Below are 56,176 nucleotides of genomic sequence, written 5' to 3'. Positions count from 1 at the left end.
GATGTCACGGTCACGTTCGAGCAGGACGCCGTCGTCCACCCGGGCACGCAGCTGCACGGGTCGACGCACCTCGGCGAGGGCGCGGAGGTCGGGCCCAACTCCCGGCTGACCGACACCCGTGTGGGTGCCGGTGCGCGTGTGGACAACACGGTCGCGGTGGGCGCGGAGGTGGGTCCGGAGGCGTCTGTGGGGCCGTACGCGTATCTGCGTCCGGGGACCCGGCTCGGGGCCGGGGGCAAGATCGGTACGTACGTGGAGACGAAGAACGCCTCCATCGGTGAGGGGACGAAGGTGCCCCATCTCTCCTATGTCGGTGACGCGACGATCGGTGAGCACTCGAATATCGGTGCCGCGAGCGTCTTCGTGAACTACGACGGGCGAGAGAAGCACCACACGACCATCGGTTCGCATTGCCGTACGGGCTCGGACAACATGTTTGTGGCGCCTGTCACGGTGGGGGACGGTGCGTACACCGCTGCCGGGTCGGTGATCACGAAGGATGTGCCGGCCGGTTCGCTGGCTGTGGCCCGTGGTCAGCAGCGGAATATCGAGGGTTGGGTGGCTCGAAAGCGTCCGGGGAGCGCGGCTGCGAAGGCGGCGGAGGCGGCTTCCCGGGAGTCGGCCGCCGAAGGCTGACCGGAAACCGGTGCCTCGAACACGGCGTACGGTGATAAGTGCATACCCGCACCCCCACCAGCTGAGACGGCCTCCGGCAAGCCGGCTGCGAGGTCTCTCGACACCCAGCTGCGACACCTCTGAGGAGACAGTGCTGTGACCGGGATCAAGACGACCGGCGAGAAGAAGTTGATGTTCTTCTCCGGCCGCGCCCACCCCGAGCTTGCGGAGGAGGTCGCCCAACAGCTGGGTGTCGGGGTTGTCCCGACGAAGGCCTTCGACTTCGCGAACGGTGAGATCTATGTGCGTTATCAGGAGTCGGCGCGTGGTGCCGACTGCTTCCTGATCCAGAGCCACACGGCTCCGATCAACAAGTGGATCATGGAGCAGTTGATCATGATCGACGCGCTGAAGCGTGCGTCGGCCCGGTCCATCACGGTCATCGTGCCGTTCTACGGTTACGCGCGGCAGGACAAGAAGCACCGTGGACGTGAACCGATTTCGGCGCGTCTGATCGCGGACATGATGAAGGCCGCGGGTGCGGACCGGCTCCTGACCGTGGATCTGCACACGGACCAGATCCAGGGCTTCTTCGACGGTCCGGTGGACCACCTGTTCGCGCTGCCGCTGCTGGCGGACTACGTGGGCCGGAAGGTGGACCGGCAGAAGCTGACGGTGGTGTCTCCGGACGCGGGCCGGGTGCGGGTCGCGGACCGCTGGTGCGACCGGCTGGGCGCGCCGCTGGCGATCGTGCACAAGCGGCGGGACAAGGATGTCGCGAACCAGGTCACCGTCCACGAGGTCGTGGGTGAGGTGGAGGGTCGCGTGTGTGTCCTGGTGGACGACATGATCGACACGGGTGGGACGATCTGTGCGGCTGCGGACGCCCTGTTCGCGCATGGTGCGGAGGACGTGATCGTGACGGCGACACATGGTGTGTTGTCCGGTCCGGCTGCCGACCGCCTGAAGAACTCGCGGGTGAGTGAGTTCGTGTTCACGAACACGCTGCCGACGCCGGGTGAGCTGAGCGGGGACCTGGACAAGATCTCGGTGCTGTCGATCGCGCCGACGATCGCGAACGCGGTGCGTGAGGTGTTCGAGGACGGTTCGGTGACGAGCCTGTTCGACGACCAGTAGGAGTCCCCGGCCGGGGCCCTGTAGATCGTTTTGGGTGCGGCCTCCCTCGCCGAGTAGACTGCTCCAGTTGCTCGGCGAGGGAGGCCGTTTCCTGTTGTGCGGGATGCGGTGGTCCGTTATCGACGCGCTCTTCGTAGCAGGCCGTTCGTGGCCGGGTGACCTCCCCCAAGCTCCAAGGAGCAGGGGATACCCCCACCGTTTCTGACTTCGAGGAGTGAGTGTTTATGTCCGAGGTGAAGATCTCCGCCGCGACGCGCACCGAGTTCGGCAAGGGTGCCGCGCGCCGTATCCGTCGTGAGGACAAGGTTCCCGGCGTGCTGTACGGCCACGGTTCGGACCCGCTGCACCTGACCCTGCCGGGGCACGACCTGCAGATGGCGCTGCGTACGGCGAACGTGCTGATCGCGCTGGACATCGACGGCAAGACGAACGAGCTGGCGATTCCGAAGGCCGTGCAGCGTGACCCGCTGAAGGGTTTCCTGGAGCACGTGGACCTGCAGCTGGTGACGCGTGGCGAGCAGGTCAACGTCGAGATCTACGTCCACACCGAGGGGGAGCTGGCTCCGGGCGGCAACCTGCTGGAGCACGTGCTGAACGCGCTGCCGGTGGTGGCCGAGGCCACGCACATCCCGGAGTCGGTGACCGTCTCCGTCGAGGGTCTGACGGCCGGTGACTCCATCCTCGCCAAGGACATCCCGCTGCCGAAGGGCACGACGCTGGACGTCGAGGAGGACACGGTCGTCCTGCAGGTCCTGGCCGCGCAGGCCGAGGAGGCCCGGGAGGGCGAGGAAGAGGGCGGAGAGGCCGCCGAGGCCTGATCCTCCGCGTCGTCGTTTCGTCGGCCGCTGTTCCCGTGCGGGGCAGCGGCCGACGCGTATGAAGGAGACATGGACGTGACGACCGATGCGGCGGCTCCCTGGCTGGTGGTGGGGCTGGGCAATCCGGGGCCGGGGTATGCGGGGAACCGGCACAACGTGGGCTTCATGGTGGCCGATCTGCTGGCGGATCGGGTTGGGGGGAGGTTCAAGCGGGCCGGTAAGGCGCAGGCGCAGGTGGTCGAGGGGCGGATCGGGCCGCCGGGGCCGTCGAACCGGCGGGTGATTCTGGCGAAGCCGATGTCGTACATGAATCTGTCGGGTGGGCCGGTGAACGCGTTGCGGGACTTCTACAAGGTGCCGGTGGGTCATGTGGTGGCGATTCATGACGAGTTGGACATCGATTACGGGATGCTGCGGTTGAAGCTGGGGGGCGGGGACAACGGGCACAACGGGTTGAAGTCGATGACGAAGGCGTTCGGGTCGGATTATCACCGGGTGCGGTTCGGGATCGGGCGGCCGCCGGGGCGGATGCCGGTGGCGGATTTCGTGCTGCGGGACTTCTCGTCGGCGGAGCGCAAGGAGCTGGACTACTTCGTGGACCGGGCGGCTGATGCGGTGGAGTGTCTGGTGATCGAGGGGTTGGAGCGGGCGCAGAGTACGTACAACTCCTGACTTGTCGCCCGCCGAGGTTGACGGGTCGTTCAGGCATGGCCAATGATCCCGGCCATGCCTGCCACTGCCATCTCTTCTCGCCGGGCCTCGGCCGTCGCGCTGCGGTTCGGGCGGTTCGTGGCGATGGGTGCGGTCGCGGTGCTGATTCTGATCGCGGGTGTGTGGGCGTCGTGGGGTTCGGCGCAGCACGTGATGCTGACGAAGGGCCGGGAGCGGGGCACGGTCGATGTGACGCGGTGCGGGGCTCAGACGTGCTCGGGCCGGTACTCGCCGTTGTCGGAGGGTTCGCAGCCCCGGCCGCGGGTGGTTCTGGAGAAGTCGGTCGCGGTGGAGCGGGGCCGGGCCTACACGGTGGTTCTGAAGCCGGGCGGTGATGAGGCGGTGCGTTCGGGTCCGGCGGGGGTGCTGTACGCGTGGGTTCCGCTGGGTGGTGCGTTGTTGCTGGCGTCGGTGGTGGTGGCGGGCGGGCTGCTGAGGACGCGGGCGGCGTGGGTGCTGGCGTTGTCGGGGGTGGCGTTGCTGACGGCGGCTTTCGTGACTGTCTGAGGGTTGTGGCGTTCTCTTCTTTTTGTGGAGGGGGCGAGTGTTGCCGGTTCGTGATTGACGGGCCGCGGGGCGAGGCTGGAAGCTGAGCCGCCCCCTCCACATCTTCCCGCTCACTTCTCGAAGATGGACTACCTGCTCATGCGAACCCTCTCGCGCCTCGGCGCTGTCTGCGCCGCCGCTTCGGCGGTTCTTCTGCTCGCTCCGGCCGCCCACGCCACTCCGCCCGGTGACAACGGCACGGTCAAGATCCATGACGCCTCGACGGGTGAGGAGCTGCGCCGCAACGAGCCGCACGTGTGCGCCTTCTATCTGGACGCTTTCGGTTTTGACGGCGGTCAGGAGGTGGACTGGCGCATCGATGCCATCCCCCCGAGTGAGAACAAGGGGGAGACGGTGAAGTCGGGCGAGCTCACGCTGGATGAGCAGGGTCACGGCCGTAGTGAGGACCTGTCGCTGCCTGACGGGCACTACAAGCTGTTCTGGACCTTCGACGGTGCGAAGGACGCCGCCAAGCACAAGGTGTTCTGGGCGGACTGCGAGGACGAGCAGGAGCCCGGTGGTTCGTCGCCGTCCGGGTCGGCTTCCGTGTCGCCTTCGCCGGGGGCGTCGCAGGTGCCGTCGGGTGAGCCGGGGGCGTCGGCGTCCGCGGGCTCGTCTCCCGGTTCGTCGGCCGGGGAGGGTGGTCAGGCGTCCTCGTCGCCGTCCCCGCAGGGCGGTGCCGGTGGCGATCTCGCCGAGACGGGCAGTTCGGCCCCGGTGGGTCTGCTGTCCGGTGTGGCGGCGGTGCTGGTCGCGGGTGGTGGGTTCCTGGTGTGGCGTCGCCGCGGGGTCTCTCGCGGCTGACGCGGAACGCGCCGTGCCCCCGAGCCTGTACGGGCTCGGGGGCACGGTTGTGTGCGGGGTGGGTTCAGCCGGTGTTGCGCAGGCCCGCTGCGACGCCGTTGACGGTGAGGAGCAGGGCGCGGGCGAGCAGCGGGTCGGGCTGTTCGCCGGCGGCGGCCGCGTCGCGCTGTCGCTTGAGCAGGGCGACCTGGAGGTAGGAGATGGGGTCGAGGTAGGCGTCGCGGATGGTGAAGGTCTGCTTCAGGACGGGGGCGGCGTCGAGGAGTTCGGTTTCGCCGGTGACGCGCAGCACCTCACGCACGGTCAGTTCGTGCTCGGCCTTGATGGTGTCGAAGACGTGCTTGAGCTCGTCGGGGACGAGGGTGTCGACGTAGTGCTGGGCGATCCGCAGGTCGGTCTTGGCCAGGGTCATCTCGACGTTGGAGATGAAGTTGCGGAAGAAGTGCCACTGCTGGTGCATCTCGTCGAGGACGGTGTCGAGGCCGGCTTCGCGCAGTGCCTTGAGGCCGGAGCCGACGCCGAACCAGCCGGGGACGATCTGCCGGGATTGGGTCCAGCCGAACACCCAGGGGATGGCGCGCAGGCCGTCGAGCGAGACGCCGGAGCCGGGGCGGCGGGAGGGCCGGGAGCCCAGGTGCAGGTCGGCGAGCTGGTCCACCGGCGTCGAAGCGAGGAAGTACGTCGGCAGGTCGGGGTCCTCGACGAGCCTGCGGTAGGCGGCGTGGGCGGCGTCGGAGACGACGTCCATGGCGGCGTCCCAGCGGGCGAGGGCTTCGCCGGACTGGCGGGGGGCGGTGTGCAGGGCGGAGGCCTGCAGGGTGGCCGCGACGCTCAGTTCGAGGTTCTCCCGGGCGAGGGCGGGGAGGAGGTACTTGTCGGAGATGACCTCGCCCTGCTCGGTGACCTTGATCTCGCCTTCCAGGGTGCCCCAGGGCTGGGCGAGGATGGCGTCGTGGGTGGGGCCGCCGCCGCGGCCGACGGTGCCGCCGCGGCCGTGGAAGAGGCGCAGGCGGACGCCGTAGCGGTGGGCGACGTCGCGCAGGCGGCGCTGGGCGCGGTGGATCTCCCACTGGCTGGTGGTGATGCCGCCGAACTTGGAGGAGTCGGAGTAGCCGAGCATGACCTCCTGGACGTCGCCCCGGAGCGCGACGAGGCGCCGGTAGGACGGGTCGGAGAGCATGTCCTCCAGGATGGTGTCGGCGGCCTTGAGCTCGTCGGTGGTCTCCAGGAGCGGGACGATGCCGATCTTGGCCCAGCCGGCGTGGAGGTCGATGAGTCCGGCTTCGCGGGCGAGGACGGCGGCGGCGAAGACGTCGTCGGCGCCCTGGCACATGGAGATGATGTACGACTCGATGACCTCGGGGCCGAAGACCTCCAGGGCCTTCTTGACGGTCTGGAAGACGCCGAGGGTCTTCTCGCCGGGCGCGTCGACGGGTGCCGGGGTCGGGGCGAGCGGCCTTCTTGACCTGAGTTCCTTGGCGAGGAGCTTGGCGCGGTAGTCGCGGGGCATGTCGGCGTAGCGCCAGGATTCCTCGCCGAGACGGTCGAAGAGCTGGCCGAGGGCGTGGTGGTGGGCGTCGGCGTGTTCGCGGACGTCCATGGTGGCGAGCTGGAGGCCGAAGGCGGCGAGGGTGCGGATGGTGCGGGCGAGGCGGCCGTCGGCGAAGAGGCTGCCGCGGTGTTCGCGCAGGGATTCCTGGATGATCCGCAGGTCGGCGAGGAGTTCTCCGGTGCCGAGGTAGTCGCGGCCCGATACGTGCGAGGTGCCCTTGGCGAGGCGCTGCTTGGTGTTCTCCAGCTTCTGCCGGATGCAGGTGGCCTTGAGCCGGTAGGGCTCCTCGGCGTTGAGGCGCTTGTAGCGGGGGCTGATCTCGGGGAGGTTCTCCAGGTCGGCCTGGAGGGAGGTGCGGAGTTCCTCGGTGGCGCCGGCGTAGCGGATGGAGTTGGACAGGAAGCCGCGGAGTTCGTCGATGGTCTCCAGGGCGTCGTTGATGCCGTGCTCGTGCTGGAGGATGAGGACGTCCCAGGTCACCTGGGGGGTGACGTTGGGGTTGCCGTCGCGGTCGCCGCCGATCCAGGTGCCGAAGGTGAGGGGGCGGGTGTCGTCGGGGAGCTTGACGCCGGCGCGTTCCAGCTCGGCGGTCAGGTCCTCGAGGACGTCGCCGACGGCGCCCGCGTGGAGTTCGTCGAGGTAGTAGATGGCGTTGCGGGCCTCGTCGGCGGGCTCGGGGCGTACGACGCGGAGTTCGTCGGTCTGCCATACGAGGTCGATGTTCTCGGCCAGGCGGGTGTCGAGGCGTCGGCGGTCGGATTCGATGACCGGGGTCTCCAGGAGCGCGGCGATGCGCCGGAGCTTGTTCAGGACCGACCGGCGCGCGGCCTCGGTGGGGTGGGCAGTGAAGACGGGGCGGATGTTGAGGTGGCGGACCGTCTCGCGCAGGTGTTCGGGGTCGGCATCCTTGAGCCGGTCGGCCGTGCGGGCGAGGAGTCCGCCCTCGGCGGCGCGGCGGGCGCGCAGCTCGCGGCCGCGGTGGACCTGCTCGGTGACGTTGGCCAGGTGGAAGTAGGTGGAGAAGGCGCGGACCAGCTTGGCCGCGGTGTCGAGTTCGGTGCCGCGCAGCAGCTCGGCGGCGGCCTCGCCGTCCTCTCGGGTGAGGCGGCGGACCTTCTCGACGAGTTCCAGGAGCTCGGGGCCCTCCTGCCGGACGAGGGTCTCTCCGAGGAGGTCACCCAAGCGGCGGATGTCGGCACGCAGCTCACTGCTCGTCGTCGTGGTCTGGTCGTCGGCACTGCTCACAGGTGCGGCTCCTTGCAGTAATCAGGAGGTGCGTCGCGAAGCGACTCCCTGAAAGGGCGGTGGTGGGCGACGGGTGGGATCGTCTGGGAGGGGAACCCGGACGGCGTCTCGCGGCGGCGGGTGCCGCATACAAATCGGACATCCGGGAAGAAATCAGAGCGGACCGCGCTGTCCGACCGCCTCCAGGATAGGTGTCGGCCGGGACGCGCAGGCTGGCGGGCTCTTGCCGCCGGGCGAGGCGCTGCCATACTTACGATGCCGTAGGTTACGGAACCGTAGGGAGCAGGGCACGGTTCCTGCGCCCCGGCCGCACCTTCTCCATCCACATACCCCCCAGGGGACGCGTATGACCAGTAGTTCCGACGTGATCCAGGACGCCCCGAAGGCTCCCGGTCAGGCCAGCGACGCCGCAGAATCCTCCGCCACGCTCGGCGGGGAGAAGAAGCGGTCCATCGAGCAGATCGCTCTCCTCCTCTTCATCACCGTCCCGTTCCTCGCGCTGCTGACGGCCGTGCCGCTGGCGTGGGGCTGGGGGGTGAGCTGGCTTGACCTCGGTCTGCTGGTGTTCTTCTACTTCCTGGGGTGCCACGGCATCACGATCGGGTTCCACCGTCACTTCACGCACGGGTCCTTCAAGGCCAAGCGGCCGCTGAAGATCGCCCTGGCGGTCGCGGGGTCCATGGCGGTCGAGGGGCCGCTGGTGCGCTGGGTGGCCGATCATCGCAAGCATCACAAGTTCTCCGACGCGGAGGGCGACCCGCACTCGCCGTGGCGGTTCGGCGAGACCCTGCCGGCCCTGATGAAGGGCCTGTGGTGGGCGCACATCGGCTGGATGTTCGACGAGGAGCAGACCTCGCAGGAGAAGTACGCCCCCGACCTGGTCAAGGACAAGACTCTCCGCACCATCTCCCGCCAGTTCGCGCTGTGGACCGTGGTGTCCCTGGCACTGCCGGCGCTGATCGGCGGTCTGGTCACGATGTCCTGGTGGGGCGCGTTCACGGCGTTCTTCTGGGGTTCGCTCGTCCGGGTGGCCCTGCTGCACCACGTGACCTGGTCGATCAACTCGATCTGCCACGCGGTCGGCAAGCGTCCCTTCAAGTCGCGTGACCGTTCGGGCAACGTGTGGTGGCTGGCGGTCCTGTCCTGCGGCGAGTCCTGGCACAACCTGCACCACGCCGACCCGACGTCCGCGCGCCACGGGGTGATGCGGGGGCAGCTGGATTCCTCCGCGCGGCTGATCCGCTGGTTCGAGATGGCCGGGTGGGCGTACGACGTCCGGTGGCCGTCACGCTCGCGTATCGATTCGCGCCGTAACACCGGGGAAGGCGGCTCCCCCCGGGGGAAGGAGCCCGTCGAGGCGGCATGATGGTCGTTGTGGCGACCGACTCGAGCAGCACCCCCAGCAATGACAAGCCGCGGCGAGTGCGTCGCACCCGGATGACCGGTGCCGAGCGCCGTCAGCAGCTGCTGGAGATCGGTCGCACGCTCTTCGCCGAGAAGGGGTTCGAGGGCACGTCGGTGGAGGAGATCGCGGCGAAGGCCGGGGTCTCCAAGCCGGTGGTGTACGAGCACTTCGGCGGCAAGGAGGGCCTGTACGCGGTCGTCGTGGACCGTGAGATGCGGCGGCTGCTGGACATGGTGACGGGTTCTCTCACCGCCGGTCACCCTCGCGAGCTGTGCGAACAGGCGGCCTTCGCGCTGCTGGACTACATCGAGGAGTACACGGACGGGTTCCGCATCCTGGTCCGCGACTCCCCCATCCCGCAGTCGACGGGTTCGTTCGCGTCCTTGATCTCGGACATCGCCACGCAGGTCGAGGACATCCTGGGCCGCGAGTTCAAGAGCCGCGGCTTTGACCCCAAGCTGGCCCCTCTGTACGCCCAGGCCCTGGTCGGGATGGTCGCCCTGACCGGTCAGTGGTGGCTGGACGTACGCAAGCCGAAGAAGGCCGAGGTGGCCGCGCACCTGGTGAACCTGGCGTGGCACGGCTTGGACGGCCTGGAGGCCAAGCCGCACCTGATAGGGCGCCGCAAGGCCTGAGGCCTGCCGTTCGCCAGCCCGGCAGCCGTGATCATCAGCCGTCCTTCCGGGCCACCGCGAACACCCGGCGGAAGGGGAACGGCGTGCCGTGCGGGCCGGCCGGATAGGCCTCGCGCAGGGCCGCCCGGTACTCGGCGACGAAGGCCTCCCGCGCCTCGAGGTCGTCGGCGAGGGCGGTCAGCACGGGCCGCAGCCCCGTCCCCTTCACCCAGTCCAGCACGGGGTCCTCGCCCTGGAGCAGGTGGATGTACGTCGTCTCCCACACGTCGGCCGTGCAGCCGAGGGACGTCAGCCGCTCGTGGTAGGTCTCGGGGGCGTGGACGGCGTCGGCGTGGCGCAGGGTGCCGGCGAGCCGGTCGCGCCAGCGCCGGGATCCGGCGAGGTCGCGCATGAGCCGGTGGCTGGGGGCGTCGAAGTTCCCGGGCACCTGGAAGGCGAGGGTCCCGCCGGGTTTCAGCCCGGCCACCCAGTCGGCGAACCGCTCGATGTGCCCCGGCACCCACTGCAGCGTGGCATTGCTGACGATCAAATCGTACGGCTCGTGGGGCGTCCAGGTGCGGGCGTCGGCAGGGGCGAAGTCGAGCCGCCCGCCGCCCGCGGTGACTCCCTCGTGCTCGACGTGGGCCCGGTCGAGCATCTCGGGGGAGTTGTCGTAGCCGGTGATCCGGGCGGTGGGCCAGCGCTCGGCGAGCAGCGTGGTGACGTTGCCCGGGCCGCATCCGAGGTCGGCGATGCGGGGGCGGCCTGCGGGAGATCGCGTGGGCAGCCCGGGGACTCGGGCGAGGAGGTCGGCGAAGGGGCGGGCCCGGTGACCGGCGTGACGCAGGTACTGAGCGGGGTCCCAGGTGGGGGCGGCGGCTGACATGGGTCCTCCTGGTGTCCTCGGGGATGACCGTACGGGACGCGGTCTCAGCGTGATCCGCAAGCTATCTTGATGTCAAGAAAATGGACATCAAGAGACTCCACGTCGACACAACCACTACACTGATCGTCATGGAGGACGAGGTCGACCGGCTGGTCGCAGCATGGCGCCGGGAGCGCCCGGACCTCGACGTGGAACCGCTCGAGGTGCTCAGCCGCGTGAGCAGGCTGGCCCGGCATCTGGACCGGGCGCGACGGCTGGCCTTCTCGGAGCACGGCCTGGAGCCGTGGGAGTTCGATGTCCTGACGGCCCTGCGCCGCGCGGGCACGCCGTACCAGCTCTCACCGGGACAGCTCCTCACCCAGACCCTGGTCACGTCGGGCACGATGACGAACCGCATCGACCGCCTGGCGAAGAAGGGCCTGGTGGAACGCCTCCCCGACCCCAGTGACCGCCGGGGCGTCCTGGTCCGGCTGACGGACGAGGGCCGGGACCGCGCGGACCAGGCCCTGGCGGGTCTGCTGGCCCAGGAGCGCGCGATCCTCGCGGAGCTCTCCCGCGCCCAGCGCGGTGAACTGGCGGGGTTGCTACGCCAGCTGACCGCCCCGTTCGACAACATCCCCGGCTAGGTCGGCGGGCCCGACACCGGCGCGGCGGGCCAGGGCGACGGCGGCGAGGGTGGAGTGCACGCCCAGCTTGCCCAGCACGTTCTGCATGTGCGTCCGCACGGTGTGCGGTGACAGATACAGCCGCTCGGCGACGGCCTTCCTGCCCAGTCCCGCCACCATGCACCGCAGCACTTCCCGCTCGCGCGGCGTCAGCGACTGCACGAGCCGCTCGCTCTCGGTGCGGTGCTTGCGGGCGGCGGTCAGCTCGCGCAGGACGCCGGTCAGCAGGGCGGGCGGCAGATGCGTCTCGTCCCGCAGCACGCCCCGGATGACGGTGAGCAGCCGGGACAGCGAGCAGTCCTTGGCCACCCACCCCGAGGCACCGGCCTGCAGGGCGAGCGCCGCCCGCCGCGGGTCGTCCTTCTCGGCGAGCACGACGATCCGTACGTTCGGCTGCGCGGACCGTACGCCCGTGACGAGGGAGATCCCGTCGACGAGCCCGTCCTCGTTGCCCTCCTGCACGGGTACGGCCGGGCGGGTGCCCGGCACCTTGCCGCCCAGGTCGGCGTCGACGAGCAGCACGTCGAACCGCCGCCCCTCGGCGACCGCCCGCTCCAGACTGCGCAGTGCGGCGGGACCGCTGCCGGCCGCGGAGACGTCGACATCGGGCTCGGCGGCCAGGGCCGCGGCGAGTGACTCGGCGAAGATGCGATGGTCGTCGACGACCAGGACTCGGATGCGAACCACGTAACCCCCTTCCCCAGGCTCCTGAGAGCAGGGGATTCCCATCGTCGGACGACGACACCCGTCGCGGGCACGACGCCGGAGTGCCCGGATCTGCCGCGTCCGTCCTTGCCGCAGCCTGTCCGGGTCGCCGCAGCCGCACGGCCGCCGCCGTGCAGACACCGCTACCCCCACTCCGGGCGTCGTACCCGGCCGTCTCGCCCCCTGATCGGCACCGGCCCCCACCGGTGCTGTTCATCAGAGTACGGGCGGGGGCCCGGAGCGGAAGGTTATTTGCAGAACTGACCGTCCGACGCGTTTATGGTGTGCCGCATGTTCCGTCTTGAGACAGAAGTCGACAAGGCCCGACGTGATCTGCTCCGCACACGCCTGCGGGACACGAACACAGCCGCCTCCCCGATCCTGCGAGCTCTGAGCGGAACACCGGACGAAAGGGACGTGCCGTTGCACGTGTGGGCTGTGAACGACACGGACGGAGACCTGGCGGGCGGCCTCGTCGGCTACACCTGGGCGACCTGGCTCCACGTCACCTACCTGTGGGTGGACGAACGCCACCGCGGCGCGGGCCTCGGGTCCGTCCTGCTGCGGCAGGCGGAACGCGTCGCGGCCGGGGAACGCGGCTGCCGCGCGGCGCGCCTGGAGACCTGGGACTTCCAGGCCCCCCGCTTCTACGAGAAGCAGGGGTACCAGGTCGCGTGCGCGGTGCCGGACTATCCCCCGGGCATCACGGAGTACCTGCTGATGAAGCGGCTGGCCTGAAGACCTCGTCACCGTCGCCGTCCGGCCCACCGATAGCGGTGGTTCGCTCGCGTCATCCCCTACGTCATCCATGGGAGACACAGTGACCCGCCCGGTTTCCGTCACGGCGAGTCTGCCCCGTACCGGGCCTTGGGCGACCACGACCGCCGAGCCGGTGGGCCTGCGCATCGATCCGGGGACGGAGAGGTGCCGGTCCAGGAGATCCAGTCCGTCAACCGCTGAGGCCGGGGAGGAAGCCGGGCTCCCTCGGAGGGAGGGTGCCCGGGTCTCTGCCGGGGTGTCAGAGCAGCCGGCGTGCCCCCGGCGAAGGCACCGCCTCGAAGACGCGGGGCGCGGTGAAGCCCGCCGCGGCGAACGCCTCCGTCACCGCCTTCGTGATGGCGTCCACGTCGGCCTCCTCCGCGAGGACGATCGCCGAGCCGCCGAAGCCGCCGCCGGTCATGCGGGCGCCCAGGGCGCCGGAGGTGAGGGCCGTGTCGACGACCAGGTCCAGTTCGGGGCAGGAGATGCGGAAGTCGTCCCGGAGGGAGGCGTGGCCCTCGGCCAGGACCGGGCCGATCGCTCGCGTGTCACCCGATTCCAGGAGGGAGACCACGCGTTCCACGCGCTCGTCCTCCGTGACCACGTGGCGGACCAGACGGCGGACCTCCTCCTCGTCGCCGAGGCGGGCCAGGGCCGCGTCCAGTTCCGCGTACGGCACGTCCCGCAGGGCGTCGACGCCGAGCAGCGCCGCGCCCTTCTCGCAGCCCGCGCGGCGCTTGCCGTACTCGCCCTCGCTGTGGGAGTGCTTGACCTGGGTGTCGACCACGAGGAGGCGCATGCCCTCGGCCGCCAGGTCGAAGGGGATCTGGCGCTGGGAAAGGTCGCGGGTGTCGAGGAAGAGGGCGTGACCCGTCTCGCAGCACGCGGACGCGGTCTGGTCCATGATGCCGACCGGGGCGCCCACGTAGACGTTCTCCGCGCGCTGGCACAGGCGGGCCAGTTGCCAGCCCCGGAGGTTCAGGGAGAACAGGTCGTTCAGGGCCAGCGCCACGACCACTTCCAGCGCCGCCGACGACGACAGGCCCGCGCCCGACGGGACCGTGGAGGACAGGTGGATGTCGGCGCCCGTCACCGCGTGGCCGGCCTCGCGCAGGGCCCACACCACGCCCGCCGGATACGCCGTCCAGTTCTTGTCCGATGCGGGGGCCAGGTCGTCCAGGCGGAGTTCGGTCACCCCGCCCTCGACGTCCGCCGAGTGGAGGCGGAGCACGCCGTCCTCGCGGCGTGAGACCGCCGCCACCGCCTGGTGCGGCAGGGCGAACGGCATGACGAATCCGTCGTTGTAGTCGGTGTGCTCGCCGATGAGGTTGACGCGGCCCGGCGCCGCCCACACGCCGTGCGGCTCGGCGTCGTAAAGCTCCGTGAACCGTTCGGCGACCGCTCCGGCGACCGTGTCGGCAACAGCCTCGCTCATGCCTGACCCCTGACCCTTCGTTCCGATCTAGTTGCCGCGCCGCTGCGCGAAGTCCCAGGCGTCCGCGACGATGCCGTCGAGGTCCGCGCGGGACGGGTTCCAGCCCAGCTTCTCGCGGGCCGTGGCGGCCGAGGCCACCAGGACCGCCGGGTCGCCGCCCCGGCGGGGGGCGACCACTTCCGGGACCGGGTGGCCGGTCACCCGGCGGACCGTCTCGATGACCTCGCGGACGGAGAAGCCGTTGCCGTTGCCGAGGTTGCAGATGAGGTGCTCTCCGGGGGCGGCGGCCGTCAGGGCCAGCAGGTGGGCGTCGGCCAGATCCGCCACGTGGATGTAGTCGCGCACGCAGGTGCCGTCCGGTGTCGGGTAGTCGTCTCCGAAGACGGAGATCGCCTCGCGCCTGCCCTGCGCGACCTGGAGGACGAGCGGGATCAGGTGGGACTCGGGGTCGTGGCGCTCGCCGTGCTCGCCGTACGCCCCGGCCACGTTGAAGTACCGCAGGGACACCGCGCCCAGTCCGTGGGCCGCCGCCTCGCCGGTGATCATGTGGTCGACCGCGAGCTTCGAGGCGCCGTAGGGGTTCGTCGGGGACGTCGGCGCCGACTCGACGATCGGGACCTGCTCCGGTTCGCCGTACGTCGCCGCCGTGGAGGAGAAGACGAGCTTGCGGACGCCCGCCTCGCGCATCGCCGCGAGCAGCGCCATGGTGCCGCCGACGTTGTTGTCCCAGTACTTCTCCGGCTTCACGACCGACTCGCCGACCTGCGAGAACGCGGCGAAGTGGAGCACACCGTCGAAGGAGGGGTCGAGCCACTTGGCGGCGTCGCGGATGTCGCCCTCGATGAACGTCGCCCCGGCGGGGACGCCCTCGCGGAAGCCCGTGGAGAGGTTGTCGAGGACGACGACCTCGTGACCGGCCTCCAGCAGGTGCTGGGCGACCACGCTGCCGACGTAACCCGCGCCGCCCGTCACCAGGTACTTCCCGCTCATGAACTCGCTACCTCTCGCAGTCGCTCGGCCGCGCGCTCCGGCGGCACGTCGTTGATGAACACGTTCATGCCGGACTCGGAACCCGCGAGAAACTTCAGCTTGCCGGAAGTGCGGCGGATGGTGAAAAGCTCGAGGTGGAGCGCGAAGTCCTCACGCACGACCCCGTCGAACTCCTCCAGCGCGCCGAACGGGGCCTGGTGCCAGGCCGCGATGTACGGCGTCGGAGGCTCACCCTCCCCGAAGATCCGGTCGAAGCGCCTCAAGAGTTCCAGATAGATCTTGGGGAACTCTGTGCGCGCGGCCTCGTCGAGCCCGAGCAGGTCGGGCACCCGGCGCTTGGGGTACAGGTGGACCTCGTAGGGCCAGTGCGCCGCGTACGGCACGAAGGCCACCCAGTGTTCCCCCTCCAGGACGACCCGCTCACCGGCGAGTTCACGCTCCAGGACGGCGTCGAAGAGGTTCTCCCCGCCCGTCATCTCCTTGTGGGCCGCGGCGGAGCGGAGCATCGTCGCGGTGCGCGGGGTGGTGAAGGGGTAGGCGTAGATCTGCCCGTGCGGGTGCTGGAGGGTCACGCCGATCTCGGCGCCCCGGTTCTCGAAGCAGAACACCTGCTCGACGGAGGGCAGGTGGGACAGCTCCGACGTACGGTCCGTCCACGCCTCCAGCACCAGGCCCGCCTGCTCCTCGCCGAGGCTGGTGAAGGACGCGTTGTGGTCGGAGGTGAAGCAGACGACCTCGCAGCGGCCCGAGTCGCCGGCCAGCGAGGGGAAACGGTTCTCGAACACGGCGACGTCGTACGAGGAGTCCGGGATCTCGCTCAGCCGGTCGCCCTCGGAGGGGCACAGGGGGCACTCGTCGGCCGGCGGGTGGTAGGTACGGCCCTGGCGGTGCGAGGCGACGGCGACGGAGTCGCCGAGCAGGGGGTCGCGGCGGATCTCGGACGTGGTGACGGTGCGGTCCAGCGGGCGGCGGTCGGCCGCGTCGCGCACGCTGTCGTCACGCAGGTCGTAGTAGATGAGCTCGCGGCCGTCGGCCAGCCGGGTCGAGGTCTTCTTCACGCCGGACTCCTCATCCTTCAAACATAACCAAACATATCGAAACACGGCTCCTCTCAATCGTCAACATCGCAATCGAACACAGAGCATCACCGGACGCGTTCAGCCACTGAAAGTGGAGGCATATATTCCGCGAGGTATCGGGTCGAGTGACGAAGCGAGGGGTGTGCGTCCCTCCTCACCCTCCCCCGCCCGGCAGCCGAGCTGCGGCCCCCGCCGAACTGGCTCGGCTGCACGATCCTCGGCATCCACTTCGTCGTCTTCCTCGGCATCGGATGCGCCGCCCGCAGCGCGGTGAACCCAGGCCGGGGCTGCTCGGCTGGGGCGCGGTTCGCGGCGTCCGACGCCGGCATCGACGAGGCGGAGGGCGGGAACATCAACCGGTGGACCGGGCTGGGGATGCTTCCACTGGGTCGTTCTTCCTGTCCGGCTGAAGCTGCGGCCTGTGGCACCGGCGCCGCCGGATGGTGGTGCCGGGGATGAATCGAGGGAGTGCCAGCGGGCGCCCGATCGCGCGACTGGGCGCCGCTCCCGAGAGTGGCCGGCTCCAGCGGCGTGTGCACCCGCTCAATGGCCGTCGTGTACATCGAGATGCGCCACCGCGGGCTGTACCTCGACGACGCAGAGGACGTAGCGGCCTACAAGCTGACTTTCGACTACCTTCGCTCGCAGGCCGCGGACACGACCTCCTCGTTGCGGCTGATCGCCGGAGCGAGACAGGAGCTGTCCTCATGAGCGACATAGCGACTTTCCCGAACGAGCCGACGGCTGTTGCGTGGTTCAAGAGCAGCCACAGTGGCGGCGAGGGCAACGAATGCGTGGAGATCGCCAACCTCCGAACAGGGGTCGCTCTACGTGACTCGAAGCTTCCCGCTGGGAGCACACTCACCGTCTCGACCGGAGCCTTCGCGGCGTTCATCGCCGCTGTGGCAAAGGGCGAGCGCGACACCTCGCTGCCCAAGACGTGAGAGTACACTCGTCATTCTTCGGGCTTGGAGGCTAGGAAACGGTCAGCGTGTGGGGCGGAACCTGCCTCCGCCCCACACGCTGACCTGTACTTCACCGTCGACCAGGTGCTCCGACTCACTCGGGCACCTTTCGAGGGTGTCGGGGGGGCGTCCACCCACCCCCGACACCCTCGGCGAGACCACTCACCGACTCACATTTGTGCCGTTCCGACAAAGAACAGGTAGCCGTGAGAGTCGATCGCGAATGTATTGGGCGGAGCGGAGAGGAAAACTCCCTCTCCGCTCCGCCGTTCGGATCCGCCTCGCGGCTACAGCCGTCTGTCGTCCCGCCAGGTGACCGACGTCATCGCGGTAAGGCCGCCGTTGGCGATGCCGCGGTACGTCACCGTCCGGGCCGGGCCGATCTCTCGCGCGAGGCGCTCCGACAGATCCCTTCCCGACTCGAACAGGCGCTGCCACTCTTCGTCGCCGCCGTCGTTCATCAGTGTCGTCTCGATGGCCTCTTTCCACTGATAGAGGGCGGCCACTAGATCATCGGACAGATGGAGGGCAGCCGCGGGGTCGTCCGGGGCGAAGCTGCCGCACCCCTCCGCGTGCAACGGGTACAGCCCGTACTCACCCTCGACGGTGATATCGAGCGGGTGCGGGGGTGTGTCATGGGCATCGAGGGTCCCGTGGAGTCGGTCGCACCCCCAGCACACGAACTTCTGGTCCTGGTGCTGTTCGTCCCAGAAGCGGACCACCCATCTGGGCCCGAGGCGCTTCGCCACCAGCCGGGCGATGTCCAGCCCCTGCCTGACGTGCTTACGCAGCGCCGGGCGGGCCTTGAAGCCCTCGGTGGGACGGGCCCGGTTCCACTCGGTCAGCCTGCGGATCATGTCGTCGGGCAGCCCAGGTCCGTGATCCTCGACGGGCAGGTTGCGGGTGAAGTCCTCGACGCGAGCGAACGTCCCGGCGTCAGTGGCGTACAGCGGTGAGGCGTCGCCATTGGCGCGCACCAGGAGGTGTTCAGGATCCTGATGGCTCATGCGGGATTCGATGTCCCCAAGCGCAGCAGGGCACAACTTCTCTGCGAGCGCCATGGCACGGCTGCTTGCCGCTTGATCCGGCTGCAAGAACGGGTCTGACGGAATGAAATAGAGAACGGTCTCACCCAATGAGATTTTTCCTCGTTCGCGGCTCCTGAAGACGTCACCGCGCGGGAAGAAGGCTGCGGCGCCCTAGGCGAAGAGATGCCCCGACTCAGACCAGCTCAGGATGCCTGGATTGCCTTCGTGATCTCAGCTCCCTCAGCCGCGACGACGATGGACCATTCGTCCCTGAAGTTCTGGGGCAGATGGTCGCGGTCTGCGCTCCGGGGAACAATCACCGTCCCACCTGGAAGGACGAGTACTGCCTCGATGCGGCAAATGAGATCGGAGATGACGTTCATCATTTCATCTCCTCCGAAATGACTGATCGTGATTGTGCTTTCGTTCGTTAGGTAAATGTCGGCCCCGCCTCCATCTGTGGGGGACTTAAGTTGGAGGAAGCCGCTCTCGGAATCCTGTGCCGTAACATGCGGGGCCAGGACCTCCTGCAGAGTGTCCTGGTCGAGCAACTCCTGTTCGCCGTTCACGAACCGACACACATAGATGTCGTAGCTCACGCGCAACTCCCGGGTCGATGGTCAAGAAGCAGGAATGTTGATACTACGACATAGCGTGGCGGATGTCGGCGCCCATGAGATGGACGCCGACATCTCGGCTAAGCTGCTGGCGGAGTGTGTACGACCTTGATCCGCTTGAGTTTATCGTTCTCAGCGAAAAGCTTTTGCGCCTTCTCGAAAACGTCACGCTCGGCAATATGCCACTCTATAGGCGTGTTCGGCGCTGCCGCAACCTGCTTCTCGGCCTGCTTTACGAAATCCTCCTGGACGAGGTTAGGCCTGAACTTGAGAATGTCAGAGTACCCGGGGCCTTTAGCTTCCAAGAGGGTTCCTTTCTTGAATCCGTCCAGATTGAGCTCACCCTTGACGTTCGGCGTATTGAAAATCTTGTATCCGAAACCCTCCGGGACTCCGCTGACTTGATACTCATAGGCAGTTGCCCGGGCGCTCTTGCCCTTCTCGTTGCTGAATACCCACTTTCCGGGGCCTCCGAGTTCGGCCCAAGGCAGCTTGCCACCGGCGATCGCCTTGGCACCGATGCCGGCCAGAACCTGGTCGGCGACTCCGGCGGCGCGCAGGGCCTTCCACGCATCGTCGAAGCCGATGCCGGTCTTGATAGCCGCATCCAGGGCCTTGACGCTGGTGCTGATTGCGGCGAGCGGCTTGGCGACTGGGAGGAATATCGCGGCGGCCCACGCGCAGGAGGACTTACTGCCGTGGAAGCAGTCGATGAAGTCCCCGAGGACGACCTCGAACAGGACCGAGCCGAGGGTGTCCCCGAAGAGGCTCTGCCATCCCAGTTTGAGAATGTCCCGTCCGGAGAAGAAGTGGCTCCACTCAGCGGGTTCGTCTGGCCGGATCGTCTTGGTATCGAGGTAGTGCCACGCGGACTTCGGACAGCCCTCCGGCGTGGCCAACGCATCGGTCTCGGTGCACAGGTAGAAGTCGGCGACGAGTTCGACGGTCACCTCATAGGTGGCGTGGCAGCCGACAAGGGGCGCGTTCGCGGGGCACTCGCCGATCTGCTTCGCGGAAAGGACCTTCGACTTCTCCTCGTCGACGACGTAGAACACGCCCCCGATACCGGTCCCGGCGCCCGTGGAGACCTGTTTGTTTGCTTCCTTCTGTTCGGCTCGTGTAGCCGCTTCCTGGGCTTCCTTGGCGTATCTCTCCGCGTCCTTGGCCGCTTCCTCGGCCTCCGTCGCCGCCGCGTCGGCGCGGTTGGCCGCTGCTCGGGCATCCTTGGCGGCCTCTTCGGCCTGCGCGGCGGCGGTGCGGGCGGCTTCGGCGTCGAGGGCTGCCTGGTCGGCCGAGTCGCGGGCGTCCTTGGCGTGGTTCTCGGCGCGGCCGGCTGCCTTGTCGGCGGCTTCTGCGTCCTCGGTGGCCTGTCGGTTGTAGTCGACGGTGCGGGCCAGGGAGGCGGCTGCCTTGGACGCGGCCTTGGCGGCGTCGGCCGCGTAGCCGAGGGCCTCCTTGGCGTAGGTGCGGGCGTGCGAGGCGTGACCGGCGGCGTTGGCGGCGTGCTGGTATGCGGCCTTGGCGTCGCCCTTCGCCTGGTCGGCGAGGTTCTTGGCGGCTGAGGCTTCTGCCGCCGCGTTCTTGGCGTGGGCGTCGGCTACGGCTTTCTGCTGTTCGGCGATCGTCTTGGACGCCTGGCCGGTGAGCACCACCAGGCCGGCGGCCGAGTCGGTGTCGATGTACGGGGAGCCGAGCTGGATGGCGTCGTTGGCGGGCTTGGCGACCTGGGCGGCGGCGTTGCCGGCGTCCACGGCGGCCTGGGCGGTGACGTGGGCGAAGCCCGCGGCCTTCGCCGAGGCGACCAGGGCCTTGGCGGCTTCCTTGTTCGCCGTGTCCGCGTGGGACTTGGCGGTCTTGGCCTGCTTCTCCGCCTCGTCGGCCATCTCGACGGCCGTCTTCGCCTCGGAGGAGGCGTGCTGGGATGCCTTGATGGCATCGGCGGCGGCGCTGGTCGCGGTCTTCACCGCGGCGTCGGACTTCAGCTTCGCGGCCTGGGCGTCGTCCGCGTGCGCGCGGGAGCGCTTTGCCGCTGCCTCCGCGCGCGTGGCCGCGGCGTCGGCGTCCGCTGCCGCCTTCGTCGCGGCGTCCGCTGCGGAACGGGCCCTGGTGGCGGCTGCCTCGGCGTCGTCGGCGTGCTTGTCCGCCGCGTTGGCCGCGGCGCGGGCGTCCTCGGCTGCTTCGCCGGCCTCCAGGGAGTCGGCGTAGGCACCCTTGGCGTCGGCCTTGGCGCGGGCGGCGTCGGCCTTCTGCTCGGCTTCCCACGCGTCGTCCCGCTTGGCCTTGGCGTTGTCTCGGGCCTTGACCGCGGCGTTCTTCTTCTCGACCGCGGTGCCCTCTGCCGCTTCGGCCTTGTCCTTGGCGTCCTTGGCCTTCGTCGCCTCCGCCTCGGCGTTCTTCTTGTGCCGGGCTGCCTCGGCCTGCTTGGCCGCGGCCGTCTTCTTCTCCGCCTCGGCCGTCTTCTCCTCGGCCTCGGCGGCCAGGCGCTCGGCCTTGGCCGTGGCGGCGGCCGACTTGGCCTCTCCCTCGGCCTTCAGCGCCTCGGCGAGCTTGGCCTCCGCGGTCTCCTTGTCCTTCTTGGCGTTGTCGCGGTGCACCTTCGCCGCGTCGGACGCGGCCTTGGCCTGGGACTCGGCCATCGCTGCGGCGGCCTTGCGGAACTCGGCCTTCGACTGGGCCGCCTGGGCCAGGGCGCGCTGTGTGATGGTCGCGCTGTCACCGGCGGAGGCACGGGTGGCGGCCTCGGCGGTCGTACCGGCCTTCACCATCGCTTCAAGGGCCGCTGCCGCACCCTGGGTGACCTGCGCCTTCTGCTGGCCGACCAGCAGACCCCGGCCGCGTGGGGCACCGGCCTCGTCGGCGATGGCGTACGCGGCGTTCTGCGCGGTGTCAGTGGCGGTAGCGTGCTTCTTCGCCGCGGCCGCTTGGGTCTTGAGAACGGCGAGCTGCTTCTTCGCCTGCGCCTGCGCCGCCGCGATGTTCTTCTTGGCCTGGTCGAACTGCGCCTTGTCCGGGTAGAACTGGCTGTCCGTGCCGCTGTGGCCCTTGGGGACGATCCGGAACTTCTGCGGGTTCGTGCCGTTGCACCCCCACAGCCAGGAGTCGTGGCTGTTCTCGAACTTGTTCAGGTCCAGGCACTTGTCGGTGGCGACGTTACGCAGCTCACTGACGGCGCGGACATCGAACTTCCACTGCTGCGCCTTGCTGGCGTTGCACGTCCAGATCTGGATCTTCGTGCCGTTGGCAGGGTTGCTGTTCTCGACGTCCAGGCACTTCTGGGACTTGATGTTGACGAGGTTGTACGCGTCGCCGGCGCCGCCGAGCCGCCACTGCTGCCCCAAGGAGTTGTTGCAGGTGTAGATCTGCACCGGGGTGCCGGAGGTCGTCCTGCCGCCCTCCGCGTCCAGGCACTTGCCCTTGGCCGCCTCGACCTGGATGACAGTCGGGGAGTCGCCGATCCAGCCCGCACCGCCGGGGGCCCAGTAGTCCTGCCAACGCACCAGCCGGTCGGCGACCCACGAGTGCCCCAGCAGGTTCCCCAACGCCTTCGCACCGTCAGCCAGGGCATGGGTGGCGCTCTTGCTGGACGTCAGGATCTGGTTGCGCTGAACTGCCTGAGAGGCGATTTCCCGCTGCCACTCCGATCCGGCGATGCCGACCATGCCGCCCAGGACGTTGTTCGGGTCGATCGGATCCCGCCAGGCACATGAGGCATACCTGGTCTTCAGGTCCTCGACCGCGATCCGGTGTTCCGCTGTACCCGGCTCGGGGGCGGTGCGGGGAAACCCGCCGGAGGACAGGAACAGGCGGGCGTCATCGGCGCCCTTGCCGTTGAAGGTGTCGAACAGCCCGTCAAACGCCCGTCGTTCCTCGTACTGCCGCTGCCACTCACCAGGAGGCAGATCGGGATCGTAGGGCTTGTCGCCGTAGAGGGGGGTCCCCAGATCGGTGACGGCCTTCAGGGTCTTCTCGTCGGCCTTGGGGGTGGGATCCTCGTAGAAGTCGCCTTCAGCCTTCCAGTACCTGTCGGCGACCCAAGAGGTCAGTCCGGTCTGCGTATAGAAGTCCTCCTCCTCACTGCCGATCGAGCCGGGCGGGTCTTCCCAGTCGGCCAACGAGTCGAAGCCGCCCGGCTGCTCCAGCCCGTCGAGTGGCTTACCCCACTCCACAAGCTGATTGTTGAGGGCGTCGAGCTCCTTCCAGGCCGCATCCCTGTCCCGCTGGTACGCAACGGCCAGCTCGGTGTCCTCCCAGTAGTCCCGGTTGGCCAACGCGTGCAGCTTGTCCGGCGGCTGGTTGAGTCCGTCCTGCGCGGTCGCGGCCATGAACGGCCCGCCCAGGCGCAGCACATCCGCCATCAGGCACTGGTCCTGCCGCAGCTGCTCGGCCGCCGTGTCATCGGACCAGTTGGACGAGCCGCTCGCCGGGGCAGCCGCCTCCGTGCCGGTGGGTCGCCCCAGCCCGCCGGGCTGGACGGCGAGACCCGCCAGTACGGCCACGGCCGCCGCGGACGTGACGGCCGACGTCAGGATCCGAGGTCTGCCCGGTCCGGGCATGAAGCGGGTTCTGGGCAGGAAGGGCCCTGGTCTTGGGCGCAAGAGAGCATCCCCTCGTCGCAAAGGAAGGCGCCTGGGGGGTGCCCCTCAGGAGGAGCGGAGGAGATGAGTGAAGAGCCGGTTTCCCGGCCTGACGGTGCGGCCCTCCCCGTGGCGACGGTGTCCCCCCGGTCGCCGGTTGACGCGCGCTGTGGCGGAGAGGTCAGCTCCGCCAGGCGGCGACGATCACTTTAGGTACGGATGTTCGACTCGACCAGGTAATTCTTCGAGGGCGGAGCAGCGTGGCGCGAAAGGGGCGTCGGGACTTCACAGGTCAGGCAGGCACAAGGCCCCGTGCAACCTGTGGGTTTTCTGTGTGCATGCCGTGGACGCGGCGTTGAATCGGGTACCACGCAGGGCTGAGATCGGCCAGAAACCACCCCTGCCTCAACGACGTTCGCCGTACAGCCGGTCAGGCCTCCGGCCCCGGGCCCCGGGCCACCGGGCCCGCCCGGTCCAGCAATCCCGTCCGCGCCGCGAGTGCCGCCGCCTCCAGGCGGGAGCCGACGCCGAGTTTCATCAGGACCCGCTGGACGTGCGTGCGGGCCGTGGAGGGTGCGATGCCCATGCCCGCCGCGATCAGGCGGGTGTCCTCGCCGTCCGCGACGCGGACCAGGACCTCCACCTCCCGGGGCGTGAGCATCGACAGCAACCGCTGCCCCTCGTCGTCCGGTTGGGCCGCCGGGTTCAGCAACTCGCTGAACGCGCCCTGCAGCAGTTGCGGCGCCACCGCCGCCTCCCCCGCCCGCGCCTTCATGATCGCCCGCTCGACACCCTCGATGCGCTCGTCATGCCGGACGTACCCGGAGGCCCCCGCAGCGAACGCCGCCGCGATGCCCCGCGGGTTCGGTACCGGCCCGAGCACCAGCACCGCCACCTGCGGCCGCTCCCGCTTGATCCGCACCACGGGGTCGAAGATCCCCGGCTCCGCCGGCGTCGCCGTCCCCAGCAGGCACACCTCCGGCGCCCGCGTGATCACCAGCTCCGCCGCCCCCGCGGCCGGCGCCGCCGCGGCCAGCACCCGGTGCCCCCGCAGCTTCAACGCCGAGGCCAGCGCCTCCGCCAGCAATCGGTGGTCGTCGACCACCATGAGCCGCGCTCCCATCGAGCAACCCCCCAGTCACCCAGTCCCCCCATGGAAGCCCCCCGGCTCCCCGCCTTCATGCCCCCGGAAGCTACACGCTTGTTCGACGTTGCGCTCCCCCTACCGGCGAGAATCGCCCCGGATCACCGAAACTCCTCACGTCCGAGGTTGACGCATCCCCACGCGAACGGCCCCGCCCCTGAACAGGGACGGGGCCGCACCAGCCACCAGTCGGTCAAGAAGCGACCGGCAGCCGATCAGCTCGTACCGAAGCCGACCGCGAGGTACTCCTTGCTGCCCGTGCTGGACCGCTTGCTCGCGTACACCTTGGACATGAACAGGTGCCCTTCGGCGTACAGGTACTCGGAGTAGTCCGGCGACATACGGCGCTCGACGTCCCGTACCTGGTCCGTCGCCGGGTTCTCCAGCAGCTTCGTCTGCTTGAAGCTGCCCCCGTCGATGCTCACGATCTGACCGCCCTTGTCGTACGGCGGCCGCTTGTACGCGATCAGGTTGCCGCCGTCCATCCGCAGCGGCGAGATCGTGTAGCCGTCGCCGGCGTCGGCCCGCTGCCCGGTCTGCTTGCCGGTGGCGAGGTCGAAGGCGACGACCTCGTTGGTCTGGCTGTACTTGCCGGTGCCGTCGTGCTCCTCGGTCGGCAGGTAGATCCGGTCGTTGCCGACGGCCAGCGCGTTGCACTGCTCGATGCGGGTGACGCCCTCACAGCGGGCCGCGAACTGCTCGCCCGGCGCGGAGATGCGCGTGCGCAGCTTGCCGGTCTTGTTGTCGATGGAGAAGAAGTCGGAGATGCCGCTGCCGTCGCCCGCGGAGTCGGCGACGTCGGCGGCCACCACGAGCGGGTTGGTCGACACGATGCTCGCGTACTCGATGCCCTCGGCCATCTTGTACTCCGAGATCACCTTCCCGGACTTCGGATCGATGGTCTGGATGTGCAGCTGCCGCTGCTCGTACGAGCCGCACTTGCGCACCGCGACCAGCTTCTCGCCGCCGCCGTACCCGGCGTCGTAGCAGGAGTCGGACGGCTTGGGGCTCCACAGGAGCTTGCCGGAGACGTCGAAGGCGGCGCCACCGCTGGAGCTGCCCACGGCGACGGTCCTTCCGCTGATCGTCACATTGTCGAAGGTGAGCGGATCGCCACCGGCCTCGACCGTCTTGGTCCACAGCCTCTTGCCCGCGTCGAGGTCGATCAGGGCGATCTGGCTGCACCCGTGCGAGCGTTCCGTCTTGGTCGGCATCGCGGGCTGGTAGAGGATCGCCGTCATGTTGTCGTCGGTGACATGGCGGCTGGCCTGGCAGACCGGGCCGTCCAGCGGGATCGTCCACAGCTCGCCGCCCTTGTCGCGGTCGTAGCCGACGATCTTGGCGATGCCGCTCTTGGCGTACGCCTTGTCGGTGAGCCACGAACCGGAGACGACGACCGTGCTGTCGTTCTTCACCTCGGGCATCGGCACCTGGAAGAGCACCTTGGCGCCGGGGTCGGACGGAGCCTTCTCCTTGCCGCCGGAACCGGTGCCGCCGTTACCGTCGTCCGTGCCGCCGGTGCCGCCGCTGGAGCTGGCGGTGTCGTCCTTCTTGCCGTCGTCCTTGCCGGAGTTGGCGTACCAGACACCACCGCCGATGATCAGGGCGATCGCCACGACCGCGGCGACGATGATGATCACCTGCGCGTTGAACTTGCTCCCGCCGCCCGGCTGTCCGGCCTGCGGCTGGAGCGGCATGGTCCCCTGCGGGTAGCCGTAGCCGGGCGGTTGCCCGTAGCCCGGCTGCTGCCCGTACCCAGGCTGCCCGTAAGGCGTCGTCGGCGGCTGCCCGTACGGCCCCGGCTGCTGGCCGGGGTAGCCGTAGCCGGGCGGGGCCTGCGGAGGCTGGGGCTGCTGGGGCGCCCCCTGCGGATAGCCGTACCCCGGCTGGGGCTGGGATTGGGGCTGCTGGGGCGGAGTCGGCGGACCGGCCGGCGGAGGCGTCTGCTGGGCCTGCGGGGCCTGCGGGGCCTGCGGGGCCTGCGGATAGCCGTACCCCGGCTCGGGGGCCTTGCCCAGGTCAGGTCCGCCGGCGGGCGGCGGGGTCTGCGGAGGCTGGTCCTGGGGCGGCCCGAACCCGCCCCCCTGCGGGGGCTGCTGGGGCGGCGGGGACGGTGGCTGGGTCATGGCGTGAGTACCTCGGGGAAGGGGACGGGCGGCGGCGGAGAGGGCGGTCGCGAAGGGGGAAGCGTCACTTGCCGTAGGCGAGCATCAACTTCTCCTTCGTGTCGTCGTTTCCGCTCAGCCGGGTGGTCGAGAGGTAGAAGCGCCCGTCGACCCAGTCGAAGTCCTTGGAGAAGAAGCCTTTCTCGAGGTCCGCGGCGCCCTGCGGGTTCTGCAGCAGCCGGGCCGGCTTGTGGCTGCCGCCGCCGGTCGGGATGGACACGATCTGTCCGCCCCCGTCGTACGACGGCTCCACGTAGGCGATGAGCTTGCCGCCCTCGGTCCTGATCGGCAGCATCGACTCGTCGGCCGGGGACTTCACCCGCCACTTCTCCTTGCCGTTGGCGAGGTTGACCGCGACGATCTCGTTGGCGCCGGTGGTGGCCTCGGTCGGCAGGTAGAGCGTGGTGTCGTCGACGGCGACGCCCTTGCAGCCCTGCAAATTGCGCTCGAGGATGGCCCAGCCGCACGCGGGGGCGAAGTCCTCGTCGAAGGCGACCTGCGAGCGGAATTTGCCGCCGGAGGTGAAGGTGGAGATGTTCCAGGCCTTCTTGTCCGCGTTGGTGCTGTAGACGACCAGCGGGCTGACCGAGTAGGTGCGCGCGACCCGCCAGCCCTTGTCGAACGGCTGGGTCCAGCGGGCCTTGCCGGTCTTCGGGTCGAGCTCCTGCACCTCGTCGTGCGCGTTGTCGCCGCCGGCGCCGCAGGAGGAGACGGCGATCAGCTTCTCGCCGCCGGCGAACGCGGCCGGGAAGCAGGAGTCGCCGTAGCGCTTCTTGTCGAAGAGCTTGTCGCCGTTGGTGACGTCGTACGCGGTGCCGGACTGGGAGCGGCCCACCATCAGCGTCGTGCCGGTGACGGACAGTTCGACGGAGCGCGTGGAGTCGAACAGGGCGCCGTCGGCGACCTTCTGCTTCCAGCCCTTCTCGCCCGTGACGAGGTCGATCTCCTGGAGCTGGTTGCACTTGGCGCGGTCGCTGCTGCCGCTCATGTACGCGACGACGATCTTGTCGTCGGACGTCTTCCGCGGGGTGGTCGCGCAGATCTTCTGCGGGAAGGTGATCGCGTCCCAGGTCGGCTTGCCGTCACCGACGTTGTAGGCGAAGAGCTGCTTGTACGCCGCCTTCACCGCGGTCTTGCCGGTGATCCACATGCCGGGGGCGTCGGCGCCGGAACCGGGGGCGTCGGGCGCCTCCTTGTACCAGAGGACCTTCGCCTCGCCTGCCTGGCGGCCCTCGTTGAGATCCTCCGGGTCCTCGCCGCCGTCGCCGCTGCCGTCACCGGGGTTGACGGGGGCGGAGGCGCCGGGCTTGCCGTCGTTGCTCGGCTGGGCGACCGGCTTCTTCTCGCCCTTGCCGTCGTCGCCGCCCGTGACGGCCCACACGGTGCCGCCGACCACGATCAGCGCGGCCACGGCGGCACCGATGATCAGGGCGGGCTTGCCCTTGAAGGGGCTGCCGGAGCCGCCCCCGGGCGGGGCGCCGGGCGCGCCGGGGTACTGGGGCTGCGTCGGGTAGCCGTAGCCGGGCTGGCCGTACGGCCCCGGCTGCTGCGGCTGGCCGTAGGGGCCGGAGGCGTAGGGTCCCGGCTGCCCGTACGGCCCGGGCTGCTGCGGGGGCTGCTGTGGGTAGCCGTAGCCGGGCTGCTGCGGGTAGCCGTAGCCGGGCGGTGGCGGGCCCTGCGGGGGAGGCGGCGTCTGCGGCGGGCCCTGGGGCGGTGGCGGGGTCTGCGGCGCCCCGAAGCCACCGCCCTGCGGCGGCTGGTCCTGCGGTGCTCCGAAGCCACCGTGCGGTGGCTGACTGGGCGGCTGAGTCATCAGTCGCTCCCCCCGTTCGATCATTGATTTTTAGCCACGCCCTGAGGTACGCGATGGGCTCAGAGTCGCTTCATGAAGTTCTCAGACGGCTCTTTCTATCACCCGGTACCGACAGCACAACGGGCCGTGTCCTCCCCTGTTCCCAAGGGAGGACCGGCCCGTGATGCCGCCGTTACGCGCCTTCACGCACCCTTCACGCGTCCTCGGCGAGTTCCAGCCACCGCATCTCCAGCTCCTCGCGCTGACCGGCCAACTCGCGCAGCTCGGCGTCCAGTTCGGCGACCTTCGCGAAGTCCGTAGCGTTTTCGGCGATCTGGGCGTGCAGCTTGGTCTCCTTCTCGGAGACCTTGTCGAGCTGCCGCTCGATCTTCTGCAGCTCCTTCTTGGCGGCGCGCTGGTCGGCGGCGCTCTTCTCCGGGGCCGCGGACTGCCGCGGTGCGGCGGCGGGGGCCGAGGCGGCAGCGGCCTCCTCCATGCGCAGGCGCCGTTCCAGGTACTCCTCGATGCCGCGCGGCAGCATCCGCAGGGCGCCGTCGCCGAGCAGGGCGAACACGCGGTCGGTGGTGCGCTCGATGAAGAACCGGTCGTGGGAGATGACGACCATCGAGCCGGGCCAGCCGTCGAGCACGTCCTCCAGCTGTGTCAGCGTCTCGATGTCGAGGTCGTTGGTGGGCTCGTCGAGGAAGAGCACGTTGGGCTCGTCCATGAGCAGGCGCAGCAGTTGGAGCCTGCGGCGCTCACCGCCGGACAGGTCGCCGACCGGCGTCCACTGCTTCTCCTTGGTGAAGCCGAACGTCTCACACAGCTGCCCGGCCGTCATCTCGCGTCCCTTGCCGAGGTCGACGCGCTCGCGCACCTGCTGCACGGCCTCCAGCACGCGCATCGCCGGGTCGAGTTCGGCGACCTCCTGGGAGAGGTAGGCCAGCTTCACCGTCTTGCCGACGCGGACGCGGCCGCCGGCGGGCTGGGTCTCGCCGTCGGTCCGGGCCGCCTGGGCCATGGCCCGCAGCAGGGAGGTCTTCCCCGCGCCGTTGACACCGACCAGGCCGATCCGGTCGCCGGGCCCGAGCTGCCAGGTGACGTGCTTGAGGAGGACCTTGGGTCCGGCCTGGACCGTGATGTCCTCCAGGTCGAACACCGTCTTGCCGAGCCGCGAGGACGCGAACTTCATCAGCTCGCTGCTGTCCCGGGGCGGCGGTACGTCCTTGATGAGCTCGTTGGCGGCCTCGACGCGGAAGCGCGGCTTGGACGTACGGGCAGGGGCGCCGCGCCGCAGCCAGGCCAGCTCCTTGCGGACGAGGTTCTGCCGCTTGACCTCCTCCGTCGCGGCGATGCGCTCGCGCTCGGCCCGGGCGAAGACGTAGTCGGAGTAGCCGCCCTCGTACTCGAAGACCGAGCCGCGCTGGACGTCCCACATGCGCGTGCAGACCTGGTCCAGGAACCAGCGGTCGTGGGTGACGCACACCAGCGCCGACCGGCGGTTCTGCAGATGCCGGGCGAGCCAGGAGATGCCCTCGACGTCGAGGTGGTTGGTGGGCTCGTCCAGGACGAGCAGGTCCTGCTCCTCGATGAGCAGCTTGGCCAGCGCGATGCGGCGCCGCTCACCGCCGGACAGCGGCCCGATCACGGTGTCGAGCCCCTTGGGGAACCCCGGCAGGTCGAGCCCGCCGAACAGGCCGGTCAGCACGTCCCTGACCTTGGCGACGCCCGCCCACTCGTGGTCGGCCATGTCGCCGATGACCTCGTGGCGGACGGTGGCCTCGGGGTCGAGGGAGTCGTGCTGCGTGAGCACGCCGAGGCGCAGTCCGCCGGAGTGGGTGACGCGGCCGGTGTCGGCGTCCTCCTGCTTGGCGAGCATGCGGATCAGCGTGGTCTTTCCGTCGCCGTTGCGGCCGACGACGCCGATGCGGTCCCCTTCGGAGACGCCGAGGGAGACGCCGTCGAGCAGGGCACGGGTGCCGTACACCTTGCTGACGTTCTCGACATTGACCAGGTTGACGGCCATTTCTCTCCTGACAGGGGGGACGATCGACCCTCCAGGGTAGTCGGGCGGCGGGGTGTTCCGGCCGGTGCGGTCAGGAGGGCTCGGCGGCTTCCCGGCGGCGCGGGTACCGCCACGCGTCCAGCAGCCTCTCGTCGCCCCGGAGCTCCTCGCCGAGGGGGCCGGTCCGGTGCTCGGCCTCCACGCGGCGCGGGTCGTCGCGCCGGGCCGGGCAGCCGCCGTACGGTATCAACGCCCCGCGACCGTGGCCCCCGGCGCCGGACCCGATGCCGTGCGCACCGTCCGGCACGTGCCGGACGTCAGCAGCGCCTGTGCCACCGCCGCCGCCGACTCCGGGTCACGGACGAGGAACGCCGTGGTCGGGCCGGAGCCCGAGACGAGGGCGGCGAGGGCGCCCGCGGCACGGCCGGCCGCCAGGGTGCCGGCGAGTTCCGGGAAGAGGGACAGGGCCGCGGGCTGGAGGTCGTTGGAGACGGCCGCGGCGAGCTCGTCCGGGTCGCCCTTGGCGAGGGCGGCGAGGAGTTTCGGGGAGGCGACGGGCTCGGGGATGTCCGTGCCCTCGCCGAGCCGGTCGAACTCGCGGAAGACCGCCGGGGTCGACAGGCCCCGCCCGGCCATCGCGAACACCCAGTGGAACGTGCCGCCGACCTCCAGGGGCGTCAGCTGCTCGCCCCGCCCGATGCCGAGGGCCGCCCCGCCGACCAGGCTGAACGGTACGTCGCTGCCCAACTCGGCGCAGATGTCGAGCAGTTCGTCCCGGGAGGCACCCGTCTCCCACAGCGCGTCGCAGGCCACCAGCGCGCCGGCGCCGTCCGCGCTGCCGCCCGCCATGCCGCCGGCGACGGGGATGTGCTTGGCGATGTGGATGTGGACGTCGGGCGTCCGGCCGTACCGCTCGGCCAGCGCTTCGGCCGCCCGCACGGCCAGGTTCGTGCGGTCCAGGGGAACCTGGCCGGCGTCCGGGCCGTCGCAGGTGACGCGGAGTGCGTCGGCCGGGGTGACGGTGATCTCGTCGTACAGGCCGACCGCGAGGAAGACGTTGGCCAGGTCGTGGAAGCCGTCGGGGCGGGCGGCGCCGACCGCCAGCTGCACATTGACCTTGGCGGGGACGCGTACCGTGACGCTCACGCGGGCTCCTTCTCCTGGTGCCGGCCGGCCTTGTGCTCGGCGATCCGCGCGAACTCCTCCACGGTGAGCGACTCGCCCCGGGCCTGCGGCGAGACCCCGGCGGCGATCAGGGCCTCCTCGGCGGCGGCGGGGGATCCGGCCCAGCCGGCGAGGGCGGCCCGGAGCGTCTTGCGGCGCTGGGCGAAGGCCGCGTCGACGACGGCGAAGACCTCGGCCTTCGAGGCCGTCGTAGTCAGCGGCTCGGACCGGCGGACGAGGGAGACCAGGCCGCTGTCGACGTTGGGCGCCGGCCAGAAGACGTTCCGTCCGATGGATCCGGCGCGCTTGACCTCGGCGTACCAGTTGGCCTTGACCGAGGGGACGCCGTAGACCCTCGAGCCGGGTGCGGCGGCGAGCCGGTCGGCGACCTCCGCCTGGACCATGACGAGGGTGCGCTCGATGCTCGGGAAGGTGTCGAGCATGTGCAGCAGGACCGGAACGGCCACGTTGTAGGGGAGGTTGGCGACCAGCGCGGTCGGGGCGGGGCCCGGCAGTTCGGCGACGTGCATCGCGTCGGAGTGGACGAGCGCGAACCGGTCGGCGCGGTCGGGCATGCGGGCCGTGATGGTCGCCGGCAGCGCGGCGGCGAGCACGTCGTCGATCTCCACGGCCGTGACCCGGTCGGCGACCTCCAGCAGCGCGAGGGTGAGGGAACCGAGCCCCGGGCCGACCTCGACGACCACGTCGTCGGGGTGGACCTGTGCGGTGCGGACGATGCGGCGGACGGTGTTCGCGTCGATCACGAAGTTCTGTCCGCGCTGTTTGGTGGGGCGTACGCCGAGGGCTGCCGCGAGTTCGCGGATGTCGGCGGGGCCGAGGAGGGCGTCGGGGGCGGGGCTGGTCACGGGGACAAGGGTACGGGTTTCGTTCACACCTGTTCGTGCGGCCGGGCGCCGGTCCGTGCGGCCGGGCGCCGGTCGCTGCAACCCGCCCGCCTGTTCGCGGCCCGCCCGCCCGTGCCACCCCCGCCTGTCCATCCAGTCAACCCGCCCACCCGTCCCACTGGCCCCCTACCCGTGCAGTCGGCCCCCGCAGTGCGGCCAGGGGCTCGTCCCCCGTCGCACATACAGCTTCTTCGCCCGGTACGTCTGTTCCGCCGCCGGGGCGTCCTGGGGGCGGCCGCTCCCGCCGAGGGCCTGCCAGGTCCGGGTGTCGAACTGGTACAGGCCGCCGTAGGTGCCGGACGCGTCGACCGCGTCGGGACGGCCGCCGGACTCGCAGGCCGCCAGCCCCTGCCAGTTGAGGTGGTCGGCCCCCCGCACGGACGCGGGGCGCGGCCTCGTGCCGACCTTCACCACCTGCGGGCGGGGTTCGCGCACCACCTCGGACCTGACGCGGCGCGGCTTCTGCCTGACCCCGTTGACCGTGCGCAGGGAGTAGGTGACCCGGCGCAGGCCCGGCTCGCCCGCGCGCTCCACGACCTCCGTGCCGCGGAACAGGGTCGGGTCCTCCGTCCGTCGCACCTGGAAGGCGATCGCCTCCTCGCGGACCTCCTTGCCGGCGGTGATCCGCAGCACCGTCACGGTCTGCCCGTCGCGCGGGAAGCTCCCCTGCGCGACCGACGTGGTGTCCTGCCCGCGCAGGGTGATCCCGGCCTCCTCGACGGCCTCCCGCACGGTCGCCGCGTTGGTGCGGACGGTTCGGGCCCGGCCGTCCGCCATGATCGTGACCGTGCGCTCGGTCCGCACATCCAGTGCGAGCCCCTCGCGCCCGATGCGCCGGGAGCGCGACGCAGACACGTACGCGCCCTCCTGCCGCACCCCCAGCTGCCGCAGCGCCCCCTCCACCGTGTGGGCCGTGGTCCACACCTCGCGCCGGTGGCCGTCGAGGGTGAGCCGCACGGGCCGGGCGTAGTGCACGGCCACCTCGTCACCGCTGGCGATCTCCGTGCCGGGCCCGGGCGCCACCACGTCGTGGGCGCCGATCTCGACACCCTCCTCCGTGAGCAGCTCGGTGACGTCGTCGGCGAAGGTGTGCAGCGTGCGCGCCTTGCCGTCGACGTTCAGTTCGATCGCCTTGTCCTTGGCGACGAACGCCGTGGTGCCGCCCGCCAGGAAAGCCACGACCAGGGCCTGCGGGAGCAGCCGCCGCATGGAGCCGTCCGTGCGCTGCCCCCGGGGCTCGGTGTACCGCGCTTTGCGCCGGCGCGCGGCCTTGCGGTGCGAGCCGGTGCGCGACGCGGCGCGCGATCCGGCACGCGCACCCTCACTCTCGCCCGCACCCCCACCCACGCGCTCACCCAGCGTCCCCTGCCGGGGCAGCCCGGGCAGGGTCGGCACCTCATAGGCGGGCCGGTAGGCGTCCTCATAGGCGGGCCGGTAGGTGTCCTCATAGGCACCGGGCGCCCCGTACCCGAGCGTCTCGGCGCTGTGCAGATCGGCCGGGGGCGCGCCGAAGCCGCCGTACACCGGGTCGGCGCAGGCCGGGCCATACGTCTCGTGCGTCTCGTACGTCTCGTACGTCTCGTACCGCGAGTTGCTCACGCCGACACGCTCCAGGGGCCGGAGGGGGTCCAGAGGGGTCCGGATCGGGCCCCAAGAACCTAGCGGAGCGGCCGTCACTCTCCAAAGCGACGCGGCTACGCACAGTCGTGCGGCCGGGGTCAGTAGCCGAAGGCGCGTGCGGTGTTCGCCCCGAGTGCCGTGGCCAGCGCGTCCTCGTCGATGCCGCGTACTCCGGCCATGGCCCGCACCGTGATCGGCACGAGGTAGGGGGCGTTGGGCCGCCCGCGGTACGGCGCCGGCGTGAGGAAGGGCGCGTCCGTCTCCACGAGGAGCAGTTCCAGCGGCGCCACCGCCACGGCGTCCCGCAGGTTCTGGGCGTTCTTGAAGGTGACGTTGCCGGCGAAGGACATGAAGTAGCCCGCGCCCGCGCAGATCTCCGCCATCTCGGCGTCGCCGGAGTAGCAGTGGAAGACGGTCCGCTCGGGGGCGCCCTCCTCCTTCAGTACCCGCAGGACGTCGGCGTGGGCCTCGCGGTCGTGGATGACCAGGGCCTTGCCGTGCCGTTTGGCGATCTCGATGTGGGCGCGGAAGGACAGCTCCTGCGCGTCCTTGCCCTCGGGCCCGGTGCGAAAGTAGTCCAGGCCCGTCTCACCGACGCCCTTGACCTGGGGCAACGCGGCCAGCCGGTCGATCTCGGCGAGCGCGTCCTCCAGGGCGGCCTGCCCACCCGGCTCGCGTGCGCCCTGCCTCGACCAGCCGTCGGGGTCGCCGTGGACGATCCGGGGCGCCTCGTTCGGGTGCAGCGCGACCGTCGCGTGGACGGCGTCGTGGTCCGCCGCGGTCTCGGCCGCCCAGCGGGAGCCCTTGAGGTCGCAGCCGACCTGCACGACCGTCGTCACGCCGACCGCCGCCGCCTTCGCCAGCGCCTCCTCGACCGTGCCGGACTGCATGTCCAGGTGGGTGTGGGAGTCGGCGACCGGTACCCGGAGGGGTTCCGGGAGGGGCGGGGCGGCGTTCTTGTCCGGCCGGCCGGAGTCGTTCGAAGGCATGCCCCGATCCTACGAAACCTACGAAAGGGGTACGCCCTCCCCGATGGAGGAGGGCCGGGGAGGGCGTCTACAAGGGAAGCCGGACGGGTCAGCTCGCCTTGCGCTGGAAGGGGTGCAGCAGGTCGGAGAGGTGCCAGTGGTGGTCGCGCCGCTCCTGACCGGCCGCCGCCCCGGCCCCGGCGTCCGCCGTCGGCGCCTCCACGGGCCCGGCGGGCGGCGGCACGCGGCGGGGCCGGCGCGCCGCGTCGCGCGCCGAGGCGACCCGCCCGGGCCGCATGATCCGCACGACGTGCCCGTCACAGTTCTGGCAGGTGGGCCTGCTCAACGGGGAGGGCACGACCGTGCCGTCCGCCACGTAGAGGACGAACTCGTGCCCCTCGGCGTCCGTGTGGTGCTCTATCTCGTACGACTGCTCCCAGCCGTGCCCGCAGCGCATGCAGGCGAAGGAGTACGCCTCGTTGACGACGGCACTCGCACCGGCGCGGAGCCCGGTCCGTCCCGCGATCTCACTCATGCCAGCTCCTGTTCCGCTGTGGCGTGAGGACGATTCCGTCCCCGCACCCCAGTGGACTCCTCAGCCGGACCGAAGACAGCGGACCTGTCGACTGTTGGCCCCGATTTGGGCCTCCCTTGCCCCAGACCACGGTCGCCTTTACCCACCCATAGGGCGCCCGTTTCCCACTCATGGGGCGCCCGCTCATCCGAAATGCGCCCCGCTCAAAGGGTGTTCACGTCCCACGCGGGGGCACGGGGGAAGGACCGCGCGGTCCACCCCACACGGCCCCCACCCCGCGAAGCACTCCGGCCCCCTGCCCCCTGCCCCCGCGCCCTCCTCAGACCCGCCCCCGGACCCGGACCCGGACCCGGCTACCGAGCGGCGTTCTTCGCAGCGACCACCGCATCGAAGACAACCCTCTTGGGCACACCCGCCTCCACCGCCACCGCGGCGATGGCGTCCTTGCGCCGCTCCCCCGCTTCCTCCCGCACCCGGACCCGCCGGACCAGTTCCTCCGGTCCGACCTCCTCAGGCCCCTTGTCCGGCGCCCCCTCCACCACCACGGTGATCTCCCCGCGCACGCCCTCCGCGGCCCAGGACGCCAGTTCCCCGAGCCCTCCGCGCCGGACCTCCTCGTACGTCTTGGTCAGCTCGCGGCACACGGCGGCCCGCCGCTCCGCCCCGAACACCTCGGCCATGGCGGCCAGGGTGTCGTCCAGCCGGTGAGGAGCCTCGAAGTACACGAGGGTCCGCCGCTCCCCGGCCACTTCCCGCAGCCGCCCCAGCCGCTCCCCCGCCTTGCGTGGCAGGAACCCCTCGAAGCAGAACCGGTCGACGGGCAGCCCCGACAGGGCGAGCGCGGTGAGCACCGCGGACGGTCCCGGCACGGCGGTGACCCGCACATCCCGCTCGACGGCGGCCGCGACCAGCCGGTACCCCGGGTCGGACACCGACGGCATCCCCGCGTCCGTGACGAGCAGCACCCGCGCCCCGCCCGCCAGTTCCTCCACCAGTTCGGGAGTCCGCGCGGCCTCGTTGCCCTCGAAGTACGACACCACCCGCCCCTTGGGCGTGACGCCGAGCGCCTGGGTCAGCCGGCGCAGCCGCCGCGTGTCCTCGGCGGCGACGACGTCCGCCCCGGCCAGTTCCTCGGCGAGCCGGGGCGGGGCGTCCGCGATGTCGCCGATGGGGGTGCCTGCGAGTACGAGGGTTCCGGTCACACCCCCCATCCTCCCAGGGGCCGGGAACGCACACTCCTCCCAGGGGCGGAGGATGCGGACGCATACCGGCCATGCACGGGACTCACACAGCACGGTTCCCTACGATGGCGCGGTGACCAGTACCGCGTCCTCCACGGACACCCGGCAGGACCAGACGCCGCACGAACAGCGGCCGCCCTGGCAGCAGAGGCTGCGCCGCTTCGGCTACCAGGGGCAGCCCGGCAGCGACGCCCGTGACGTCCGTGACCGCCTGGTGCCGCCGTACACCGAACCCGGCCCGCGCCTGTGGGCGACGCTCGGCATCCCGCACACCCTGGCCGGGCGGATGGTGCGCTGGTCGGGCTGGATCGGCCCGCTGCTCGTCACGCTGCTGGCGGGTGTGCTGCGGTTCTGGAACCTGGGCAGCCCCAGGGCGGTGATATTCGACGAGACGTACTACGCGAAGGACGCGTGGGCGCTCGTCCAGCGCGGTTTCGAGGTCAACTGGGACAAGAACGCCAACGACCTGGTCCTCTCGTCCGGCGGGAACGTCACGCTCCCCACGGACGCGGCGTACGTCGTGCACCCGCCGGTCGGCAAGTACGTCATCGGCCTCGGCGAGCTGTTGTTCGGCTTCGACCCCTTCGGCTGGCGGTTCATGACGGCCCTGCTCGGGACGCTGTCGGTGCTGCTGCTGTGCCGGATCGGCCGCAGGCTGTTCCGCTCCACCTTCCTCGGCTGCCTCGCGGGCACGCTGATGGCGCTGGACGGGCTGCACTTCGTGATGAGCCGTACGGCGCTGCTCGACGGTGTGCTGATGTTCTTCGTGCTGGCCGCGTTCGGGTGCCTGCTGGTCGACCGGGACAGGGCCCGCGGGAGACTCGCCGCCGCCCTGCCTGCGGACGCCGACGGCCGTGTCCGCCCCGACCGGCACACGGCCGAGACGACCCGCCTCGGATGGCGCCCCTGGCGCTGGGCGGCGGGCCTGATGCTGGGCCTGGCCATCGGCACGAAGTGGAACGGCCTCTACATCCTGGCCGCGTTCTGCCTGATGGCGGTGGTGTGGGACGTCGGCTCGCGCCGGGTCGCCGGTGCCCGCCACCCGTACTCGGCGGTCCTCAGGCGCGACACGGGCCTCGCGTTCCTCGCCACGGTCCCAGTCGCCCTGGTCACCTACCTCGCGTCCTGGACCGGCTGGATCCTCTCCCCCACGAACGGCTCCGGCGGCTACTTCCGCAACTGGGCCGCGACCGACGGCAAGGGCGGCAGCTGGACCTTCCTGCCCGACTGGCTGCGCAGCCTGTGGCACTACGAACACCAGGTCTACGAGTTCCACGTCGGCCTGTCCTCGCCGCACACGTACCAGTCCAACCCGTGGAGCTGGCTCGTCCTCGGCCGCCCGGTGTCGTACTTCTACGAGTCCCCGGCGCCCGGCAAGGACGGCTGCCCCGCCGACGCCGGCGAGAAGTGCGCCCGTGAGGTCCTCGCCCTGGGCACACCGCTGCTGTGGTGGGTCGCCTGTTTCGCGGTCCTGTACGTGCTGTGGCGCTGGTTCTTCCGCCGCGACTGGCGGGCGGGTGCCATCGCCTGCGGCATCGCGGCCGGCTATCTGCCCTGGTTCATGTACCAGGAACGGACGATCTTCTTCTTCTACTCCGTCGTCTTTCTACCGTTCCTGTGCCTGGCGGTGGCCATGCTCCTCGGCGCGATCACCGGCCCGCCCCGCTCCACGGACACCCGCCGCGTCGCGGGCGCCACGGCCGCGGGCGTCCTGGTCCTGCTGATCGCCTGGAACTTCATCTACTTCTGGCCCCTGTACACGGGCCAGGCCATACCGATCGACGACTGGCGGGCGCGGATGTGGCTGGACACCTGGGTCTGACCCATGTTCGGTCAAAAATCGAAACAATCACCCCTGCCGTCACCCCCTGCACCTAGAGTGCTACGGGACCGGGCTTTCTGAACGCGTTCAAAGGATCGCGTGGGGCTCGACGGGGAGGGGACCGCCCAATGGGCAAGGGGGTCAAGGCCGCCGTCATAGGCGGGGTGTTCGCGGTGATGGTGGGCGGGGCCGGATACGGCACCTACAACATCGTGAGCGCGCTGAACGGCGGCGGGGGCGGCACGGCCGGGGTGGCCGCGGAGAAGAAGTCGGGGCCGCCCGGCAAGGACGAGGTCGAGCGGACCACGGCCAAGTTCTTCGCGGCCTGGGAGGAGGGCGCGGCCGCGTCGGCGGCGTCGTACACGAACAACGACGCGGCGGCCGAGCGGCTGCTGACCGCCTTCGCCGACGACGCCCACATCAAAGACGTGAAGATCACGCCCGGGGCGGCGACCGGCACCACGGTTCCCTACAAGGTGAAGGCGAAGGTGGCCTTCGACGGGAAGTCCAAGGCGCTGAGCTACGAGAGCGAGCTGAAGGTCGTGCGCGGCCTCACCACGGGGCGGCCGCTGGTCGACTGGCAGCCGGCCCTCGTACACCCCGAGTTGGGGAAGGACGACACGCTCGTCACGGAGCAGTCGGCCAACCCGCCCATCGAGGCGGTCGGTCGTGACGGCTCCGTGCTGACGAAGGAGGAGTACCCCTCCCTCGGCCCGGTCCTGGACGCCCTGCGCGACAAGTACGGCGAGAAGGCCGGCGGCTCCCCCGGCGTCGAGCTGGTCGTCCGGCACACCGGCGGGAACGCCCCGGACACCCCGCTGCTCACCCTCGCCGAGGGCAAGTCCGGCAAGCTCACCACCACGATCAGCCCGAGCGCGCAGGCGGCGGCCGAGAAGGCGGTCAAGCGGTTCGCCCAGTCGTCGGTGGTGGCGGTCAAGCCGAGCACCGGCGAGGTGCTGGCCGTCGCCAACAACCGCACGGACGGCTTCAACGCGGCCTTCGAGGGCCAGGCGGCGCCCGGCTCCACGATGAAGATCATCACCGCCGCGATGCTCATCGACAACGGTGTCACCTCGATGAACGGCCCGGCGCCCTGCCCGCCCACGGCGACGTGGCAGAGCCAGACCTTCAACAACCTCACGGGCATGGAGCCCAACGAGAACGCCACCCTCGCCAACAGCTTCATGCGGTCCTGCAACACCGCCTTCATCAAGCTCATCGACGAGCAGCCGCTCACGGACGCCTCGCTGACCCGGGAGGCCGAGCAGCGCTTCGGGCTGGGGCAGGACAACTGGAAGACCGGCATCGTCTCGTTCGACGGCAGGGTCCCCGCGGTCAGCGGCCCGGACCGGGCGGCCGGTGCCATCGGTCAGGGGCAGGTGCAGATGAGCCCGCTGAACATGGCCTCGGTGACCGCGACCGCGATCACCGGCGCCTTCCGCCAGCCCTATCTCGTCTCGCCGACGCTGGACGACCGTGAGCTGGCCCGGGCCCAGGGCCTGCGGGCGAGCACCGCCGCCCAGCTGAAGCAGATGATGCGGCTCACCGCCACCCGGGGCACCGCCCAGGAGGCCATGGCCGGGCTCGGCGGCGACATCGGCGCCAAGACCGGTTCCGCCGAGGTCGACGGGAACGCCAAGTCCAACAGCTGGTTCACCGGGTTCCGGGGCGACCTCGCGGCGGCGGCCATGACCGAGGAGGGCGGCCACGGCGGCGACGCGGCCGGGCCGATTGTCGCAGCCGTGCTACGAACCGGAGGCTGATCTCACCTCCGCGGCACGGGACTCTAGGGTGGTGGCCGTCGTTGGGACAGCCGAGGGCGACGGAGACCCTGGGGATTCGCGGAGGAACGAGCAGCAGTGGGCAACAGAAGGCGCGTCGCCGAGCGACGGAAGACGAGCCCCGCCGTGATCGGCGGGGTGATCGCCGTGGTCGTCGGCGGTGCCGGGGTCGGCGCCTACGCGCTGTCCGGCGGCACGGCGGCCGACGGCACCCGGGCGGCCTCCGGCGACCAGAAGTCCAAGGTGAAGACCGGGCCGCTGTCGGCGACCGAGGTCACCACCACCGCCCGGGCCTTCCTCACCGCCTGGCAGTCGGGGAAGCTCACCGAGGCCGCCGCGGCCACCGACGACTCGGCGACGGCCACGTCCCTGCTCACCGGCTACACCAAGGACGCCCGCATCAAGGACGTCACCCTCACCCCGGGCACGCGCACGGGCGACAAGGTGCCGTTCTCCGTCAAGGCCACGGTGTCGTACAAGGACACCGAGAAGCCGCTGGCGTACGACAGCTCCCTCACCGTCGTCCGCCGCACCAGCGACGGGAAGCCCCTGGTCGACTGGCAGTCGGCGGTCGTCCACCCGGATCTGAGGGACGGTGACAAGCTGGTCACCGGCGAGGCCGGCACGCCCCCGGTCAAGGCGCTCGACCGGGACGGCGGCGAACTGACCAAGGCGAAGTACGCCTCCATCGGCCCGATCCTGGACGGACTGCGCGAGAAGTACGGCAAGGAGGCCGGCGGCAAGGCCGGCATCGAGCTGCGGGTGGTGCGCGGGAAGGCGGCCAAGGCGAAGGACCTGTCCGACAAGACCCTGCTGGAGCTGAGCGAGGGCACGCCGGGCACGGTGAAGACCACGCTGGACCCGGCGCTCCAGGAGGCGGCCGAGAAGCAGGTCGCGAAGAAGGCCCGGTCGTCGGTGGCCGTGGTGCGGGTGTCGACCGGCGAGATCCTGGCCGCCGCCAACGCCTCCCCCGGCTTCAACACCGCCTTCCAGGGCTCCCTGGCCCCCGGCTCCACGATGAAGGTCATCACCTCGTCGCTGCTGATCGAGAAGGGCCTGGCCGCCGCGGACAAGAAGCACCCGTGCCCGAAGTACTTCACGTACGGGCACTGGAAGTTCCAGAACCTCGACAAGTTCGAGATCAAGGGCGGCACCTTCAAGGCGAGCTTCGCCCGCTCCTGCAACACCGCCTTCATCAGCCAGGCGCCGAAGCTGAAGGACGACGACCTGACCAAGCAGGCCCAGCAGGTCTTCGGCCTGGGGCTGGACAACTGGGCGATCGGCGTGCCGTCCTTCGACGGCGCGGTGCCCGTGCAGTCGAAGGCCCAGATGGGTGCCTCGCTGCTCGGGCAGGGCGGGGTCCGGATGAACCCGCTGAACATGGCGTCGGTGTCGGCGACGGTCAAGGCCGGCACCTTCCGCCAGCCGTACCTGGTCTCCCCGGACGTCGACGGGCGGGAGCTCGCGACGGCCTCGCGCACGATGTCGGCGGGCGCCCTGGCGCAGCTGCGTGAGCTGATGGCGTACACGGCCGCGGCCGGTACGGCCGCCGAGGCGATGGCCGGGGTCAGCGGTGACGTCGGCGCGAAGACCGGGTCCGCCGAGGTCGACGGCCAGAAGAAGCCGAACGGCTGGTTCACCGCGTACCGGGGCGACCTCGCGGCGGCGGGGGTGGTCCAGCAGGGCGGGCACGGCGGTTCGACGGCCGGTCCGATCGTGGCGGCCCTGCTGAAGGCGGGCGGCTGAACCCGAGGCTCAGCGGTCACGGGCCCGGCGGGGCATGAACTCCGTGGGCCCGCGGCCTCCGTGGGGCACGGGCCCAGCGGGGCATACGCTCTATGGGTCATGGGTTCAGTGGTCACGGCCCAGCGGGGCATAGGCCCCGTGGGGCACGGGCCCAGCGGGGCATAGGTTCCGTGGGGCACAGGCCCAGCGGGGCATAGTTCCGTGGGGCACGGGCCCAGTTTGTCACGGGCTCAGTGGATCACCGGCTCCGCGGCTGCCATGTAGGTCCGCCGCAGGAAGCGCAGCAGCGCCTGCCGCTCGAACTGCACCACCGACACGCCCTGCGCGGAGTGGAACTCCACGATGACCTGCACCCGGCCGCAGGGCCACACCCGTACCTCGCCGCTACCCGCGGGTGCCCGCAGCCCCTCCTCCAGCAGCCGGCGGTCGAAGGTCCACTCCCGCCCCGCGGCACCGGGCAGCCCGACCCGTACGCGGCGGGGATCACGCTCGGGGTCGTACCGCAGGGTGACCGGAATCGCCTCCAGCTCGTCGATCAGCGGAACCGTCGCGTCCGTGACGATGTGGGCTCGCGCGTACTGCTCGACTACGGACATCGGACGACCCCTTCACTGTGCGTCACCTATATGGAGGCCATGCGTCCACTCCCCCAATGTCGCATATTTTCCTGATTGCGCCCTATGAGGCGGCATACATCGCGGATGAGATAAACGAACCTCACGCTCTTGCAAACTATTCGCATCAAGCCACATCATCGAACCGTGCATGTACCTGATGGCTTCCTCAACGCCCCCACCTCCGCCGCCACTGGTGTGATCGCCGCGGGCGCCGTCGCCGTGAGCCTGCGCGGCGCACGCCGTGAGCTCGACGAGCGCACGGCGCCGCTGGCCGGGCTCGTCGCGGCGTTCATCTTCGCGGTGCAGATGCTGAACTTCCCCGTCGCGGCGGGAACCAGCGGCCATCTGCTCGGCGGTGCGCTGGCCGCGATACTCGTCGGCCCCTACACAGGGGTGCTGTGCGTCTCCGTCGTGCTGCTCATGCAGGGCATCCTCTTCGCGGACGGCGGCCTGACCGCGCTCGGCGTGAACATCACCAACATGGCGATCGTCACCGTGGTCGTCGCCTACGCGCTCTTCCGCGGCCTGGTGAAGGTGCTGCCCCGCACCCGCCGGTCGGTCACCGCGGCCTCCTTCGTCGCCGCCCTGGTCTCCGTCCCGGCGGCCGCCCTGGCCTTCACGCTGATGTACGCCGTGGGCGGCACCACCGACGTCTCCATCGGCAAGGTCGCCACCGCCATGGTCGGCGTGCACGTCCTGATCGGCATCGGCGAGGCCGTGATCACCGCGTTGACCGTCGGCTCGGTCATCGCCGTACGCCCGGACCTGGTGTACGGGGCGCGCGGCCTCACGCAGAAGCTCAAGCTGCGGGTGAACGGCGAACTGGTCGACGCGCCGCAGGCCGAGCCGGAGCCCGCCCCCGTGGCAGCCCGGACCTCGCACCGCAAGGTGTGGGCGGCGGGCCTGGCCGCCTCCCTCGTCCTGGCCGGGTTCGTCAGCTTCTACGCCTCCGCCAATCCCGACGGCCTGGAGAAGGTCGCCGCCGACCACGGCATCGACAGGAAGACCGAGGAGCACGCCGTGGCGGACTCCCCGCTCGCCGACTACGGCGTCGAGGACGTCGACGACGCCCGCCTGTCCGGGGGGCTGGCGGGCGTCATCGGCGTGGGTCTCACGGTCGTCGCGGGCAGCGCGGTCTTCTGGTCCGTCCGCCGCCGCCGCACCGACGACGTCTCCCCGTCGGACACGACGAGCACGACGAGCACGCCGGACACGGCCGGCAAGCCGGACGCGACGAGCACCACGCGCGCCTGACATGGGAGCCGGGCACGCGCACAAGCTCTACCGGCACGGGCACTCGCCCGTGCACGGCCTGCCGCCGCACACCAAGCTCGCCGCCGTGTTCGCGTTCGTGGTCGTCGTGGTGTCGACACCGCGGGAGGCGATGTGGGCGTTCGGCCTGTACGCCGTACTGCTCGGCGTCGTCGCGTACGCCGCGCGCGTGCCCGCCGGGTTCCTGCTGCGGCGGCTGCTGATCGAGGTGCCGTTCGTCGCGTTCGCGGTGCTCATGCCGTTCGTCGCGGAGGGCGAGCGGGTCGACGTCCTCGGCCTGTCCCTGAGCGTCAACGGCCTGTGGGGCGCCTGGAACGTGCTCGCCAAGGGCACGCTCGGGGTCGCGGCCTCGGTGCTGCTGGCCGCCACGACCGAACTGCGCGAACTGCTCCTCGGCCTGCAGCGCCTCAAACTCCCGCCGCTCCTCGTGCAGATCGCGTCCTTCATGATCCGCTACGGCGACGTCATCACGGACGAGATGCGGCGCATGCGGATCGCCCGGGAGTCACGCGGCTTCGAGGCGAGCGGTGTCCGGCACTGGGGCGTGCTCGCCCAGTCGGCGGGCGCGCTGTTCATCCGCTCCTACGAACGCGGCGAGCGCGTGCACCTGGCCATGGTGAGCCGCGGGTACGCCGGCTCCATGCCGGTCATCGACGAGGTGACCGCGTCCCGGGCGCAGTGGTCGTACGCCTTCGCCCTCCCGAGCGCGGCTCTCGTCGTCTGTCTGCTGGGATGGACCCTGTGACACCTTCTGCCCCTGTGACACCTTCTCTCGAAGTGGCCGGACTGGCCTTCGCCTACCCCGACGGGCACCAGGCCCTCTTCGGCGTCGACTTCTCGATCGCGCGCGGCGAGCGGGTCGCGCTGCTCGGGCCGAACGGCGCCGGCAAGACGACCCTCGTCCTGCACCTCAACGGCATCCTGACCGGCGGCGCCGGCACGGTGAAGGTCGCCGGGCTGCCCGTGGGCAAACGGAACATGGCCGAAGTCCGGCGCCGGGTCGGCATCGTCTTCCAGGACCCGGACGACCAGCTCTTCATGCCGACGGTCCGGGAGGACGTGGCGTTCGGGCCCGCGGCGGCCGGGCTGAAGGGCCCGGAGCTGGAGGAGCGCGTGGACCGGGCGCTGGAGCGGGTCGGCATGGCGGAGTTCAAGGAGCGCCCCCCGCACCACCTCTCCTTCGGCCAGCGCCGCCGGGTGGCCGTGGCGACCGTGCTGGCGATGGAGCCGGAGATCCTCGTCCTGGACGAGCCCTCCTCCAACCTCGACCCCGCCTCCCGCCGCGAACTGGCCGACATCCTCCGCTCGCTCGACGTGACGCTGCTCATGGTCACGCACGACCTGCCGTACGCCCTGGAGCTGTGCCCGCGCTCCCTGGTCCTCAGCGAGGGCGTGATCGCGGCGGACGGTCCGACCGGCGAGCTGCTCTCCGACGAGGAGCTGATGCGGGCCCACCGGCTGGAGCTGCCGTTCGGTTTCGATCCGCGGTCCGTGCCGGCCGCCCCGGCCCGTCCGTGACAAAGGGCGGGTGACGGACGAGAGACCGAGCGCTCGCCGCCGCCGGACCAGCGGCTGTGCTGCGCGGCCTCGGCCCCAACCGGCAGCGCGGCTACGGCCTCGCGGTCGCCCTGAGCGTCTCGCTCCCGGTCGTGGACTCCGACCTCGCGACCAGGCTGGTCGACGCCGCCCACGAGATCTGCCCGTACTCGAACGCGACCCGCGGGAACATCGACGTGACCGTCCTGCTTGGCTGAAGGGGAGCAGGGGGAGCACCGCGGCGAGACGAGGAGTACGGACGTGGACGTGCACGGCACAGTGGCCGAGGGCTTCGAGCCGGTGAGGGAAGCGTTCGTACGGAACTTCGAGACGCTCGGCGACCGGGGTGCTGCGGTCGCCGTCTACCGGGACGGGCGGAAGGTCGTCGACCTGTGGGGCGGCACGAAGGACGTCGACGGCACGGACCCGTGGGAGCGGGGCACCGCCCAGGTCGTGCGCTCGGCGACGAAGGGCGTGGCCGCCGCCGTGCTCCTGGTGCTGCACCAGCGCGGACAGCTGGACCTGGACGCGCCGGTGGGGCACTACTGGCCGGAGTTCAAGGCGCGGGGCAAGGAGCGGGTGCTGGTCCGGCACGTGCTGAACCACCGGGCCGGACTCCCGGTCCTCGACCGGCCACTCACCCCGCGGGACGCCCTCGACCCGCTGAAGGGCCCCCAGGTCCTCGCCGCGCAGGCCCCGGTCTGGGAGCCCGGCACCGACCACGGCTACCACGCGCTGACCTACGGCTGGCTGCTCGACGAACTGGTGCGGCGCGTGACCGGGCAGGGCACCGGCGAGTGGCTCGCGTCGCAGGTCACCGGGCCGCTGGGCCTGGACCTCTGGCTGGGCCTGCCGGATCCGGAGGCCGGGCGGGCCGGACGCGTGGGCCGCGTGGAGGGAGCCGAGCCGGCCGGCGGCCTCCGGGCCCGCCCCAAGCGCTCGGTCACCCAGGCCTACGGGGACCCGGCCTCCCTCACCCGCCGGGCCTTCGCGGCGATCACCCCGTTCCCGGAGCAGAACGACCCGGCGTACCGCGCGGCGGCCCTCCCGGCGACCAACGCCATAGCGACGGCGGACGGACTGGCCCGCTTCTACGCGACGCTGATCGGCGACACGGCCGGCGCCGCACGCCTCTTCACGCCCGAGACGGTCGAACTGGCCCGGGCCGAGGAGTCAGCGGGTCCCGACCGGGTCCTGATGGTCGGTACGCGCTTCGGCCTCGGCTACATGCTGCACGGCAGCGCCTCCCCCTTCCTCGCCCCGGGCTCCTTCGGCCACCCGGGCCGCGGCGGCGCCCTCGGCTTCGCGGACCCGGAGACTCAGATCGCCTTCGGCTATGTCACCAACGGCTTCCGCAAGACGGTGACGGCGGACCCGCGGGCCCAGGCGCTGGTGCGGGCGGTGCGCCGAGTGCTGAACCTCTAGACGCCTCCAGACGCCCCAACGCCCGAGACGCCTCTAGACGTGAATGGGGTGGGAGGTCCGCCCGGAGGCCTGGTCGATCTCGTCGTGGGCCTTGGTCAGCAACTGCATGGCGAGTTCGTTGAGCGCCCGGGCCGCGGCGATCTCCTCCCCGACTCTGGGCTGATTGGCGTCGGACCGGTGCCGGCTGGCCTGCCCATGCGCCCGTACCTCCGTGCCGTCGGGCAAGCGGACCATCGCGGCCGCCTCCGTGTGCTGGTCGTCCTCCTTGAACTCCATCTCGACGTGCCATCCGACTGTGGTGTGCATCATGCGGATCACCTCCGGAACACTTAGTTCCAGGGTGCTCCTCGCACCGGCCGGGCGCACCCGCCTGACCGCCACTATCCGGCGTGCAGCATCAGCCCGATGCCGACGACGAGCAGCCCGGCCGCCGCGATCCTCAGCGCCCCGAAGCGCTCCTTGAAGAACACGGCCCCGATGGCGGCGCCCACGATGACCGATGTCATACCCGGCTCATACAGTGATTGGCATGACCCGACCCAAGTTAGGAAGGGCCGCCGTCACACCGGGCGAGCCCGCAGCGATCTACTGCCGCATCTCCCATACCAGGGACGAGGACCAGACCGGCGTCGACCGGCAGGAACGCATCTGCCGGGACATCGCCGAACGCCTCCAGCTCCGCGTCGAGCCGACACACGTCTACATCGACAACAACCGCTCCGCCTGGCAGCGCGACCGCAAGCGCCCCGGTTGGGAAGCGATGCTGAGGGCGATGGGGGACGGAGAGATCCGGCACGTCATCGTCTACCACCCCGACCGCCTCATGCGGCAGCCGAAGGATCTCGAAGAGCTGCTCTCCATCGCCGACGACAAGCGCGTCCTGCTCCACGGCGAGGCGAACCGCCGCGACCTCTCTGACCCCGATGACCGCTTCATCCTCCGCATCGAGGTCGCCCACGCGTGCCGCTCCTCCGACGACACGTCCCGCCGCCTCAAGGACGCCCTGAAGGACCATGCCCGCGAAGGCCGGCCCCACGTGGGGAACCGGCCCTACGGCTACACCGGAGACGGCCGCACGATCGTCGAGGAGGAGGCGGAGATCGTCCGCGAGGTGTACCGCCGCTACCTGGACGGGGAGTCGCCGCACGCCATAGCTCAAGATCTCGTCGCCCGGGGCATCCCCACGTCGAAGGGCAAGGCGTGGAACCCCGAGAACGTTCGACATCTGCTGGCGTCCCACTTCGTGGCCGGGCTGCGGTTCCACCTGGGCGAGGAAGTGGCCGTCGGTACGTGGCCCGCCATCATCGACCGCGGGCAGTGGGACGAGGTGCAGCGGCTCCGGGAGTACCGCGCCCAGCAGCACCAGGACACGAAGAAGCGGCCCATTCGGAACTACCTCCTGCGCGGAGTCGCCACCTGCATGTGCGGCGCGCGTATGGGCGGCACGAACAGCGGCCGGTACGCCTACTACCGGTGCACCCGCTCCGACAACACCGACCAGCAGAAGTGCAACCGCTCCATCTCGGCCGGGCCGCTTGAGGAGTTCGTACGGGACGTGGCGATCAAGGTACTGACGAAGCTGGACACGTCCGGCTACGAGCCCGCCACGACCACACGCCCCGAGGCCGACGTCATCGCGGACGAGAAGGACCGCGCGAAGCTGCGAGAGCTGAAAGAGCTGTGGCTCAACGACGACGACTTCGGCACAGCCGACTTCCAGGCCATGCGTGCACCGATCGTCAAGCGGATGAAGGAACGGCAGCGCAAGACGGTGAAGCGCCCCGTGGCCGTCCTGGAGGGCATCGCCGGTCCGGACGCAGAGGCGAACTGGGAGAGGCTGGAGAAGGCGGAGGACTACGCACGGATGAACGCGATCTACCGGTTCCTGTTCGCCGCTGTGTTCGTCCATCCCCCGACGAGGAAGGGCAGGGGGTTCGATACGGACCGGGTGGACATCAAGCCAAATCCTCTAGGCTGACGGGCCCGGGCAGCGGTAATCAGGTGACTCACGGGCCGGGCTTGCCAAACGTTACGATCCCCCTGCATATCGTTCTGGGGGGAGACTCGATGAAGCGCATCATCGCTGCCACAGTCATGGCCGTCGCCACGCTGACCGCGTGCAGCACCGACGGCACGAAAGTGGGATCCGATTCCGAATCGGCAGCCAAGGCTTCACCCGTATACGGCCGGGACGACTGCCTCAAACGTCTGGACCGGATCTATGTGTCTGGTGTGCCAAGGGATATATCCGTCGACCCGGAGTGCGCAAGTCTCACGCCCGTCGAATACGCCGGGCTCGTGGTCCAGGTCCTCGATGACCATGAAGACGACAGCCTCACGAAGCTTAGAAACACAGTCGCTTGGGACATCGCGTGGGACGGCATGGATGTTGAGATGCAGGAGGCAACGTGCGAACTCCTGCGGAAGGAAGGCATCTACGAGGTCGGAGATCAGATAGGAGGGGGCCGTGCGGACGAGGACGATACGGAGATGGCGCTATATCTCCTCACGAACCAGTGCGGGTCCTGAGTCGCCGACGATGCGTCAGCGGACCTATCCCGCGCTACTTACCAGGAATCCCTCGACGCAGGACTGAGGAGCCGCGCGAGGCGCGCAGCGCTCTTCGGCCCCACGCGGGTGGGGAACTTGGCCGCCTGGCGCTCAACGGCCTGAAGCCACCGCTCGCTGCGACGTCTTTTCACCGCAGCACCTCACGCTCTTCACGGGCAATCTCACGATTCGTGGCGATGTCATCGGCGACTCCAGCAGCCAGCAGTGCGGCACCGGGGCTATGACCAGATCCGACATAGCGCCAGCGGGCATCCGTGATCGTCTCGGGGACGTCAAGGTCTCCTACGTGCTGAGCACGTTCGGCGCGGAGTGCGGCGTAGGTGGTCGAGTAGGCACGGGACTTCGTCAGGATGTGGCCCCGGTAGCCGAGCGTGTGGACCCAGGTGCGCAGATGCAGGGGCGCGTACTCGGGGAGGCCGCCGAGACGCCAGCACGTGTGCATGAGGGTGCGGACATGAGGCGTCACAGGGGCCACGTCGATGTCGTCCCGAGCGACAACCCTGCGGTCAATGCCGGCGCCTGTCTCGTCCGCTCCCTTGGTGACGTACTTCGCAACGTACGCAGCCACAGCATCGTCGTCAGGCCCGTCGTCACCAGTCCGCAGAGAGCGGGCATCGATCTGGGCACCCCAGCGCAGCACCAACTCACCTACGGCCGGGCTGTACGGGGTGTGGACCAGAACCCGGCCAGCCGAGGCGCGCACCGCATCCATGAGCCGATCGGTGGTGCCCCAAGCCGGGGGTTCATCGGCCGGTCCGTCGGGACCGTCGAGGCGGACTACGGCGTGCACATGGACGGCCGCCCGCTTCTGGTACTCGGCGACACGCGCGAAGGACAACCGAGCGTGGTGGGCGAACCGTGACTGCACCAGGCCGGCCGAAGAAGCCAGGCGCCGCCGAACGTCGATGACGAACCTGTCCCACAGCTTGGATGCGTGAGCGTGCCACAGCACATGCCCGGCGTAGTCGTAGCAGTCCGGGCAGAGAGGTTGGCCCACGATCGATGCGTCTGGGGCGTGAACGGTGCCGCAGCCGAGCGGACGACCGTGCTCGCAGGTCCCGCCACCGCGACGAGGACGGCACAACTCCCCCGCTCGATGCACCGGCCCGAAGGACGGCGCAGTCAGGGTGATGAAGAGCCGGGGCCGGGTGCGGACTGTGGCGGGAACGTTCTTGCCACCCAGGAGCCCGGCGCGGACGAGGTGGAAGGTGTCGCCCGCGTGGAGGCGGGAGCAGGCCGGGCAGACGCTTGCACGCCGGTTGCGGCAGCGGATGAGGAGGCGTTCGCCGGGTTCGTTGCGGGTGTCGTAGCGGCGGAGGATCTCGCCGGTCGTCCCGTCGAGAACGGTGGTGGAGCCGGAGAGATGGACGGGGTGAGCGCAGCCACCTGTGCCGGTGACCTGCTCCAGCCAGCGCGAAAATTTCGGGTCTTGCGCGATGCGGATGGCATCGCGATCTGCTTCGGAGAGCTGACGCAGGCGCGCCGCGCGGTCTAGGGCGGCGCGCCGGTCAGCCGGAGTGAGTTGCGGGGTGATGGTGGTGACCTTCCGAAGTGGGCCGCCGAAGCAGCACTGATGGCGGGTGGTGGTGCGTTGTCGGTCATGGGGATCACTCGCTTCCGCGTAGGAGGGCGTTGGGAGGGGTCAGCGGATGGTTCCGGTGCCCCGGCAGACGCGGCAGCGTCGCTGCCGTCCCGTCCAGGTCCTGCGGGCTCCGTCGCCCTTGCAGTGAGGGCACCTCACGCGAGGCATGGGCATGGTGTGTCCTTCCTGCTCAGGTGTGGGAGAAGCTGTTGATCAGCCACGTGACGAGGCCGTGGACCGTATAGATCACCGGCGTCTGACCGAGGTAGAGACCGAAGAGGCCGACGCAGACCGCTTCCCAGGCGCGTACGTCGCGGGAGCGGACGAGGAGGACGGTGATGATCCCGAAGACCACCGCGAACGTGAACGCCGTACCTTCGCTGATCACTTGCCGTCTCCTTCCAGCACCGCAAGGGCGCGGTCAATGGCAGGGAGTTCCGGGGTCATGCCGGAGTACTTCCGGGCCGTCGCCACGGCCTCATCCGTAGCGGTCAGGTGTGAGCGGGCGCGGCTCCAGCCACCGTCCGGACCGGTGCACACAGCCACGCCCCGTTCTTCCGCCGTGATCGCCTGAGCGACGGCCACGGCGTCCTTGTTGAGGTCGCCCAAGGTCATCTCTGCCGTGCCGGGGTCGTTCACTCGGTGGCAGATACGGCCGCCGAGCTGGGCCCTCAGCGCGGTGACACCGGGCCCGAGGTCGGAGCCGACCCGCTGTCCCGCGACGACCAGGTGCAGACCGAGCGCGGCACCCAGCTGCGCCAACCGCAGCAGCAGCGTCGAGCACTGTTCCGCTTCCGCCTTGCTCTCGCGGGTGCCGTCGGACAGGTACAGCTCAGCGATCTCGTCGACCAGGACGACGACCGGGATTGGCCTCAACTTGCCGGGCAGCTCCCAGATCGAGCGCACGCCGGCCGACCGGCAGACACTCATCCGGTCCTGCATGTCGCTCACGAGCGCGGAGAGGACGGCGACCGCTTCCCGGCGGCAGGTCGCCAGCGCGCTCAGACGTCCGGCGAACAGCCCAAGTTCCATACCTCCCTTGCAGTCGATGCCGACGAGGGCGACACGTTGCGGAGCGAGTTGGGTGATCAGCCGGGCAAGGAGCGTCGACTTGCCGGACCGGGTGGCCCCGGCAATGAGCCAGTGCGGTACGAGCCGCAGGTTCATCACCCAGGCACCGCCGCTCTCCATCACGCCGATGAGCGCGGAGAGGAGTTCGGCCGGGGCGGAGGCTAAGCCAGGCCGCTCCAGTGGATCCGTTGCTGTTGCCGTCAGGAGCACGAGCCCGCGTTCGGGCGAGGTCACCCGCACCGCGTGGACCTTCCACGCATGAACGAACGCGTCGGCAGCCTTCAGGTAGGTCGCCGGTGTCTGACCTGCGTGCAGGCGCACGATCACAGTCAGGCCCATACGCGTGGCGCGAGGAAAGGAGAACCGCGGAGCTACCGGCCGCAGCGGATCACCCTTGACCATCAGGTCGCCGAGCAGGCCGCGAGACGGACGCCGGGAGACGGCGAGGTCGTTCAGCATGGCCACCTTGCGCCAGGTGACGACCACTCGGAAGGCTGCAACCGGGTAGCCGACGAGGTACCAGTGCCAGGCCGGACGATGCCGGCGCACAAGGTCCCCCACAACGAGCACCCAGGCCAGCGCCGCCAGGGCGAAGGCGAGCAGGACCGGCCGCATCACGCCGCACCGCCCTTGGCGTGCGCCGCCGTGCCAGGTATGGGGGTGATCGCGTCGGCACGGAAGCTGACTCCGTGCCGTTCGCCCATCGACCACACGAACGCGGTCAGCCCGGTGACCTTGACGATCTGGCCTTCCTCGATGCCCTTGGGTTCACCGGTCACGGCGATCTCGATGACGGAGATCCGCCGTCGGTCCTGTCGCACCGTCACGGCCACGGTGTAGACCGGATTGCCGTCCCGGTCCTTCTTCACCTCCTGTGTCTCGGGGTTGCTGAGCTTGGCTTCTGGCGCGATAGCACAGCGCAGTACGCCGAGCCGCGTCGTGTCCACGGGAATGGACTGCATGTTCTGTGGCCTCCTTGGCCTGTCAGAGCGCCAGCGATGTGCTGACGTCACTTGTCCTTACGAGTTTCGACTATGGAGTGCTGTACGGCGAGGATGCAACTACTTATGCTGACGAGTGATGTCGCGCGTGCGACGTGCCTACGACCCGGAACCGGAGATGCCGAGATGACGGAGATCCAGCGCCCCGGAGCCCTCTACCAACAGGTGGCCGCAGCCATCCGGGAAGCGATCCTGGCGGGAGAGTTCGCCCCCGAGTCCCTGTTGCCGTCCGAAGCCCAGCTCATGGCCCGCTACGGCGTCTCCCGCCCCACCGTCCGCAACGCCATCGCGGCACTGCGCGCCGAAGGACTGATCGACGTCCGGCACGGCAAGGGCAGCTTCGTACGCTCCGACGGACAGCCAACACTCACGCTCGAACGCCGCATCAACCGCGCCCCGAACGGGCAGTTCGTCATGCCCAACGGCGACGCCTGGGACGAGGCCGAGGAACCGAGCGTCTACCGCACCCGCACCACGAAGGCCACCGGCCGACTGCTCAACCTGGGCGAAGAAGAGGAACTGTTCGGCTGCGACAGGCTTTTTGCCGATGCCACCACCGGTACACGCGCGATGCACCGCACGCTGATCCCCTTCGAGGTCGCCGAGACCGTGCCCGCACTCGCGGAAGAACCGGGCCAGCGCCCGACAGCGGTCTATGAGGAGCTCACCAACGCCGGACACACGCTGTGGTGGTCGGAAGCCGTACGCGCCCGTATGCCGCTGCCCGACGAGCGCGCTACGCTCCAGCTCCCCGACGCGACCCCGATCCTGCACCTGACCCGCGTCACCCACGGCAGCGCCGACCGCGCCCTGATCCTCGAAGAACTCCGCATCGGAGCCGACCGCGCGGAAGCCGCCTACCGAATCACCGCCGCCAAGCAGCCCGCCAAACGCCGTCAGGCCTGAGCGGCACCGATGATCGGTCGAAACCACCTTCACTTCCTCAAGGGCGCGCCTGCGGCGCGCCGGGGCGCCCGGCCGCCCCGGCCGGGCATGCGGCGTGACCGCCGGTCCCGTCCGGTCGCCCGGCGCCCCGCACCGCACCGCGCCCGAGGAGTTCGCGCCTCGACCGGTCGCCGAGGGCCGGAGCCCACCGGGCTGGGGGTCGCCGGCCTCCGAGACTTTAGGCAGCCACCATGGGGCGAGCCTCGAAGAACAGGGGGCCCATCGGGCACAAACGCGGGCAGGACCAGTACCTGCCCGATTCGCCGGGCGAGCGTAGGGCCCCCTGTTCACTCGCCCCATGGCAGCTCCCGCCCAAAGTCTCTCCAGCCGACGACGTGCCCACCCGCGCCGCTCATCAGCGAAAACGCCGTTCATCCCACGCCGCCGTCAGTGGTCGCAAGCGTCTCCAGAAGACCGGCCAGCTCCTCCACCTCGATCGGCCGCCCCGCCAGCCGGACGACGCCCCGCCCAGCCCCGTCGGTCGAGGCCACCGCACGCACACCGGACAACTCGAACCCGACTCCCAGAAGGGCCCTGTTCAACCGGTCTGCGGCAGCGCGCGCCTCACGCCACCCTGCGATGTAGTCGACGCCGCGCGCCCACATGCTGGGCTCCACGTCCGCGATGTCGTCCAGGCCGTCACGCAGCCAGTCCTCACCCGCGCCAGTCACTTGGCCACTCCCATCCGTACAGGTAACGGATCGTCAACTCTTCGTGGCCCGGGGCGTATGAGCAGCACAACGACCCCGGTACCATCGGGCACCGGGGAACGCTGTGTCCCCTCCCGGACCACCCCGGTTGCTGCCAGGCGCGGGGGTGGTCCGGTCTCGGTATGAGGTTGTGAAGCGCGGCCCCGTGCTCGGGGTCAGGGGATCCTGCGGGGTCCCGTATGCACCAGGGCCGCGCCCCATTGGCCGGAGAGGTCAGCTCCGGCCGGGGTTCCGGGCCCCCACCGACTCCCGATCGCGTGGGAGTAACGAGGAGGCAGGGGCCCGGAGATCATCAGGACGGTTCGCTCAGTTCCCGGCCGTCCAGGTCGAAGCGGCACCAGACCGTCTTTCCGCCCCGCTCGCCAGGCGTCCACCAGACCGCCGTTGCCACCCGCTGAGCAATCAGCAACCCGCGTCCACTGTCGGGCAGGACCGCTTCCGAGATGTCCGCCATCAGCTCGGGCGAGTACACGTCGCCCATGGGCAGGAGCGGGGGCGTCGAGTCCTCATCCGTGACGCCGATGAAGAGCCACTTCGGGTACAGCTTGAACGCCACGTCAATGCGTCGACAGCCGCCGGGATGCGCCTTGCCTCGATCCGGCACCGCGTGGTTCACGACGTTCCCGACCAGTTCGGACACAGCCAGCCGAGCGTCGTAGATGAGTTCCTCCGCAACAACGCCGCGCAGGAACACGGACGTCGTGTCCCGTGCGATGCGCGCCGTGTTACCGCACTCGGCGAACAGCGTCAGCGTTAGAAAGTGCCCGCCCGAGGACGGCTTCGGTGCCACGAACCAGTGCGCGTATGCATCCAACTCACTCGCCAGGTGCATGGCCTTCCCCGCATCCATGACGTCCCCTTCCGAACCTCTACGGCCCTCATGGCACCGCTTGCTTTCCGGAAAGCCAGTACACGACGCACGGGACGTCACCGGGAGCGTTCACCAGGGGGTTCACGTGAACACCGGCAAACGCAAGGGGGGTTCACCAATGAACCCCCCGACGCGAGAATGCTGTGACACGATGAACACTCGCCGTCATTCTCGGGTTGGCAGGGGAGCATGAGCCGAGAGCCGAACGCCCAGTTGATCGCCGTCATGGACGAGGCGAAGGTCTCGAACAAGGGCTTGGCGAAGCGAATGCAGGACGCCGCTGAACAACGCGGCATCACCCTCGGGACCACACACGTCTCCGTGAAGCGTTGGCGCGAGGGCGCGGGTATCCAGCCGCAGACAGCGGCCATCATGGCTGACGTACTGAGCGCCAAACTGGGGCGCCGCATCTCGTCCGGTGACCTCGGCTTCTTCGATCTCGCGCGGCCGGCCGCCCCTCGGCCGATCGGCTACCCAAGCACGTTGCCCGACGCACTGTCCACACTGTGCGGTCTCGCCGACGAGCGCTCCGAGGCC

The 56,176-nt window shown here is 70.1% G+C and carries 51 protein-coding genes and 2 pseudogenes (2 of these 53 running past the window's edge); 24 read left to right on the top strand and 29 right to left on the bottom strand.

The genetic code is table 11. From position 1 onward, the window contains the following. The 6 genes from glmU to ACZ5TL_RS17885 all read left to right on the top strand — a co-directional run. Nucleotides 1-636 carry the end of a bifunctional UDP-N-acetylglucosamine diphosphorylase/glucosamine-1-phosphate N-acetyltransferase GlmU gene (gene glmU / locus ACZ5TL_RS17910; protein ID WP_468590773.1) on the top strand. Its footprint begins 813 nt before the window's first position, so the window shows 636 of its 1,449 coding nt (coding positions 814-1,449); its start codon lies off the left edge, out of view; the stop codon is at nt 634-636. A 135-nt stretch (nt 637-771) separates the two neighbouring features. Continuing rightward, nucleotides 772-1,752 (top strand): ribose-phosphate diphosphokinase, encoded by a 981-nt coding sequence (locus ACZ5TL_RS17905; protein ID WP_468590772.1) that lies wholly within the window; start codon nt 772-774, stop codon nt 1,750-1,752. Nucleotides 1,753-1,976: 224 nt separating this feature from the next. Further along, the gene (locus ACZ5TL_RS17900) at nt 1,977-2,570 is read left to right on the top strand and encodes a 50S ribosomal protein L25/general stress protein Ctc (protein WP_468590771.1); all 594 of its coding nucleotides are present in this window, start codon (nt 1,977-1,979) and stop codon (nt 2,568-2,570) included. Nucleotides 2,571-2,639: 69 nt separating this feature from the next. Further along, entirely contained in the window at nt 2,640-3,242 is a 603-nt protein-coding gene (pth, locus tag ACZ5TL_RS17895) for an aminoacyl-tRNA hydrolase (protein WP_468590770.1), read from the top strand. 42 nt (nt 3,243-3,284) lie between these two features. Then, nucleotides 3,285-3,788 carry a hypothetical protein gene (locus tag ACZ5TL_RS17890; RefSeq protein ID WP_468590769.1) on the top strand — a complete coding sequence of 168 codons (504 nt, stop codon included), beginning with the start codon at nt 3,285-3,287 and terminating at the stop codon, nt 3,786-3,788. Nucleotides 3,789-3,926: 138 nt separating this feature from the next. After that, nucleotides 3,927-4,631, top strand: coding sequence for an LPXTG cell wall anchor domain-containing protein (locus ACZ5TL_RS17885; RefSeq protein ID WP_468590919.1), 705 nt, complete (start codon nt 3,927-3,929; stop codon nt 4,629-4,631). Nucleotides 4,632-4,695: 64 nt separating this feature from the next. Here the strand turns inward: ACZ5TL_RS17885 and ppc are convergent, their stop codons facing one another. Continuing rightward, nucleotides 4,696-7,428 carry a phosphoenolpyruvate carboxylase gene (gene ppc, locus ACZ5TL_RS17880; RefSeq protein WP_468590767.1) on the bottom strand — a complete coding sequence of 911 codons (2,733 nt, stop codon included), beginning with the start codon at nt 7,426-7,428 and terminating at the stop codon, nt 4,696-4,698. 346 nt (nt 7,429-7,774) lie between these two features. Here ppc and ACZ5TL_RS17875 point away from each other — a divergent pair, with 346 nt between their 5' ends. Both ACZ5TL_RS17875 and ACZ5TL_RS17870 read left to right on the top strand, forming a co-directional pair. Beyond that, complete coding sequence (locus ACZ5TL_RS17875) at nt 7,775-8,794, top strand: acyl-CoA desaturase (RefSeq protein ID WP_468590766.1); 1,020 nt, start codon at nt 7,775-7,777, stop codon at nt 8,792-8,794. Further along, nucleotides 8,791-9,468, top strand: a complete 678-nt coding sequence (locus tag ACZ5TL_RS17870; protein ID WP_468590765.1) for a TetR family transcriptional regulator — start codon at nt 8,791-8,793, stop codon at nt 9,466-9,468. Before ACZ5TL_RS17875 ends, ACZ5TL_RS17870 begins: the two co-directional genes overlap by 4 nt. 34 nt (nt 9,469-9,502) lie before the next feature. On the opposite strand, the gene ACZ5TL_RS17865 is transcribed toward ACZ5TL_RS17870, so the two are convergent. Then, nucleotides 9,503-10,333, bottom strand: coding sequence for a trans-aconitate 2-methyltransferase (locus tag ACZ5TL_RS17865; protein WP_468590764.1), 831 nt, complete (start codon nt 10,331-10,333; stop codon nt 9,503-9,505). 128 nt (nt 10,334-10,461) lie between these two features. Between ACZ5TL_RS17865 and tamR the strand changes: the two genes are divergently transcribed. Further along, entirely contained in the window at nt 10,462-10,959 is a 498-nt protein-coding gene (gene tamR, locus ACZ5TL_RS17860; protein WP_468590918.1) for a MarR family transcriptional regulator TamR, read from the top strand. Here tamR and ACZ5TL_RS17855 read toward each other — a convergent pair. Then, nucleotides 10,918-11,685, bottom strand: a complete 768-nt coding sequence (locus tag ACZ5TL_RS17855) for a LuxR C-terminal-related transcriptional regulator (protein ID WP_468590763.1) — start codon at nt 11,683-11,685, stop codon at nt 10,918-10,920. The two genes, tamR and ACZ5TL_RS17855, sit on opposite strands and share 42 nt — an antisense overlap. Before the next feature lie 297 nt (nt 11,686-11,982). Between ACZ5TL_RS17855 and ACZ5TL_RS17850 the strand changes: the two genes are divergently transcribed. Continuing rightward, nucleotides 11,983-12,441 (top strand): GNAT family N-acetyltransferase, encoded by a 459-nt coding sequence (locus ACZ5TL_RS17850; RefSeq protein ID WP_468590762.1) that lies wholly within the window; start codon nt 11,983-11,985, stop codon nt 12,439-12,441. A gap of 280 nt (nt 12,442-12,721) precedes the next feature. On the opposite strand, the gene galK is transcribed toward ACZ5TL_RS17850, so the two are convergent. From galK to galT, 3 genes are read right to left on the bottom strand one after another with little or no spacing between them, the layout of a single operon-like run. Then, nucleotides 12,722-13,897 (bottom strand): galactokinase, encoded by a 1,176-nt coding sequence (gene galK / locus ACZ5TL_RS17845; RefSeq protein ID WP_468590761.1) that lies wholly within the window; start codon nt 13,895-13,897, stop codon nt 12,722-12,724. 27 nt (nt 13,898-13,924) lie between these two features. Further along, the gene (gene galE / locus ACZ5TL_RS17840; RefSeq protein ID WP_468590759.1) at nt 13,925-14,887 is read right to left on the bottom strand and encodes a UDP-glucose 4-epimerase GalE; all 963 of its coding nucleotides are present in this window, start codon (nt 14,885-14,887) and stop codon (nt 13,925-13,927) included. Then, nucleotides 14,884-15,945, bottom strand: coding sequence for a galactose-1-phosphate uridylyltransferase (galT, locus tag ACZ5TL_RS17835; protein WP_468590758.1), 1,062 nt, complete (start codon nt 15,943-15,945; stop codon nt 14,884-14,886). Before galT ends, galE begins: the two co-directional genes overlap by 4 nt. Nucleotides 15,946-16,512: 567 nt before the next feature. On the opposite strand from galT, the gene ACZ5TL_RS17830 reads away from it, so the two are divergent. Next, nucleotides 16,513-16,677: a Scr1 family TA system antitoxin-like transcriptional regulator gene (locus ACZ5TL_RS17830; RefSeq protein WP_468590756.1), complete on the top strand. Its 165-nt coding sequence runs from the start codon at nt 16,513-16,515 to the stop codon at nt 16,675-16,677. Continuing rightward, a complete protein-coding gene (locus ACZ5TL_RS17825) occupies nt 16,674-16,910 on the top strand; it encodes a DUF397 domain-containing protein (RefSeq protein WP_468590755.1) in 237 nt (78 codons plus the stop codon). The genes ACZ5TL_RS17830 and ACZ5TL_RS17825 overlap by 4 nt, the downstream gene beginning before the upstream one ends. 308 nt (nt 16,911-17,218) lie before the next feature. On the opposite strand, the gene ACZ5TL_RS17820 is transcribed toward ACZ5TL_RS17825, so the two are convergent. The 14 genes from ACZ5TL_RS17820 to rsmI all read right to left on the bottom strand — a co-directional run bounded on the left by ACZ5TL_RS17820 (nt 17,219) and on the right by rsmI (nt 36,650). Then, the gene (locus tag ACZ5TL_RS17820) at nt 17,219-18,067 is read right to left on the bottom strand and encodes an ATP-binding protein (RefSeq protein ID WP_468590753.1); all 849 of its coding nucleotides are present in this window, start codon (nt 18,065-18,067) and stop codon (nt 17,219-17,221) included. Nucleotides 18,068-18,162: 95 nt separating this feature from the next. Next, entirely contained in the window at nt 18,163-18,558 is a 396-nt protein-coding gene (locus tag ACZ5TL_RS17815; protein ID WP_468590752.1) for a hypothetical protein, read from the bottom strand. Between the two features lie 98 nt (nt 18,559-18,656). Then, a complete protein-coding gene (locus tag ACZ5TL_RS17810) occupies nt 18,657-23,129 on the bottom strand; it encodes a ricin-type beta-trefoil lectin domain protein (RefSeq protein ID WP_468590750.1) in 4,473 nt (1,490 codons plus the stop codon). 451 nt (nt 23,130-23,580) lie between these two features. Then, a complete protein-coding gene (locus ACZ5TL_RS17805) occupies nt 23,581-24,273 on the bottom strand; it encodes a helix-turn-helix transcriptional regulator (protein ID WP_468590749.1) in 693 nt (230 codons plus the stop codon). A 236-nt stretch (nt 24,274-24,509) separates the two neighbouring features. Then, entirely contained in the window at nt 24,510-26,420 is a 1,911-nt protein-coding gene (locus tag ACZ5TL_RS17800) for an outer membrane protein assembly factor BamB family protein (RefSeq protein ID WP_468590747.1), read from the bottom strand. A gap of 64 nt (nt 26,421-26,484) precedes the next feature. Further along, the gene (locus ACZ5TL_RS17795; RefSeq protein ID WP_468590746.1) at nt 26,485-28,272 is read right to left on the bottom strand and encodes an outer membrane protein assembly factor BamB family protein; all 1,788 of its coding nucleotides are present in this window, start codon (nt 28,270-28,272) and stop codon (nt 26,485-26,487) included. A 193-nt stretch (nt 28,273-28,465) separates the two neighbouring features. Further along, entirely contained in the window at nt 28,466-30,277 is a 1,812-nt protein-coding gene (locus ACZ5TL_RS17790) for an ABC-F family ATP-binding cassette domain-containing protein (protein ID WP_468590745.1), read from the bottom strand. A gap of 70 nt (nt 30,278-30,347) precedes the next feature. Beyond that, the gene (locus ACZ5TL_RS17785) at nt 30,348-30,506 is read right to left on the bottom strand and encodes a hypothetical protein (protein ID WP_468590743.1); all 159 of its coding nucleotides are present in this window, start codon (nt 30,504-30,506) and stop codon (nt 30,348-30,350) included. Then, complete coding sequence (locus ACZ5TL_RS17780; RefSeq protein ID WP_468590741.1) at nt 30,503-31,402, bottom strand: 4-(cytidine 5'-diphospho)-2-C-methyl-D-erythritol kinase; 900 nt, start codon at nt 31,400-31,402, stop codon at nt 30,503-30,505. The genes ACZ5TL_RS17785 and ACZ5TL_RS17780 overlap by 4 nt, the downstream gene beginning before the upstream one ends. Further along, nucleotides 31,399-32,286, bottom strand: a complete 888-nt coding sequence (rsmA, locus tag ACZ5TL_RS17775; protein ID WP_468590739.1) for a 16S rRNA (adenine(1518)-N(6)/adenine(1519)-N(6))-dimethyltransferase RsmA — start codon at nt 32,284-32,286, stop codon at nt 31,399-31,401. The genes ACZ5TL_RS17780 and rsmA overlap by 4 nt, the downstream gene beginning before the upstream one ends. Before the next feature lie 165 nt (nt 32,287-32,451). Then, nucleotides 32,452-33,924 carry a ubiquitin-like domain-containing protein gene (locus ACZ5TL_RS17770; protein WP_468590737.1) on the bottom strand — a complete coding sequence of 491 codons (1,473 nt, stop codon included), beginning with the start codon at nt 33,922-33,924 and terminating at the stop codon, nt 32,452-32,454. Nucleotides 33,925-34,043: 119 nt separating this feature from the next. After that, nucleotides 34,044-34,934: a TatD family hydrolase gene (locus ACZ5TL_RS17765; protein ID WP_468590736.1), complete on the bottom strand. Its 891-nt coding sequence runs from the start codon at nt 34,932-34,934 to the stop codon at nt 34,044-34,046. Nucleotides 34,935-35,022: 88 nt separating this feature from the next. Then, entirely contained in the window at nt 35,023-35,448 is a 426-nt protein-coding gene (locus ACZ5TL_RS17760; RefSeq protein WP_468590734.1) for a hypothetical protein, read from the bottom strand. Nucleotides 35,449-35,801: 353 nt separating this feature from the next. Continuing rightward, nucleotides 35,802-36,650 (bottom strand): 16S rRNA (cytidine(1402)-2'-O)-methyltransferase, encoded by an 849-nt coding sequence (gene rsmI / locus ACZ5TL_RS17755; protein WP_468590733.1) that lies wholly within the window; start codon nt 36,648-36,650, stop codon nt 35,802-35,804. Nucleotides 36,651-36,762: 112 nt separating this feature from the next. On the opposite strand from rsmI, the gene ACZ5TL_RS17750 reads away from it, so the two are divergent. The 3 genes from ACZ5TL_RS17750 (at nt 36,763) to ACZ5TL_RS17740 (ending at nt 42,038) form a co-directional block, all read left to right on the top strand. Further along, nucleotides 36,763-38,511, top strand: coding sequence for a dolichyl-phosphate-mannose--protein mannosyltransferase (locus ACZ5TL_RS17750; RefSeq protein ID WP_468590731.1), 1,749 nt, complete (start codon nt 36,763-36,765; stop codon nt 38,509-38,511). Between the two features lie 128 nt (nt 38,512-38,639). After that, complete coding sequence (locus ACZ5TL_RS17745) at nt 38,640-40,274, top strand: penicillin-binding transpeptidase domain-containing protein (RefSeq protein WP_468590729.1); 1,635 nt, start codon at nt 38,640-38,642, stop codon at nt 40,272-40,274. 96 nt (nt 40,275-40,370) lie between these two features. Further along, nucleotides 40,371-42,038, top strand: a complete 1,668-nt coding sequence (locus ACZ5TL_RS17740; protein ID WP_468590727.1) for a penicillin-binding transpeptidase domain-containing protein — start codon at nt 40,371-40,373, stop codon at nt 42,036-42,038. A gap of 230 nt (nt 42,039-42,268) precedes the next feature. Here the strand turns inward: ACZ5TL_RS17740 and ACZ5TL_RS17735 are convergent, their stop codons facing one another. Beyond that, complete coding sequence (locus ACZ5TL_RS17735) at nt 42,269-42,634, bottom strand: SsgA family sporulation/cell division regulator (RefSeq protein WP_468590725.1); 366 nt, start codon at nt 42,632-42,634, stop codon at nt 42,269-42,271. Between the two features lie 165 nt (nt 42,635-42,799). Between ACZ5TL_RS17735 and ACZ5TL_RS17730 the strand changes: the two genes are divergently transcribed. The 5 genes and pseudogenes from ACZ5TL_RS17730 (at nt 42,800) to ACZ5TL_RS17710 (ending at nt 46,888) form a co-directional block, all read left to right on the top strand. Further along, nucleotides 42,800-43,909 (top strand): energy-coupling factor ABC transporter permease, encoded by a 1,110-nt coding sequence (locus ACZ5TL_RS17730; protein WP_468590723.1) that lies wholly within the window; start codon nt 42,800-42,802, stop codon nt 43,907-43,909. Between the two features lies 1 nt (nt 43,910). Continuing rightward, nucleotides 43,911-44,672: a cobalt ECF transporter T component CbiQ gene (gene cbiQ, locus ACZ5TL_RS17725; RefSeq protein WP_468590721.1), complete on the top strand. Its 762-nt coding sequence runs from the start codon at nt 43,911-43,913 to the stop codon at nt 44,670-44,672. Next, entirely contained in the window at nt 44,660-45,445 is a 786-nt protein-coding gene (locus ACZ5TL_RS17720) for an energy-coupling factor ABC transporter ATP-binding protein (protein ID WP_468590719.1), read from the top strand. Before cbiQ ends, ACZ5TL_RS17720 begins: the two co-directional genes overlap by 13 nt. Nucleotides 45,446-45,510: 65 nt before the next feature. Further along, a pseudogene (locus ACZ5TL_RS17715) lies at nt 45,511-45,681 on the top strand (OsmC family protein); the annotation flags it as partial. A 43-nt stretch (nt 45,682-45,724) separates the two neighbouring features. Beyond that, nucleotides 45,725-46,888, top strand: coding sequence for a serine hydrolase domain-containing protein (locus tag ACZ5TL_RS17710; RefSeq protein ID WP_468590717.1), 1,164 nt, complete (start codon nt 45,725-45,727; stop codon nt 46,886-46,888). A gap of 33 nt (nt 46,889-46,921) precedes the next feature. Here the strand turns inward: ACZ5TL_RS17710 and ACZ5TL_RS17705 are convergent, their stop codons facing one another. Together ACZ5TL_RS17705 and ACZ5TL_RS17700 are read right to left on the bottom strand one after the other, a co-directional pair. Then, nucleotides 46,922-47,197, bottom strand: a complete 276-nt coding sequence (locus ACZ5TL_RS17705) for a DUF1876 domain-containing protein (protein WP_468590715.1) — start codon at nt 47,195-47,197, stop codon at nt 46,922-46,924. A gap of 71 nt (nt 47,198-47,268) precedes the next feature. Continuing rightward, nucleotides 47,269-47,391, bottom strand: a pseudogene (locus ACZ5TL_RS17700) (EamA family transporter); the annotation flags it as partial. A gap of 26 nt (nt 47,392-47,417) precedes the next feature. Here ACZ5TL_RS17700 and ACZ5TL_RS17695 point away from each other — a divergent pair. Both ACZ5TL_RS17695 and ACZ5TL_RS17690 read left to right on the top strand, forming a co-directional pair. After that, a complete protein-coding gene (locus ACZ5TL_RS17695; protein ID WP_468590713.1) occupies nt 47,418-48,866 on the top strand; it encodes a recombinase family protein in 1,449 nt (482 codons plus the stop codon). A gap of 89 nt (nt 48,867-48,955) precedes the next feature. Beyond that, nucleotides 48,956-49,417 (top strand): hypothetical protein, encoded by a 462-nt coding sequence (locus tag ACZ5TL_RS17690; RefSeq protein ID WP_468590711.1) that lies wholly within the window; start codon nt 48,956-48,958, stop codon nt 49,415-49,417. A gap of 169 nt (nt 49,418-49,586) precedes the next feature. Here ACZ5TL_RS17690 and ACZ5TL_RS17685 read toward each other — a convergent pair whose 3' ends face one another. From ACZ5TL_RS17685 to ACZ5TL_RS17670, 4 genes are all read right to left on the bottom strand, one after another. Then, nucleotides 49,587-50,936 carry a replication initiator gene (locus ACZ5TL_RS17685; protein WP_468590917.1) on the bottom strand — a complete coding sequence of 450 codons (1,350 nt, stop codon included), beginning with the start codon at nt 50,934-50,936 and terminating at the stop codon, nt 49,587-49,589. A gap of 295 nt (nt 50,937-51,231) precedes the next feature. Then, nucleotides 51,232-51,429, bottom strand: coding sequence for a hypothetical protein (locus tag ACZ5TL_RS17680; protein WP_468590709.1), 198 nt, complete (start codon nt 51,427-51,429; stop codon nt 51,232-51,234). Continuing rightward, nucleotides 51,426-52,727, bottom strand: coding sequence for an FtsK/SpoIIIE domain-containing protein (locus ACZ5TL_RS17675; protein WP_468590916.1), 1,302 nt, complete (start codon nt 52,725-52,727; stop codon nt 51,426-51,428). The genes ACZ5TL_RS17680 and ACZ5TL_RS17675 overlap by 4 nt, the downstream gene beginning before the upstream one ends. Continuing rightward, complete coding sequence (locus tag ACZ5TL_RS17670; protein WP_468590707.1) at nt 52,727-53,074, bottom strand: SCO3933 family regulatory protein; 348 nt, start codon at nt 53,072-53,074, stop codon at nt 52,727-52,729. Before ACZ5TL_RS17670 ends, ACZ5TL_RS17675 begins: the two co-directional genes overlap by 1 nt. 165 nt (nt 53,075-53,239) lie before the next feature. Between ACZ5TL_RS17670 and ACZ5TL_RS17665 the strand changes: the two genes are divergently transcribed. Next, a complete protein-coding gene (locus tag ACZ5TL_RS17665) occupies nt 53,240-54,019 on the top strand; it encodes a GntR family transcriptional regulator (RefSeq protein ID WP_468590705.1) in 780 nt (259 codons plus the stop codon). Between the two features lie 410 nt (nt 54,020-54,429). Here the strand turns inward: ACZ5TL_RS17665 and ACZ5TL_RS17660 are convergent, their stop codons facing one another. Together ACZ5TL_RS17660 and ACZ5TL_RS17655 are read right to left on the bottom strand one after the other, a co-directional pair. Beyond that, nucleotides 54,430-54,729 (bottom strand): hypothetical protein, encoded by a 300-nt coding sequence (locus tag ACZ5TL_RS17660; protein WP_468590703.1) that lies wholly within the window; start codon nt 54,727-54,729, stop codon nt 54,430-54,432. A 331-nt stretch (nt 54,730-55,060) separates the two neighbouring features. Next, on the bottom strand, nt 55,061-55,618 hold the full coding sequence (locus ACZ5TL_RS17655; protein ID WP_307175698.1) for an ATP-binding protein: 558 nt from the start codon (nt 55,616-55,618) through the stop codon (nt 55,061-55,063). 210 nt (nt 55,619-55,828) lie between these two features. Between ACZ5TL_RS17655 and ACZ5TL_RS17650 the strand changes: the two genes are divergently transcribed. Further along, nucleotides 55,829-56,176 carry the 5' end (the start) of a sporulation protein gene (locus tag ACZ5TL_RS17650; RefSeq protein ID WP_468590701.1) on the top strand. 1,026 nt of this gene lie beyond the right edge of the window, so only the first 348 of its 1,374 coding nucleotides appear in the window; the start codon lies at nt 55,829-55,831; its stop codon lies off the right edge, out of view.

It is taken from the genome of Streptomyces sp. NPDC033136 (genome assembly GCF_055578235.1).
Note: the sequence above shows the minus strand (reverse complement) of the source record. Positions and strands in the feature narration are given on the sequence as shown.

Bases quoted from the DNA above. Each gene is read 5' to 3' on its own strand.
- ACZ5TL_RS17900 (WP_468590771.1), top strand. From the start codon at position 1,977: ATGTCCGAGGTGAAGATCTCCGCCGCGACGCGCACCGAGTTCGGCAAG.
- pth (WP_468590770.1), top strand. From the start codon at position 2,640: ATGGACGTGACGACCGATGCGGCGGCTCCCTGGCTGGTGGTGGGGCTG.
- ACZ5TL_RS17890 (WP_468590769.1), top strand. From the start codon at position 3,285: ATGATCCCGGCCATGCCTGCCACTGCCATCTCTTCTCGCCGGGCCTCG.
- ACZ5TL_RS17885 (WP_468590919.1), top strand. From the start codon at position 3,927: ATGCGAACCCTCTCGCGCCTCGGCGCTGTCTGCGCCGCCGCTTCGGCG.
- ACZ5TL_RS17875 (WP_468590766.1), top strand. From the start codon at position 7,775: ATGACCAGTAGTTCCGACGTGATCCAGGACGCCCCGAAGGCTCCCGGT.
- ACZ5TL_RS17870 (WP_468590765.1), top strand. From the start codon at position 8,791: ATGATGGTCGTTGTGGCGACCGACTCGAGCAGCACCCCCAGCAATGAC.
- ACZ5TL_RS17865 (WP_468590764.1), bottom strand. From the start codon at position 10,333: ATGTCAGCCGCCGCCCCCACCTGGGACCCCGCTCAGTACCTGCGTCAC.
- tamR (WP_468590918.1), top strand. From the start codon at position 10,462: ATGGAGGACGAGGTCGACCGGCTGGTCGCAGCATGGCGCCGGGAGCGC.
- ACZ5TL_RS17850 (WP_468590762.1), top strand. From the start codon at position 11,983: ATGGTGTGCCGCATGTTCCGTCTTGAGACAGAAGTCGACAAGGCCCGA.
- galK (WP_468590761.1), bottom strand. From the start codon at position 13,897: ATGAGCGAGGCTGTTGCCGACACGGTCGCCGGAGCGGTCGCCGAACGG.
- galE (WP_468590759.1), bottom strand. From the start codon at position 14,887: ATGAGCGGGAAGTACCTGGTGACGGGCGGCGCGGGTTACGTCGGCAGC.
- ACZ5TL_RS17830 (WP_468590756.1), top strand. From the start codon at position 16,513: ATGGCCGTCGTGTACATCGAGATGCGCCACCGCGGGCTGTACCTCGAC.
- ACZ5TL_RS17825 (WP_468590755.1), top strand. From the start codon at position 16,674: ATGAGCGACATAGCGACTTTCCCGAACGAGCCGACGGCTGTTGCGTGG.
- ACZ5TL_RS17810 (WP_468590750.1), bottom strand. From the start codon at position 23,129: ATGCCCGGACCGGGCAGACCTCGGATCCTGACGTCGGCCGTCACGTCC.
- ACZ5TL_RS17805 (WP_468590749.1), bottom strand. From the start codon at position 24,273: ATGGGAGCGCGGCTCATGGTGGTCGACGACCACCGATTGCTGGCGGAG.
- ACZ5TL_RS17800 (WP_468590747.1), bottom strand. From the start codon at position 26,420: ATGACCCAGCCACCGTCCCCGCCGCCCCAGCAGCCCCCGCAGGGGGGC.
- ACZ5TL_RS17795 (WP_468590746.1), bottom strand. From the start codon at position 28,272: ATGACTCAGCCGCCCAGTCAGCCACCGCACGGTGGCTTCGGAGCACCG.
- ACZ5TL_RS17790 (WP_468590745.1), bottom strand. From the start codon at position 30,277: ATGGCCGTCAACCTGGTCAATGTCGAGAACGTCAGCAAGGTGTACGGC.
- ACZ5TL_RS17765 (WP_468590736.1), bottom strand. From the start codon at position 34,934: ATGCCTTCGAACGACTCCGGCCGGCCGGACAAGAACGCCGCCCCGCCC.
- ACZ5TL_RS17760 (WP_468590734.1), bottom strand. From the start codon at position 35,448: ATGAGTGAGATCGCGGGACGGACCGGGCTCCGCGCCGGTGCGAGTGCC.
- ACZ5TL_RS17745 (WP_468590729.1), top strand. From the start codon at position 38,640: ATGGGCAAGGGGGTCAAGGCCGCCGTCATAGGCGGGGTGTTCGCGGTG.
- ACZ5TL_RS17735 (WP_468590725.1), bottom strand. From the start codon at position 42,634: ATGTCCGTAGTCGAGCAGTACGCGCGAGCCCACATCGTCACGGACGCG.
- cbiQ (WP_468590721.1), top strand. From the start codon at position 43,911: ATGGGAGCCGGGCACGCGCACAAGCTCTACCGGCACGGGCACTCGCCC.
- ACZ5TL_RS17720 (WP_468590719.1), top strand. From the start codon at position 44,660: ATGGACCCTGTGACACCTTCTGCCCCTGTGACACCTTCTCTCGAAGTG.
- ACZ5TL_RS17705 (WP_468590715.1), bottom strand. From the start codon at position 47,197: ATGATGCACACCACAGTCGGATGGCACGTCGAGATGGAGTTCAAGGAG.
- ACZ5TL_RS17695 (WP_468590713.1), top strand. From the start codon at position 47,418: ATGACCCGACCCAAGTTAGGAAGGGCCGCCGTCACACCGGGCGAGCCC.
- ACZ5TL_RS17690 (WP_468590711.1), top strand. From the start codon at position 48,956: ATGAAGCGCATCATCGCTGCCACAGTCATGGCCGTCGCCACGCTGACC.
- ACZ5TL_RS17675 (WP_468590916.1), bottom strand. From the start codon at position 52,727: ATGCGGCCGGTCCTGCTCGCCTTCGCCCTGGCGGCGCTGGCCTGGGTG.
- ACZ5TL_RS17670 (WP_468590707.1), bottom strand. From the start codon at position 53,074: ATGCAGTCCATTCCCGTGGACACGACGCGGCTCGGCGTACTGCGCTGT.
- ACZ5TL_RS17665 (WP_468590705.1), top strand. From the start codon at position 53,240: ATGACGGAGATCCAGCGCCCCGGAGCCCTCTACCAACAGGTGGCCGCA.
- ACZ5TL_RS17655 (WP_307175698.1), bottom strand. From the start codon at position 55,618: ATGGATGCGGGGAAGGCCATGCACCTGGCGAGTGAGTTGGATGCATAC.